Source organism: Paracoccus aerius (genome assembly GCF_014656455.1).
GTDB lineage: Bacteria > Pseudomonadota > Alphaproteobacteria > Rhodobacterales > Rhodobacteraceae > Paracoccus > Paracoccus aerius.
Genome location: NZ_BNCL01000016.1, coordinates 1 through 56,430 on the forward strand (window position 1 = coordinate 1; position 56,430 = coordinate 56,430).

Genomic DNA, 56,430 nt, shown 5'->3' on the forward strand with positions numbered 1-56,430 from the left:
ATGTCAAAAAGCAACAGGAACAAAATCAACCGGACCGCTAATCCCTTAGCGATAACCCAGCCGCCGTGTCCCAGAATTTAGTCTTCGAAGCGGCGTTCCTTTTCAGGTCTTCCCTTCGGAGAACCGTCATATAGACCCGCCCATCCGGGCCCGCAAGAGAAAAATTCACGGGATGCGCATTTTCTTTGCTCCGCCCTGCATTCCTGGGCGTTTCCTGGTCTTTGGCCACTTGCGGCACGCGAAGCCGGAACCTAGTCCCCGGCCCTTGGATGATCAGGAAACTGCCCAATCTTCCGGAGCCAAGGCCAGGGCGACTTCTCTTTCACCCTTCTTGTCGCTGATCGAGGAGATCCGGGGCATCTTGATCACCTCGACCTTCTGCCCGTCGGGGCCATCGCGTTCGATGTGAGGGACGTGACGATTGAACAGGTTTCCTGATCGGGACGCCCTAGGACGATGATTCTCGCGCAGCTCACGGATTCTCGCGCAGCTCACGAAAAGGCTGGCCGACCGGCTGGAGAAACCGCGGCCGGCGGGGACCGACGCGTCGTCTGCCGCGACACCGCTACTGCGGTTCCGTCCTTTTCATTTTTTCCGCCCAGGCAATGTCCTGGCCGTGAGTTCCGACAAAAGCGATGAACAGAACGATCAGGCAGGGTCGGCAACGAATGCCTTTGGAGCGGCCTTATCAAGCAATCCCGCCGTGTAACTGACCATCAGCGACAGAAACACCATTTCTCCTCCATCCTCGAGCATCCCGAGCATACCTGACAGGACGGACTGGGGTGCGGCTTTGACATGCAGGAAGTCGACCACGCCGGCACAGACAAAGGCAGCGAAGAACAGCCCGAGCAAAGGGATGATCTGCCTGTGGACGGACCGAGGGGCATGGATCCATCCATAGAGGAAAGGAACAGCAACAAGCATCTCCTCCATCGCCAGGAATGTCAGTTCCCCGGTGCCGCCAGGGAGACGTCCGGCGGGATCGATCAGACCGCTGAAAGGCGCTGAAAACCGTTCGTGAAGCTGCAAGCTGTCATCGAACAACGCGACTGCGCACATGATGGCAACGGCAAGGAAGATGACTGCATTCTGGCGCGTGAAGATTGCGATACACATTCCGATCAGCGCGATCCACTTCAGGTAATTGGCTATCTCGCCAAGGCTCCAGTCCCGGTCAATGCGAAGGATATCCGGGAACGCATCGGATGCCCCTGCCACAAAAAGCGCACCCAGGACCGCATGGACCGCCACCAGCAAGGCGTCGATCATCAAGAGACTGATCAGAGTGGTTCTGTGGAAAATGACTTTGGCAGGCGCCCTGGCCCTGGCGACAGGATCATCGAAATGACGCATATTATTGGTTAAAACCATGAATCACCCCCTACACTTCATATGGATGTTACATGGTCGTCATAATGCGGCAATATAATTGATCGCCTTTTGAAAGGCGGCAAAATGGATGGCCTCCCCAACAAGGGCAATAATCCTATCCTGTTGCAGTCCGTCCGATCTGTCAGAGGGGGAACTGCCATCTCTGCAGACCCGGACAGGACCAGGACGATGACCCGCAGGCCGAGGCGGCAGGGATCGAAGCTGCGCCCGATCCGCCGCCGCGCATTCGCCTAGGTCATCTGGGGCTGTATCCGGCGAAGGGTGATTTCGCATCCGCCTTCGTCAGTCGCCCTGTAGCTTGAAAGGACTACCCGCTCGGCTTTCCCGTCGATGGAAAGTTCCCCTTCATGCGCATCGTTGATCCGGCTTTCGTCCAGAGCCTCCGACCCCGTGAACCTGGCATAATCGCCGCCGGTTTCCACTTCGCCGCTGATCTCGTTCATGCCCCCAAGGGTCAAGGTGGCCTTTGTCATGATCGTCCTCCATTTGATCGTCTGGTCCCTTAACGGCCCAGCGGCGGAAAAGGAGGCACCGCTTGGGGTAAGCAAGGTCGACCGGCACAAGGATCGAAGGCGCCGGTGCCGCTGCTTTCGCCTTGCTTGTCAGTGACAAACGCCATGCCCGCTGGTTCATCAGCCATCCCGGACACGGCCCAGACAGGAAACGAAAATCACCTTAAGGTTGTAAATTACTGATTTTACTTAATTTTGTGGAACTTTCCGCGTGAAGGAGGGTTTCCACAACGTTCGTCAGTTCTTTTCTACAGAGTTTGTTGTTCCCAGTGCCGTGTTTCAGCATGCCCCGCCTGTTTGGCGGGGCTTTTTGCTGCGCTGCGACCGAGGCTCGGCACAACCTCAAGGTGCATCCCGGCGTGGCTGAGGGTCGCCCTTCTTCAAGCTGCGTGCCTGCCAAAAAGACAGATGCGTTTTTCAGCAAACTTGCTATTCGAGGGATGTACCAAGTAACGAGTGAAGGTCGCTCATGGGATATTTGAAGAAAATCACCGCCGCCGGCGTTCTTGCCATGATGGCGACAGGTGCTTCGGCTGCAACTTGCGGAAATGGGAGCTATAGCATTTCGCTGGATCCCGCCACGGCCTGCTATGCCTACGGGACGGGCAACGTGAACGGCAATGCCAAGCACGACCCCATCCTGAACGGGACGACTGTAGGGAACAACACCTTTACCCTCGTTTCAGGCCCCGTCATATCCAGCCTCACACTGCTGGACAAATCTGACTCGGTTGGTGACCTGGAGGAAGGCGCCTTGAGCGGCACCCTCAGCGGTGGCAAGTCCGGACGCTTCACGCTGAACGATGTCTTGCCCTACAGCAGTCTGATCGTCGCATTGAAGGTCGGTAGCGGCAAGGACGGCTTCGACTGGGCGGCGTTCAAGGTGGCTGGCGCGGGAATGTTCGACTTTCTTGTGAACTTCAAGAAAGGCGGCGGCTTGTCGCATGTGAACGTCTACGGGGTTGAGGACGTGGCGCCTGCGCCCGTGCCGCTTCCGGCATCCGCGCTCTTGCTTCTGGGCGGCGTCGGGGGCCTTGCCGCCCTGCGCCGGCGCAAGAAGGCGGCCTGACCCCGACCGGCCGCCGGACGGCGACTTTGTCATGAACCAAAGGCCCGCGCGATGCGGGCCTTTTCTGTCCCGGGCAGGATCCAAGCACGGACCACTGACGCCAATGCCGCTGCCGCACGCTTGCCGGGCCGTCGGGCTGACCACCCAAGGCGTCGGTCGTGGATTGTCGCAAAGCCTGTGCCGATCCCGCCGAGGGGGCCAGAAACCCCTGGAGCCTTTTGCGGCGCGCTGAAGGCCCGGCTCGACGGTGCGCGACGGCATCCTCTGGCCTGTCCGGCGCAACCATGATCGCGGCGCGTCCCTGTGGCGGAACCTGCCAGCCGCAAAGGGAAAGGCGTTTCGCCAGCAGATCAGGCCGCGAAGCGTCCGCCCTCGATCAGCCGGGCCTGTCCCAAGGCGCCAAGGCTTTCCAGCAGCGGCTTTACCGAGGAAGCGCGGGCGTGCTTGAACTGGCGGGCGACCTGTTCGGGCGTGGCCTCGCCCAGGTCGGACAGGACGGCGCGGACGGCGGCGATCTGTTCGGGCAGGGCCTTGGGCCACGCCGCCTTGTCGGCGGCATCGGGGGCCGCGCCCACGTCCAGCTGGGCCTGCCGGTCCCTGGCGGCGGCGATGCGGCCTGCGGGGTTCTGGTAATCGGGGCGCAGCCAGCGGACCAGGCCCGACGCTTCCTCGGCGGCGCGGGCACGGTTCAGGTCGACCAGGCGGGTCAGGATGGCCTCGTCGTCCAGGCCGGCGGGCCAGCCATAGGCCTCGGCCACGGCGGCGTCGATGCGGTCGTGGATGTCGCGCAGGATGCCCACAAGGCCCGCGTCATAGGTTTCCCTGTCGCGCCCCTCGATCCGTTCGCCGGCGCGCAGCTTTTCCAGCACGTTGTAGAGCGCCGTCAGGGTCAGCCGGGGATGCGCGGCCTGCTGCGCCTTGCGATGCGCGTCGAGTTCCTCGCCCAAGGCGCGCAGGCGGGACTTCTGGACCTCGGTGGCGTCGGGGAAGGGGAAGGGGTTAAAGCAATCCGAGTGGTTGTAGGTTGGATCGTTTCCAACCCCCAACCACCCGCCTGCTGCCAATGCAAACGCAAGGTGATGTTTAGAGCTTAAAACCGCCAGTTCCCAAGCATCGGTCAGAGCGAAGACGACGATCTTGCTTTCAGCGAGTACTTGTGAGGCTGTGAACTGGAAACACGGTGCTTTGCGGTGCGGGTCGTGACGATGTATCGGGGTAGACCATCGAGTGCCGGCCTTAAGTCGCGGCGGGGCTCGCCATGTATCCACCAGTTGCGCTTGTAGCTGTCACGGTTGTTCTGGTCGCGTTCGGGCTTCACCTTGTCGCGGACGTGCTGGTAAACGGCAGGGAACCTCATCCGCACCTCATCTTCCAGTAATCCGAATAGGTCGACTACCATGAGGTGGCGTGGGTTTGCCGTCAGGTCTCGACCGCTTTGGTACTCGCGAATATGTGCCTCCAATCCCACCACGGTGCCTAGGCCAAGTGCCCGCGCTTCGGCCGGGGTAACGATGAAACCTGCTCCGTGCAGCTTGACTCCCATTTGGGCTATGCCCTTGTTCGCCCGCAGCGGCTTGGCCCCCGCCACATCCGCCCCGATCCGCAGGTTGGCGTGGATCTTGCCCACCTGCCCGGACAGGGTGACGGGCCGTCCCTCGGCCTCGCGCTCGCCCCGGCGTTCCTCGGTCACGGTGAACAGCCGTCCCGGCAGCGATCCGGGGGCCGCCACGGTCATGGCAATCCGCACCGCCGCGCCGTCGCCCGCATCGACCCAAGGGTGATCAGGGATGGCGAAGGCCAGCGACAGGGGCTTTTTCGGGGCGGACAGATGCGGCTCCAGCACCTGCCGGTTGAAGGTCTGGCGCAGCGAGTTGGTGGTGATGAAGCCAAGGCGCCGGGTCTTGCCCGCCCGCACAGCCAAGGCCGCTTTTTCCCACCAGAACATCACGAAGTCGGCGCTTTCGGGCATCTTGGGATAGGCCGCGCGCAGGGCCTCGGCATAGCCGTCGCCCAGGGCCTCGCGCATCCGGGACGCCCCGATGAAGGGCAGGTTGCCCACGATGAACTCGGCCTCGGGCCATTTGGCCGGGCGGGGCTTGAGGTAATCCAGAACCTGCACCCGCGCGGCCGGATCGGGCACGGCTTCGCCGGTGACGGGATGGCGGATGGTGGACACCCCGTCCCAGCGGGTCACCGGCCCGCCCGCCGCGTCCGTCCGGGGCCGGGTGCCGTCCCAGGACAGAACGGCGTCGCGGTTCTCGATGTTGCGGAAATCGCGCAGGACAGGCTCGGCCGGGCTGGCGGTGCCATGGGTGCGGAAATGCCATTGCAGATAGCCGATCCACAGCACCAATTCGGCTACGGCGGCGGCCCAGGGGTTCACCTCGATGCCCAGGAACTGGTGCGGGTCGACGGTATGGCCCGCCAGGGCCAGGGCACCCTGATCCTCGCCCAGCTCTCGCAGCAGGGCGATCACCTCGCCTTCCAGCCGCTTCATCAGTTCAAGCGCGACATACAGGAAGTTTCCCGACCCGCAGGCCGGATCCAGCACCCGCACCTCGCACAGGCGGCGGTGGAAGTCGCGCTCGGTCGCGCTGGCATCCGCCAGCCTGTCCTGGCCCGCCAGCGTGACGGCCGCGGCCTGGATGTCGCGCCATTCGGCCCGCAGCGGCTCGATCACCGTGGGGTTCACCAGCCGTTCGACATAGGCGCGGGGCGTGTAATGGGCGCCCAGCTTGTGGCGCTGCCGCGTATCCAGCGCGCGTTCCAGCAGGGTGCCGAAGATCGCGGGCTCGACCTCTCGCCAGTTGTGGGATGCGGCCTGGATCAGCAGCCCAAGCTGCAGGGCGGACAGGGGCAGGGCCGTCGCCTCGCGGAACAGGCCGCCGTTGAAGCGTTTCAGGTCGCAGGACAGGGCGGGGGAAAAGCCGCCGCTGTTCATGGTGGCCCACAGGCTTTCCAGCATGGGTGCGGCGTGTTCGGGATGGCCGCGCCGGTCCTTGAGCAGCTTCGAGAAGGCGCCTTCGGGGATCAGCTGCACGTCTTCGGCAAACATCGTGAACAGGGCGCGCATCAGGAAGCGTGCCACGGCCTCGGGGGCATGGCCCTGGGCCTCGAAGGACCGGCCCAGCTCGGCCAGGTGGGCTGCCACCTGGCGGGTGACCTGGGCGCTGACGCGGGTGGGATCGAGGCTGTGCGGATCGTTCCAGATGGCTTGCAGGCGGGCGCGGGTCGCCTCATGGCGCAGGTCGTCCAGCGTGATGCGGTAGCGGTTGCCGTCCGGAAACTGCGTATAGCCCTGCCCCTGGCCCGAGAAGTCGGCATAAACCTCGATCACATGGCCCACGTCGACGACCAGCAGGAACGGCGGCCAGCCATCCTCGCGCGCAACGGCGCGGGCATAGCCGTCGGCCTGGTTGCGGGCGCGCAGCATGGTGTCGTCCCAGCGGCGCGATCCGCGCAGGCCGTGCCCATGGCGCTGCACCACGGGCGCCCCGGCCAGCAGGTCAAGCTGGCTTTCATCCGGCGCGGCGCCCGTGCCCTGCTTGGCCTCCATGACAAGGCAACCGCGCCGGTAAAGGTCGATGAAGCCGCGCGATTGCGTGCCGGTGTGGATAAAGGTCACGGGCCGCTCGAAACGGCAGTCGTCGTTCTGGGCATCCGCGGTGGCGGGCTTGGGGGCCGGAACCTACAGAAGCTGCGTCAGCTCATGGCGAACTGCTGGAAATCGGCCCGCTCGGCTCCGCCCGATGCCGACCAGCGGGCAATGAAATCATCAATGGTCAAGATCGATCCCGCTTTTTGGCAAGCAGTAGATCGGATTTGCACGCCCTGTCCACGGGCGAATTGTCCAATGCTGCGCCGGCACGGCGCCCCGCCCGCGCTTGACTGTCCCGGCCAACCCGGCTTCCCTCCTGCGGCACACAGGAGGCGGGAATGGAACAACGGCGGCTTGGGGACCGGAGGGTCGGCGCCATCGGCCTTGGCGCGATGAGCTTTGGCGGCATCTTCGGCCCGACGGACAGGGCGACCTCGCTTGCCTGCCTGGACGCGGCTGCGGATGCGGGCATCACCCATGTCGATACGGCCGACATCTATGGCAACGGCCTGTCGGAACAGGTGATCGGCGCATGGGGCCGCCGCGACATCCATGTCGCCACGAAATGCGGCATCGTCACCGGGCCGCCCCGCACGGTCCGCAATGACGAGGCTTATATCCGCCAAAGCCTGGAAGCCTCGCTGCGGCGGCTGAACCGCGACCACGTGGACCTTTACTATGTCCACCGTCGCCAGCCCGACATCCCGGTCGAGGATCTGGCCGGGACGATGGGCAGGCTGGTCCAGGAAGGAAAGATCGGCGGCTACGGCCTGTCCGAGGTCGCGCCCGCCACCCTGCGCCGCGCCCATGCCGAACATCCGGTGACGGCCGTCCAGAACGAGTTCTCGCTGTGGACCCGCCTGCCGCAGCTTGGCCTGATCCAGGCCTGCGGGGAACTGGGCGTGGCCTTTGTCGCCTTCTCGCCGCTGGGGCGGGGGATGTTCGGGCGCGACCCCTTGGCGCGCGACTTCCGCGCGGGGATCGATTTCCGCGACACCAACCCGCGCTTCGTCGAGCCGAACTTTTCCGCAAACATCGCCGCCATCCGGCCCTTTCGCGATCTTTGCGCCGCACGGGGATGGACGGTGCCGGGCGCGGCGCTTGCCTGGGTGCTGGCGCAAGGCGACCACATCATCCCGATCCCCGGCACGCGGACGGCGGACCATCTGCGCGACTGGCAGGGCGTTACGCTGGACAAGGACGACATCGTCCTGATCGAGCGGATCCTGCCCGCGGGCTTTGCCCAGGGCGACCGCTATGGCGATCACCAGATGGCCTTCGTGGAACGCTATTGCTAAGGGCGGTCAGCTTCCCGCCGCGTGACGCTCCAGTTGCAGGGCCAGGCGTGATACCAGGGCCTTGAAGGCCACCGCGATCAGAACCGTCGCCGCAAGGGCCGCGAACATCTGGTCGATCTTCATGCGCCCACCTGCCTGGATCATGACCGCCCCAAGCCCGCGCGACCCGCCCACCCATTCGCCCACGATCGCCGCCGCCGGGGCATAGACGGCGGCGATCCGCAATCCGCTGGCCAGGTCCGGCAGGGCGGCGGGGATGCGCACGATGCGCATCGCCTCCAGCGGCGTGGCGCCCATGCTGTCTGCCAGTTCGCGAAACACCTTGGGCGTGCGCGCCAGCCCGTCGCCAAAGCTCGAGGCGACGGGAAAGAACACCATCAGCGCGACGATCGCGATCTTGGGGGCGATGCCGTATCCCAGCCACAGCGTCAGAAGCGGCGCAAAGGCGAAGATCGGCACGGTCTGGCTGAAGGTCATCACCGGCAACAGCGCCCGGCGCAAGGCGGGCAGCAGCCCCATCAGCAGCGCCAGCACCACCCCCAGCCCCGCGCCGATGACGAATCCCGCCGCGATCTCGGCCAGGGTGGTCAGCGCGGCGCGGGCCAGCAGGTCGGGCGCCCCCAGCATGGCGCGGCCCATGGCCAAGGGGCCGGGCAGCAGGAAGCGCGGGATCCCGAAGGCCCAGACCGCCAGTTGCCAGGCCAGCAGGAAGGCCAGGGCAAGGCGGATCACCCGGCCAGGGTCCAGAACTGCGCTTCCAGCCGTGTGGCGGTGGAAAAGCGGTCCTGCAGCTGCGTCCAGCGGGGCAGATCCCGCGCCCCCGCCCCCAGCCGGCTTTCCACCGCATTGTCGATCAGTGCGGCGGTGCCGTGGCACAGCGCCTGATAATCCGCCCCGCCATAGGTGGCGATCCAGTCCGCGTAATCGGGCGCATGGGGTCCGGCCAGAAGCCGGGCGCCGATCTCTCCGTATCCCAGGACGCAGGGGGCAAGCGCCGCCAGCAGGTCCAGGAAATCGCCGCTATAGCCCGCTTCCAGGACATAGCGCGTATAGGCCAGGTTCTGCGGCGCCTCGGCGGTGGCGGCCAGGGCGTCCGGGGTGATCCCGGCGCGGCCGCACAGGTCCAGGTGCAGCCGCATCTCGGTCTCCAGCAGGGCATGGACGGTGGCGGAACAGGCGCGCATCTCGGCCAGGCTGCCCGCCTTGGTCACGGCCAGGGACCAGGCGCGGGCGAAATGGACCAAGAACAGGTAGTCCTGCGCCAGATAGGCCAGGAAGGCCCCGCGCGGCAGGCGGCCATCGGCCAGGGCGGTGACAAAGGGCGCGCGGACATAGGCGTCCCAATCCGGCGCGCCCGCACGCCAGAGGGGAAAGCAGGTGCCATAGCTCATGCGCCCGGATCCGTGGCCAGGGCGCCGACGGGCAGCACGGCGTCGATCAGGCCCGCGTCGCGCAGAAAGGCCTCGAACCGGGCATAGCGGGCGTGATCGACCGCGCCGGGGCTTTGGGAAAAGCGCGGCAGCGTGTCGGCCCAGGCCTGGCGGTTCAATTCGTCGTCCAGGTCGGGATGGGCCTCGCGGAAGACCTGCCAGGCCTTTTCGGGGTGGTTCAGGATGTAATGCGCGCCCCGTTCCATCGCGGCCACGAAGCGGGCGGTGGCGTCGGGGTCCATCGTCTGCGGATTGGCCAGCAGGATCAGTTCGTCATAGGCGGGGATGCCCTGTTCCTCGACGAACAGGCAGCGGCCCTCGGCCCCTTCCAGCCGCATCTGCGTCAATTCGAAATTGCGGAAACCGCCAAGGGTGGCGTCCACCTGGCCCGACATCAGCGCGGGCGACAGCGACCAGCCCACATTGACCAGTTCCACGTCGTCCAGCGTCAGGCCGGCGCGGTCCAGCATCGCGCCCATCAGCACCGTTTCCATGCCCGGAACGGAATAGCCGACCTTGCGGCCCTTCAGGTCGGCGATCCCCTGCACCGGCCCGTCGGCCATCACCGTCAGGCAGTTCAGCGGCGTGGCGACAAGGGTGGCGACGCGGGTCAGGGGCAGGCCCTCGTGGACCTGCAGATGCAGTTGCGGCTGATATCCCACCGCCAGATCCACCTGTCCCGAGGCCAGCATTCGCGGCGGATCCGCCGGATCGGCGGGGGCGGCGATATCGACCGTCAGACCGGCATCGGCAAAGAAGCCCAGTTCCTGCGCCACGATGATGGGCGCGTGGTCGGGGTTCACGAACCAGTCCAGCATCAGCGACAGATCCTGGGCGGCGGCGGGCCCGCCGGACAGCAGGCCAAGGGTCAGGGCAAGGGGTTTCATGCGGGGTCTCCAAGGGCGATCAGGGCAATCTCGCCCGGCCAGTGCTGGCGCAGGCGGTCGGCGGCGGTCCAGGCGCGCAGCCCTGACCGGCAGGCCAGGACGACCCGCTGGCCCTCGGCGGGACGCAGGCCGTCGGGCTGGCGCAAGGCGTGCGGAACGAAGGGCTGCGGGGCCTCGTCGGGGCCGCGCAGATCCACGGCCAGGTCGCTGGGGCGCAGCTGGCTTGTGGCGATGAAGCGGTGGCCGGTGGCGGGTTCCGGCGCGCCGTCAAAGCGGAAGCTGGCCGGGCGCAGGCCGTCAAAGCGGATCATCTGCCCCAGGGGCGAGGGGCGCAGCCCCAGCAGCACCGCAAGCGCCATCTGCGCCTGCAACGCGCCGATCAGCCCTGCCATCGGCCCCATCACCCCCGCCGTGGCGCAATTGCCCGCCTGCGCCGGCAGATCCGGGAACACCGCCCGGACCGAGGGCGCGGTGCCGCAAAAGCCGCCCGCGAAGCCCTCGATCCGCAGGACGGATGCCGCGATCAGCGGGCGTTTCGCGGCCAGGCAGGCATCCGACAGGGCATAGGTCGCGGCAAAGCTGTCGGCGCAGTCCATGACCACATCGGCGGGCGCCACCAGGTCCGGCGCATTGGCCGGGTCCAGCCGCGCGACAAGTGGCGCGACGGTCGTGTCGGGGTTCAGCGCGGCCATTTCCAGGGCGGCGGCAAGCGCCTTGGGCTGGCCGATGTGTCGGCCATAGATCGGCTGGCGGTGCAGGTTGGAAACCTCGGCCCGGTCGGGATCGACAAGGGTGATGCGGCCGACGCCCGCGCCCACCAGGTATTGCAGCACAGGGATGCCCAGGGCGCCCGCGCCGACCACCAGCACATGGGCCGCGGCAAGCCGGGCCTGGCCCGCGTCCCCGATCTGCGGCAGGACGGCCTGGCGGGCATATCTCATGCGATGTCCAGCCATTCGCGGACCCGCGCGTCGGGGTCGGGGTTCAGGGTGATGTCGGTCACGGCGGCCACCACGTCCGCGCCTGCCGCGATGGCCATCCGGGCGCGATCCGGCGTCAGCCCGCCGATGGCGCAAAGCGGCAGGTCCCCGATCCGCGCCTTCCACCGGGTCAGCTTCTCGACGCCTTGGCTGTGCCATTTCATCTGCTTCAGGATCGTCGGCCAGACCGGCCCAAGCGCCACGTAATCGGGGCGGCAGTCCAGGGCGCGGTCCAGTTCAGCCTCGTCATGGGTCGAGATCCCCATCCGCAGCCCGGCGGCGCGGATCGCGGGCAGGTCGGCCCCGTCCAGATCCTCTTGCCCCAGGTGGACGAAGTCGCAGCCCAGGTCGATCGCCAGCCGCCAGTGGTCGTTGACGACCAGGATCGCGCCGTGCTTGCGGCACAGGTCCCGGGCGCGGGCGATCTGGTCGCGCAGGTCGCCTTCGGGCCGGTCCTTGGCGCGAAGCTGAACCAGCCTGACGCCCAGCGGAAGGACCCGGGCGATCCAGTCGGCGCTGTCCAGCACGGGATAGAAGCGCGGCAGCGTCACAGGAAGGCCCTTCCGATCACGGGGGTCGAGGGGACGGCCATGTCGGTCCGCTCCATCGGGTCGGCCAGGCAGGCTTCGCGCCCGGCGCGGATGGCGGCGGCCATGGCACCGGCCATCGCGGCGGGATCGCCTGCGCGGGCCACGGCGCTGTTCAGCAGCACCGCGTCAAAGCCCATCTCCATCGCCGCGGCGGCATGGCTGGGCAGGCCTATGCCCGCATCGACGACCAGGGCCACGTCGGGAAATGCCGCCCGCAGCGCCCGCAGCCCGTGCGGGTTGTTCAGCCCCAGGCCCGACCCGATGGGCGCGCCCCAGGGCATCAGCACTTGGCAGCCCGCCTCCAGCAGGCGTTCGCAGACCACCAGATCCTCGGTGCAATAGGGAAAGACCTTGAAGCCCTCGGCGGACAGGATCCGCGCGGCCTCGACCAGGCCGAAGAGATCGGGCTGCAATGTGTCGGTGTTGCCGACCACCTCCAGCTTGATCCAGTCGGTGCCGAAGACCTCGCGGGCCATCCGAGCGGTCGTCACGGCCTCGCGCGCGGTGTGGCAGCCTGCGGTGTTGGGCAGCAGGGTCACGCCCAGCGACTGGATCAGCGCCCAGAAATCCTGCCCGCCGCCGCTTTCGCGGCGCAGCGACACGGTGGCCACGCCCGCGCCCGACCGGGCGAAGGCGTCGGCCAGCACCTTGGGCGAGGGATATCCCGCCGTGCCCAGCATCAGCGCGCTGTCGACGGTGGTGCCGTAGAAGACGGGCATCGGTCAGCCCCCCTGCATGGGCGCAAGCGCCTCGATCGCGTCGCCGTCGCGGAGGGGCGTGGTTTCGCGCAAGGTGGCGGGGACGAAGCTGCCGTTCAGCGCGGTGGCGATGCGGCCGGTCAGGCCGGCCTCGGCCAAGGCTTGGGCCAGGGTGGCGGCGCTGCTGTCCTGCGGGGTGCCGTTAATCGTGATCCGCATCCATGAACTCCGGTCTGGTCTGGTGTTGAAGGTGATCGGCCACCATGCGCGCCACAGCCGGGGCCAGCAGGAAGCCGTGGCGGTAAAGGCCGTTGGCGTGGATGACGCCCCCCGCGCGGCGGATGCGCGGCAGGTTGTCGGGAAAGGCCGGGCGGGCGTCGGCGCCCAGTTCCAGCACCTCGGCCTCGGCCAGGGCGGGATGCAGGGCGAAACCCGCCGACAGCAGTTCCAGCACCGCCCGCGCCGTGGGCGGGCCGCGCCGGTCGCTTTCCAGCATGGTCGCGCCCAGCATGAAGACCCCGTCGCCGCGCGGGACCACGTAAAGCGGCATCCGGGGATGCAGCAGGCGGACGGGGCGTGACAGCGCGATCTCGGGGCAGCGGATCAGGACCATCTCTCCGCGCACGCCGCGCAGGTCGCGCAGCGCGTCGCGGGCGGACAGGCCCCGGCAGTCGATGACCTGACCCGCGACGCTGTCGGTCCGCCCCAGACGGTCGGACAGGATTGCCAGGGCCCGGCGCGGGTCCAGATGCGCCTCGTCCGCGAAGAACAGCGCGCGGGCGAAGCGGCCCGCAAGGTCGGGCTCAAGCGCGGCGATGCCTTCGGCGTCCAGCATCCGGTGGCCCCGGCTGCGCCGGGCAAAGCGGTCAAGCGCCGCCGCATCGCGCGACAGGCTGACGACCAGCGTGCCGTTGCGCGCGACCGGAACCCCCTGGGCCTGCCACCAGTCGGCGGCACCCAGGCCGTGGCGGGTGACGGCTTCCTCGGCGCTTTCGCCCTCGCACCAGGGGGCCAGCATCCCGCCCGCCCACCAGGAACAGGCCCGCGGGCCGGGGCCTTCGTCGCGCACCGCCACGGGGATGCCGCGCCCTTGCAGTTCCGTGGCGACGCAAAGGCCCATCACGCCCCCGCCGATGACCGTGACGCTCATGCGGCGGCCCCCGCGCGGCGGGGCCAGAGCGCGTGGAAATGATGCACCGGCCCGTTGCCCCCGCCGATCGCCAGATCGTCCGCGGCCCGGATGGCCCCGTGCAGCCAGCCATGCGCCCGGCCCACGGCATCCGCCACGGGCAGCCCCTGAGCCAGCCCCGCCGCGATGGCCGATGACAGGGTGCAGCCCGTCCCATGCGTGTTCCGCGTGCCGATCCGGGGCGCGGTGAAGCGGGCGGAGCCGCCGGGGCCGATCAGGATGTCGGTGCAGTGCGGGCCGCCGGCGTGACCCCCCTTCATCAGCACGTGCTGCGGTCCAAGCGCCCGCAGGGCCATGCCCTGCACCAGTGCCGCGGCCTCGGTCTCGGCTGGCTGGTCGCCCAGCAGCCGCGCGGCCTCGGGCAGGTTGGGGGTCAGGACATGGGCCAGGGGCAGCAGGTCGCGGACAAGGGCGGCGATGGATGCTTGGCTGGCCAGCACGTCGCCCGACTTGGCGATCATCACCGGGTCCAGCACGATGGGGACGGCGCAGCCGCGCAAGGCGTCCGCCACGGCGCGGGTCGCCTCGGGCGATCCGACCATGCCGATCTTGACGGCATGGACCGCGATGTCGTCCAGGACGGCCCGGATCTGCGCGGCGATCAGGTCGGGCGGCAGCGGGTGGACGGCCGTCACCGCGCGGGTGTTCTGCGCCGTCACCGCCGTGACGACGCTGGCGCCATAGCAGCCAAGGGCCGAGACGGTCTTCAGATCCGCCTGGAGGCCTGCGCCCCCGCCGCTGTCGGATCCGGCGATGGTCAAGACGGTCGGTGTCATATGCCCCCTTCCTTGTTCCGCGTGGCGGGTCATGGACAGGGGGTGGGACGGCAGACGACGTGCGGCAACGGGCGGCACTGCCTGCCTATCCGTTCCCTCCGCCGGCATGACCCGGATCAGGTTCGATGGGTCGGTGCGCAATGCACCTCTCAGCCCCGCGACGGGACGCCCCAACGGATAGTGTTGCCCGCAGGCTAGCCGCCCCCAGGGCGAAGGTCCAGAGGGGTCTTGCATCCCCTTTTTGCAACGCAGGCGTGAAACATCTGACCGATCCACGCGTTGGCGAAGATATGGTTTCGCTGCCCGGCCTCTCGGACCAGCCCGCTTTCACCGAAAGGAAACGCCGTGGTCGCCCTTGACGCAGACCTGCCGCGCAGGTCGCTGCACCCGCTTCACGCCATCCTGCTGTCCTTCCCGTTCCCGCTGTTCCTGGGAACGCTGGCCAGCGACATCGCCTATGCCCGCAGCTTCCAGATCCAGTGGTCGAACTTCGCCCAATGGCTGAACGCAGGCGGGCTGCTGGTCGGCGGCTTTGTCCTGCTGTGGGCGCTGATCGCGCTGTTCCCGCGCGCCAACCGGGGCGACCGGAAACGGCTGGTCTATTTCGTCCTGGTCCTGGCCATGTGGGTCCTGGGCTTCGTCAACGCCCTGGCCCATTCCAAGGACGCCTGGGCCATCATGCCCGAGGCCCTGTGGCTGTCCGGCGTTTCCGCCCTGCTGGCGCTTCTGGCGTCCTGGGTGGGTTTCAGCGGTTTTCACAGCAAGAGGTGGGCATGATGCACGGTATCCTGATGATCTCGGCCCTGGCGGCGCTGCCGCTGTCGGCCACGGCGCAAGAGGTTGTGACCCAAGGCACCGAGGTCCGCCTGCCCGAGCCCCGGCGCGGGCTTCTGCCCGACATGGTGATCCCGCGCCCCGCGATGTGGGGCGACGACCTGCCCACCGTGCCCGAGGGTTATACGATCACGCCCATCGCCACCGACCTGGCGATCCCGCGCCAGACGCTGGTCCTGCCCAACGGCGACATCCTGGTGGCCGAGGGCAAGGGACAGGGCGCGCCTGCCCTGCGGCCCAAGGACATCATCGCGGGCTTCATCAAGGCGCTTGGCAAAAGCCCGGTCAGCGGCGGCAACCGCCTGACCCTGCTGCGCGACGCCGATGGCGACGGTGCCTACGAGATGCAGGGGGTTTTTGCCGATGGGCTGAACTCGCCCTATGGCCTGGCGCAGATCGGGAACTTCATCTACGTGGCCAACCAGGACGCCGTGGTCCGCTTCGACTATACCGAGGGGCAGACCCAGGCCAGCGGCCCGCCCGTGACGCTGACCGACCTGCCCAAGGCGATCAACCACCACTGGACCAAGGCCATGACCGCCAGTGCCGACGGGCGGTTCCTGTATGTGGGCATCGGGTCCAACAGCAACATCACCGAACGGGGCATGGAGGCCGAGGAAGACCGCGCGATGATCTGGCAGATCGATGCCCAGACCGGCGCGCACCGCCCCTATGCCACCGGCCTGCGCAACCCGACCGCCCTGGCGATCCAGCCCGGAAGCGGCCAGCTTTGGTCCGTGGTCAACGAACGCGACGAGATCGGGCCGGATCTGGTCCCCGACTATCTGACAGCGGTGCAGGAAGGCGGCTTCTATGGCTGGCCCTTCAGCTATTGGGGCCAGACCGTCGATCCGCGCGCGCAGCCGCAGAACCCGGGCCTGGTGGCCGAGGCCATCACCCCCGATTACGCGCTTGGCGCCCATGTGGCGGCGCTTGGGGTCGCCTTTTCCGACCCGGTGATGGGCGGGGCCTTCGCCGAGGGTGCCTTCGTGGGGATGCACGGAAGCTGGAACCGCAGCGACCCCGTGGGCTACAAGGTGGTCTTCGTGCCCTTCAGGGACGGCCGCCCGGCGGGCGATCCCGTGGACTTCGTGTCGGGCTTTCTGGTCGATGCCGGCAACACGCGGGGCCGCCCGGTGGGTGTGACGCTGGATCCGCGCGGCGCGCTGATCGTGGCGGACGACCTGTCGAACACGGTCTGGCGGATCACGCCCGACCAGCCCTAGATCGGCAAAGGCCCCGCCGATGGCAGGGCCTTTCTGCATCCGTGAAGCCGTGGCTCAGGCCCGCTTGCGGCGGTGCGCCCAGGCCAGCAGGCCGAAGCCCGACAGCAGCAGCGGCATTCCGGCGGGCAGAGGAACGGGGGCAGGCTGCCGATCCTCGTCCCCCGGCAGGCGGCCTTCGTCCAGTCCGGTGAAGTGCAACTCGCTAAGGCCGTGGAAGCGGTCGGCGAAGACGCTGCCCTCGATATTGCCGCTGGTGGTCTGGACGCGGCTGCCATCGGCCAGGATCGCGCCGGCCGCGAACATGGCGTCGAAGATCACGTCGTCAAAGCCGATGAAGTTCCAGACGACCTTGCTGGCCGTCTTGCGATCCTGCGCCTTGAAGGTCGATCCCAGCCGGAAGGTCTTGTCGGCCTGGGTGGCGCGGACGTTCACCACGACCCAGTCCACGTCCTTGCCCAGGTCAAAGCGAAAGTCGCGGTCGGCGCGGATGTCGGCCTCGGTCAGGGACAGGACGCCGATGCCGTCTGCCACGCCCGAGATAGAATAGGTGTTGGTCCGGTCATGGACCGACCCCTGCCGCACGACGCCGCTTGACGAAGCCGCCATCGAACCCAGCGTCGCGGCATAGTTGGACAGCGTCTGGACATAGCCGGCCGGGGCCGAGCCTTCGGCATAGGCGGATTTCGATCCGCCGCCGTTCATGTTCAGCTTGTCCAGCCCCTGGCCGGCCGCAGCGCTTCCGCCATTGTTGACATGGACCTGCGACTCCACCCGGCCCTTGACGATGAAGTCGTCGTGGTCCGAGGCATCGCCCTTGCCCTTCATATAGACGACGCTGCCGGCCTGGACCTTGTAGTCGCCGCCCACAAGCGCGCGGCCATCGACATGGAAACCGGAACTGCCGGTCACGTCACCCTTGGTGACCAGGTTGAACTGGCGCAGCAGGTCGGTCGCGCCCAGCGTCGCGGCCTCGCCCGCTGAAACCGCCCCAAGAATGCAGCCGACAGATGCAGCAGCGAAAAAGCCAAGACGCATGATGGAAAAAACCCGAACCATGAAAACCACGATTTGCCTGCTATCCCACAGGCAGGGTCCAGACAATTTGGCTAAATGGACAGTGACCCGAAAGCCACGCAACCCCCGCCCGCCGCTGGAGATTTCCACCGCATCCGCGGCCCGGCCATGCTAGGGATGGACCGCCGGCCGAAAGGAAACCGTCATGAACATCGAGAGCCTGATCGCGGCCTATGGCCTGCCCGCCGTGGGCATCGGCGCGGTGATCGAGGGGGAAACGGTTGTCATGGTGGGCGGCGCCATGGCGCGCCGCGGGCTTCTGGACAGGGACTGGCTGATCCTGGCCGCCGCGTCGGGGTCGTTCCTGGGGGACCAGGCCTGGTTCTTCCTGGGCCGCAGGTGGCGCGATCTGCCGCGGCTTCGCGCGCTTGCCGCCAGCCGGGGCTTTGCCAAGGCGCGCCGGGTCTTCGACCGCCAGCCGGGCCTTTTCGTCTTCGGCTTCCGCTTTGCCTATGGGCTGCGCACGGTCAGCCCGATAGCGATCGGCATGACCGATTACCCGGCGGGCCGCTTCATGGCGATCAACGCCCTGGCCTCGCTGATCTGGGCATGGCTGTTCGTCAGCCTTGGCGGGATGCTGGGCCAGGCCTTCACCGCCCTTCTGGGACCGCTGGAAGCGCATGAACATCTGCTGGCCGTGCTGGCGGCCGCAGCGGCGGGCGCGGTGGCCCTGCACCTGCTGGTCCGCCGCCTGGCCAAGCGCTGACGGCCGGGGGGCGGGCGCCCTACGCGGGCACCAGCACCATTGTCGCAAGCGGCGGAAGGGTCAGGCTGGCCGATGCCGCCCGCCCATGCCATGACTGGTCCTCGGCCTGGATCCGGCCGTTGCCGACGCCCGATCCGCCATAGGTCTCGGCATCGGTGTTCAGCGCCTCGCGCCAGGCGCCCGGTTGCGGCAGGCCGATGCGGTAATCGTGGTGGACCTGGGGCGTCAGGTTGCAGACGATCACGACCGGGGGCGAGCCGTCGTCCGACTTGCGCAGATAGACCAGCACGCTTTGGGCCGCGTCGCTGGCATCGATCCATTCAAAGCCCTCGGGTTCGCAATCCAGCCGGTGAAGCGCGGACTGGTCGCGATACAGGTGGTTCAGGTCGCGGATCAGGTTCTGCATCCCCCCATGCAGCGGGTCGTCCAGCAGATGCCAGTCCAGCGACTGGTCGTGGTTCCATTCGCGGTCCTGCGCGAACTCTCCGCCCATGAACAGCAGCTTCTTGCCCGGATGGGTCCACATGAAGCCGAAATAGGCGCGCAGGTTCGCGAACTTCTGCCAGCGATCCCCCGCCATCTGCCGGATCAGCGAGCCCTTGCCGTGCACCACCTCGTCATGGCTCAGGGGCAGGACGAAATCCTCGGACCAGGCATAGACCATGCCGAAGGTCAGGTCGTTCTGGTGGTGGCGGCGGTGGATGGGATCGCGCCGGAAATAGCCCAGCGTGTCATGCATCCAGCCCATGTTCCACTTGAACCCGAAGCCCAGGCCGCCGTCGCTGACGGGGCGGCTGACCTTGGGAAAGGCCGTGGATTCCTCGGCAATGGTGATGGCGCCGGGATGGTCGGCGCAAACGCGTTCGTTCACCCCGCGCAGGAAGTCGATGGCTTCCAGGTTCTCGTTCCCGCCGAACTGGTTGGGGATCCACTGGCCCGGCTGGCGCGAATAGTCCAGATACAGCATCGAGGCCACCGCATCCACGCGCAGCGCGTCGACATGGAACCTGTCCAGCCAGTACAGCGCGCTGGCCTGCAGGAAATTCGCCACCTCCTGCCGGCCGAAGTTGTAGATCAGCGTGTTCCAGTCCTGGTGGAAGCCCTGGCGCGGATCGGCATGTTCGTAAAGCGCCGTGCCGTCAAAGCGGCCAAGCCCGTGGGCATCGGACGGAAAATGCGCGGGAACCCAGTCGATGATGACGCCGATCCCTGCCCCGTGCAGCCGGTCCACAAGCCGCGCGAAGGCCTCGGGCGAGCCGTATCGGCTGGTGGGCGCGAACAGGCCGATGGGTTGGTATCCCCATGACCCGGTGAAGGGATGTTCCGACACCGGCAGGAACTCGACATGGGTAAAGCCCATGTCCGTCACATAGGGGACAAGCAGGTCGGCGATGGCGGCGTAATCCAGGACTTCGTTCTCGCCGCCGCGCCGCCAGGATCCCAGGTGGACCTCGTAGATCGAGATGGGGGCCTTGCGGTCCTGCCGTTCCGCCCGCCCGGCCATCCATCCGGCGTCCTGCCAGGAATAATCGGGCAGCTTGCTGATGACGGACGCCGTGCCGGGCGACTGTTCGTGCAGGAAGCCCACCGGATCGGCCTTCAGTGGCATCCGCTCACCATGGGCGCTGATGATCTCGTATTTGTAGAGCGTGCCCACGGACAGGCCGGGAATGAACAGCTCCCAGATGCCGGGGCCAAGGCGCCTGCGCATCGGATGGCGGCGGCCGTCCCAGGCGTTGAAGTCGCCCACGACGCTGACCCGCCGGGCATTGGGCGCCCAGACGGCGAAGGCCACGCCCTCGACGCCCTCGTGGGTCATGGGATGGGCGCCCAGCTTTTCGTAAAGCTGGCGGTGGCGGCCTTCGGCCAGCAGGTATTCGTCCATCTCGCCCAGGACCAGGCCGAAGCGATAGGGATCCTCGGCCGTCCATGTCCGGTCGCCCGAGGACATTTCCAGCCGGTAATGGTCCCCCTCGACCGGCCCGGCGAAGAAGCCCTCGGGGTGGACGCGTTCCAGCGGGAACCGCCGGTCGCCCGACACCGCCGCGACTTCGGATGCCTGGGGTGCGAAGACCCGCACCTCGCCCTCGTGCGGGCCGAGGATGGCGAAGGGGTTGGAATGGCTACCGCGAAGGATGGCCTCGATGTCGCTTGCCAAGGCTGTTGTCATGTGTCGCTTTGTCCCAGCAGTTCGAGGATGCCCTTGAGGGGGATACCGATCCAGTTGGGCCGGTTGCTCAGTTCATAGCCCGCCTCATAGATAGCCTTGTGCAGCAGGAAGAAGTCCAGCAGCACCTGCCAGGCTGCCTCATCTTCGGGCAGGCTGGCCACCCCTTTCGAATGGCTGCGATAGGCGTCCAGGAAATCGCGCATCGCCGATTGCCGCCAATGCTCGATCCGGTCCTGGCCGCGTTCCGCCCCGCCAAAGCTGTCCCGCTGGCGCGCGGCGACGGTCATCGCGGCATAGTCGAAGGACCGCAGCATCCCCGCCACGTCGCGCAGGGGCGAGGATTTCTGCCGCCGTTCCGCAAGGCTGCGGGCAGGTTCCCCCTCGAAGTCGATGATCGCCACGTCGTTCTGGGCCAGCAGCACCTGCCCCAGGTGGAAGTCGCCGTGGATGCGCGACAGCTTGAAGCCCGGCGCGATGTCGGCCACCGCCCGCAGCCGCGACAGCAGGTCGTCGCGCCGGTCCAGCAGCGACCGGGCCAGGGGCGCGGCCTCGTCGGGCAGTTGCGCCTGTTCCAGCCGGTCCAGCAGGGCCTGTGCCTCGGCTTCGGCATCGGATGCCCATTGCCCAAGCTGGTCAGGCGTCGGATCCTCGGTCGCGAAGTCCGGGTTGTCGGTTTCCGTGGCAAGGGCCTTGTGCAATTCCGCCGTCCGCTGCCCCAGAAGCGCGCCCACGCTGAGCGGGAAGTCATAGCTGACCGTTTCGGGCCGCGCCTCGCCGGCCGAGGCCCAGGTCTCGTGCTCGTGCAGTTCCAGGCCCAGGGCGTCGATGATGCCCGACCAGGCGTCGCCCCGGTTCGGGACAAAGGCGAAGGCCGCGGCCAGCGTGGTCGATCCATGCGCCACCTGGCCCAGATAGCGGGGCGTGTGCCTGTAGCCCGCGACCTCGGTCAGGAACTTGGCGACCTCGACATCGGGCTGCGCGCCCTCGCGGATGCGGCGATACAGTTTCAGGATGATCTTGTCGCCAAAGGCGATGGACAGGTTCGACTGTTCCGCGCCAAGCTGGCGGGGATCGCCCGGATCCTCGATTCCGCGCAGAGCGCCGGTCCCCTCGAACCGCAGATCGCCGTCAACGCGGTCCTTTTTCAGCCCCTCCAGCAGCAGTTGCGGCAGGCGTTCGTCATAGGCGCCGTCGATCAGCGCGCCCACCCGCGCGGTGTGGCGGATCTTGGCCAGGGTATAGGACAGCTTCGGCGCGCCGGGGCGCAGGTTCTCGTCACCCCAGCGGGCCGAGATGGGCAGAAGATAGCTCTGTTCCTCGTCGCCCACGGCCACATGGACGGCGACCAGTTCATGCTCGCCCTTGTCCAGGTCGCCCAGGGGGGTCATGCGCACGCCGCCTATGCCCTTGTCCTTGCCCGCGAACCAGCGTTGCAGCGGCAGCCATTGCGGCAGCACGTCGTTGCGGAACTGCGCCCCCTCGCGCCCGCCGATGGCCGTCGCCACGCGCCCGTCGCGGGTGGTCAGGGTCATGAACTCGGGCAGGATGTCGGGCATGGATTCATGCCAGGACGGGGTTTCCTCCTCGCCGCTCAGCGCGAACCAGTAGAAGCCATAGGCGGGCAGCGTCAGCATATAGGGCAGATCGCCCACCGGCGGGAAGGCGGACCGGCCGGTCAGCTCGATCGGCACGGTGCCGCGGTGGCGGGACAGATCCAGTTCCACCGCCTGCGCGCTGTCGGCCAGGTTCGCCACGCAGAGATAGGCCCGCCCCTCGTGTTCGCGCAGGTAAGCCAGGACCTTGCGGTTGCGCGGATAGAGCAGGATCATCTCGCCCCGCCCGAAGGCCGGATGCTGGCGGCGCACGGTGATCATGCGGCGCATCCAGTTCAGCAGGGACGACGGGTCGTCGGCCTGCGCCTCGACGTTGATGACCTGGTGGCCATAGACCGCGTCGATGATCGCGGGCAGGTAAAGCTGCTGGGGCTTGGCGCGGGAAAAGCCGGCGTTGCGGTCGCCCGACCATTGCATCGGCGTGCGGACCCCGTCCCGGTCGCCCAGGTAGTAGTTGTCGCCCATGCCGATCTCGTCGCCGTAATAGATGATTGGCGTTCCGGGCATGGACAGCAGCATGGAATTCATCAACTGGATCTTGCGCCGGTCGTTCTGCATCAGGGGCGCCAGGCGGCGGCGGATCCCCAGGTTGATGCGCGCCCGCGTGTCGGCGGCATAGGTCTGCCACAGATAGTCGCGTTCCTCGGACGTGACCATCTCCAGCGTCAGTTCGTCATGGTTGCGCAGGAAGATGCCCCATTGGCAGGCTTCGGGGATCTCGGGCGTCTGGCGGATGATGTCGGTGATGGGGTGCCGGTCGGCCTGCGCCAGGGCCATGTACATCCGCGGCATCAAGGGGAAGTGGAATCCCATGTGGCATTCGTCGCCCTCGCCGAAATAGGGGCGGGTATCCTCGGGCCACTGGTTCGCCTCGGCCAGCAGCATCCGGTCGGGGAAATGCTGGTCCAGGTCGGCGCGGATGGCCTTGAGCACGTCATGGGTCTCGGGCAGGTTCTCGTTGTTGGTGCCGTCGCGTTCGACCAGATAGGGGATCGCGTCCAGCCGCAGCCCGTCCACGCCCATGTCCAGCCACATGCGCATGACCTTCAGCACTTCCTCCAGCACTTTGGGATTGTCGAAGTTCAGGTCCGGCTGGTGCGAATAGAAGCGGTGCCAGTAATAGGCCCCCGCCACCGGATCCCAGGTCCAGTTCGACTTTTCCGTGTCCAGGAAGATGATCCGGGTTTCCGGCCATTTCTCGTCCGTGTCGGACCAGACATACCAGTCCCGCGCGGCCGATCCGGGCTTGGCGCGCCGCGCCCGCTGGAACCAGGGATGCTGGTCCGAGGTGTGGTTGATGACCAGTTCGGTGATGACGCGGATGCCGCGGCGGTGGGCTTCCTTCACGAAGGCCTTGAAGTCCTTCATCGACCCGTAGGACGGGTTGATCGAGCGGTAGTCGGCGATGTCATAGCCGTCGTCGCGCAGGGGGGACGGATAGAAGGGCAAAAGCCAGATCGCCGTGACGCCCAGTTCCTGCACGTAGTCCAGCCGCTGCATCAGGCCGGCGAAATCGCCGATCCCGTCGCCGTTGCTGTCCATGAAGGCCTTGATGTGCAACTGATAGATGACCGCGTCCTTGTACCAGTCTGCCTGGCTGCGATCGATCCCGTCGGTGCGGACGGCAAAATTCGCGTCGGAAGGTGTCGTGGCAATATTCATCAGCGGGGAACTCCGGGGGCGAAAAGCTGCCAGATGGCATAGGGTCGGCTGTGCGGCTCAAGCTCCAGCCACTGGTTCTTGCCGTGCCAGGTGAAGCTGTTGCCGTGGATCAGGTCGCGCACCTCGACGGATGCCTCGTCGGGCAGGCCGAACTCCCACAAGGGCACCTCGAACTCGAAGACCTGGGTGTTGTGGGGATCCAGGTTGACGTGGATCAGCACGAAGTCGTTGCCGGTCTGCTTGCCGTATGACAGCACCTTGTCGCTGGACGCCTTGTAGAAGGTGAGATTGGTGAAATCCTGCAGCGCCGGATGGCTTTGGCGCAGGCGGTTCATCAGGCGGATGTCGTCCTGGATGTTGCCGGGCTGGTTCATGTCCCAGGCACGGATCTGGTATTTCTCGGAATCGAGATATTCTTCCTTGCCCGGCACCGCCGCCGCCTCGCAGATCTCGTAGCCGTTGTAGACGCCGTAATTGCCGCCCAGGGTCGCGGCCAGCACCAGCCGGGTGCGAAAACCGGGGCGGCCGCTGGATTGCAGGAAGCGCGGATTGATGTCGGGCGTGTTCACGAAGAAATTGGGCCGCATGTATTCGCGGCATTCCTCCTGCGTCAGCTCGGTCAGGTAATCGATGATCTCCTGCTTCTCGTTGCGCCAGGTGAAATAGGAATAGGACTGCGAATAGCCCAGCTTCGCCAGCCGCTTCATCACCTTGGGCCGGGTGAAGGCCTCGGCCAGGAAGATCACGCCGGGATCCTTGGCGCGCACTTCCTCGATCAGCCATTCCCAGAAGGGGAAGGGCTTGGTGTGGGGGTTGTCCACGCGGAAGATGCGCACGCCCTGGTCCACCCAGAACAGCACCACGTCGCGCAGCGCATACCACAGGTCGGGCAGCGCGCCGCGATAGAAATGGACGTTGACGATGTCCTCGTATTTCTTGGGCGGGTTCTCGGCGAACTTGATGGTGCCATCGGGGCGCCAGTCGAACCATTCGGGATGTTCGCGGATCCAGGGGTGGTCGGGCGAACACTGGATGGCGAAGTCCAGGGCGATTTCCAGGCCGTGGTCCTTCGCGGCCGCGATCAGGCGGCGGAAATCCTCGAAGCTGCCCAGTTCGGGATGGAGGGCGTCGTGCCCGCCCGCCTCGCTGCCGATGGCATAGGGGCTGCCGGGCTCGCCCTCCTGCGCGGTCAGGCTGTTGTTGCGGCCCTTGCGGTTGGTCTTTCCGATAGGGTGGATGGGCGGGAAATACAGCACGTCGAAGCCCAGGTCGCGCACATAGGGCAGCCGCGCGATCACGTCGTCGAAGGTTCCGTGGCGGTTCTCGTCGCCGGACTGGGACCGAGGCATGATCTCGTACCAGGCGCTGAAGGCCGCGGCCCGGCGGTCGGCGAAGACGGTCAGGGTCTTGTATTCGGTCAGGTTGGTGCGCGGCCCGACCTGCTGCATCAGGGCCAGCACCGAAGCATCGCCCATCCGGGCGAAGCGGGCGGCGTCCGTCGATGCGTCGTCGCCCGTGGCCTCGGCATAGGCCGCATCCGCTGCCAGAAGCCCCACCAGCGTCGCCCGCGCCTCGCCGCCGGCGCCCTCATCGACCGCGGACTGGACCAGCCTGCGGCCTTCCTCAAGCTCAAGCCCGATCCGCTGGCCTGCTGCCAGCTTCTTGGTCACCTCCTTGTGCCAGGTGGTGAACAGGTCGCGCCAGGCGAGGATGGTGCAGTCGAAAAAGCCGTTCTCGGGAAAGGTGACGGTCCCGGCCCAGCGGTCGTTTTCAAGGAAGACCATGCGGGCCTCCTGCGCGCCGCCATCATCGCCCGCGCGGTGCCAGCGGATCGCCGCGGCGATGGAATCGTGGCCATCGGAAAAGATGTCGGCCTCGATCGCCGCGGGCTGGCCCGCCACGGCCTTGGCCGGGAAGCGGCCGCCGTCGATCTCGATCGAGACGCCCTCGATGGCGATGCGCTGCGCGGCAAGCGCCCGAAGGCGCGTGTCGCTGTCCTGTCCCTGGTTGTCGGTGACCTTGTTTCCCAGCATGGTTCCCTCTCGGCCAGTTCCTTGGCAGGACAACAGGTTTTGCGGGCTAAGGTTCCTGTCCCGCCGTCCCGGCCGATCCGGCAGCAAATGATGATCCTGCGTCCTTGGGGCTTGTCTAACCCGCGGCGTGCGTGGTTTGTTCTTCTTCCGCGACAGTGCCGACCCGAAGGATCCCCTTTCCGATGTATCGCTTCCTGCATTCCTCAGATCTGCACCTGGGCAAGGCCTTCGGCACCTATCCCGAAGCCATCCGCAACCGCCTGCGCGAGGCCCGCCACGGCGCGATCGCGCGGCTGGCCCAGGCCGCGCGGGACGGTGGCGCGGCCACGGTGCTGCTGGCGGGCGACACCTTCGACGCCGAGACCCCTGCCCCCGACACCCTGCGCCACGCCCTGCGCGCCATGGCGGCCGAGGCCGACATCACCTGGATCATGCTGCCGGGCAACCATGACAGCCTTGCCGCGACCGAACTGTGGCGGCGCATCGGGTCCGACGCGCCCCCGAACCTGCGGGCGATCACCAGCCCCGATCCGGTGGAACTGGCCCCCGGCGTGATTGTCCTGCCCGCCCCCTGCACGCAGCGCCGCCCCGGCCGCGACCTGACCGAGGCGATGGCCGCCCCCACCCCCGACGGCTGCCTGCGCATCGGCCTGGGCCACGGCGCGATCGCCGATTTCTCGGGCGAGGAAGGCGCGGCGGGCATCATCGCCCCCGACCGCGCGCAAAGATGCGGCCTGGATTACCTGGCGCTTGGCGACTGGCACGGCCGGATGGAGGTGAACGCGGCCACCTGGTATTCCGGCACGCCCGAGGCCGACGGCTTCAAGCACTCTGCGGCCTGCTGCGCGCTGCTGGTGACGCTGGACGGGACGGCGCGGGTTCGCCCGGTGGAAACCGGCAGCATGGGCTGGCAGACCGTCACGCTGGACCTGCTGCCCGGCGACGATCCGCTGGCCCGGCTGGACGGCGCCCTGCCCCTGCCGATGATGCGGCGCAACCTGCTGGTCCGGCTTGTCGCCACCGGCCGCCTGCCCCTGTCCGACCGGGCCGCGCTTGACGCGGCGGCGCAGGCGGCCGCCCCCGATTTCGGCTGGTTCGGCCACGACCTGTCAGGCCTTGCGACCGAGGCGCGGCCCGACGACCTGGACGGGATCGACCGCGCGGGCGCGCTGCGCCAGGCGGCCGAGGCGCTGCTGGCCGAGGCGGGCGACGGGGATCGCAGCGCCGCCGAACGCGCGGTGGCCGCATCCGCGCTGTCGCGGCTTTATGCCCTGGCGCAAGAGGTGGGGGCATGAAGATCCGCGCGCTGCAACTGACCAACGTCCGCCGCTTCGCCGGCCACACCGCCCGGATCGAGGGGATCGGCGACGGCATCACCGTGCTGTGCGAGCCCAACGAATTCGGCAAGTCCACCTTCTTCGACGCCATCCACGCGCTGTTCTTCGAACGCCACCGCGCCACCCGCGCAGGGATCAAGGCGCTGCAACCCCATGTCGGCGGCGCGCCCGAGGTGGCGGCGGACCTGGACCTGCCCGACGGGCGCTACCGGGTGGAAAAGCGGTGGCTGACCCGCGCCTCGGCCAGGGTGTCGCGCGACGGGCGGACGGTGGCCCAGGACGACGAGGCCGAGGCCTGGATCGACCGGATGCTGGGGGCCGGCCTGTCGGGGCCGTCGGGCCTTCTGTGGGTGCGGCAAGGCCTGCTGGGACTGGAACCCGAGGGCAGTTCGGCCAGCGACAAGTCCGACCGCGAACGGGCGCTGTCGGCGCGGCGGGATCTCTTGTCCTCGGTCGCGGGCGAGATTGACATGATGACCGGCGGGCGCAGGCTGGACGGCGTGGTGGCACGGGTGGGCGATGCGCTTGGCAGGCTTGCGACGGCGACCGGCAAGGCCAAGGCAGGCGGCGAATGGGCGCGGGCCGAGGCCGAGGCCGAGGCGCTGCGCGCCGAGGAGGCCGAGCTTGCCGCCAAGGCCGCGCGGCTGTCGGGCGACCTGTCCCGCCGCAGCGAGGCGCAGCGCCAGCTTGCAGCCCTGGACGACCCCGCCGAGGACCTTCGCCGCGCCGAGGCCCTGGCTGCTGCCCGCGCCGCTTTGGCCGAGGCCGAAGCCCATGCCGACCGGCTGGGGGCGGCGCAGCGCGCCCTGGCCCTGGCACAGGCCACCGACGACAATGCGCGTGCCGAGATCGAGCGGCTGGAAACGCTGTCGGACCGCGCCGCCCGCGCGGCCCAGGCCCTGGCCGCGGCGACCGAGGATGCGGCCCGTCATGACAGCCGCACGGCCACCCTGTCCCAGGCCGAAGGCGACACCGCCGCCGCCCTTCGGGATGCCGAGGCCGCCACCCGCGCCCTGCGCAACCGTCTGGCCCTGGCGCAGCGGGCGCGCCTTGCCCGCGCCGCGCAGGACCGCGCCACGCACCTGGCCCGCAGCCTGGCCGAGGCCGAACGCCTGCGCGCCGAGATCGAGGCACAGCGGGCGCAGCGCGGGTTGCTGGTGGTGACGCCGCAGGCCCTTGCCGCCGCCGAACAGGCCGCCGACGAGCTGAACCGGGCCGAAGCCCGCCTGGACGCGCAGTCGGTCAGCCTGTCCCTTGCCTATAGCGGCGCCGCGCGGGTCCGCGCCGATGGGGCCGACCTGCCCGAAGGCCCGCACCGCCTGACCGGCCCGCGCGACTTCGACCTGCCCGGCATCGGCACCATGCGGATCGACCCCGGCACCCAGACCGGCGGCGACCGGGCGCAACTGGACAAGGCCGCGGCCACGCTGTCCCAGCGGCTGTCCGCCTGCGGGGCCGAGGATCTGGCCCAGGCCCGCGCCCGCCTGGTCGAGGCGCAGCGGCTCGACGACAGCCTGCGCAGCGCCCAGGCCCTTCTGGCCCAGCTTGCCCCCGACGGGCTGGAGGCCCTGCGCCAGGCCCATGCCCAGACGGTCGCGGAAGCCGGTGCGGGCGCTGAGGACGCGGGCGACCCCGCCGCCCTTGAAGCGGACCTTGCCATCGCCACCGCCACCGAGGATGGGGCCCGCGCCGCCGCGGCCGAGGCCCAGTCTGCCCTGCGCGCAGCCTCCGAGGCTCGGGCCGCCGCCGCCGCCACGCTTGCCGCCGCCCGCCGCACCCATGAGGCCGCGGCCGCCGAGGCCGGCGATCCGGCGGCGCTGACGGCCCGGCTGCGCGATCTGCGCGACGCCCGGACGGGCCACCAGTCGGGGCTGGCCGATGCCCAAGCCGAATGCGCGCGGCTGGAACGGGCCGCCCCCGACCTGGACATGGCCCGCGCCGCCCTGTCGCGCGCCCAGTCGGTCGCGGCCCAGGCCAAGGCGCAGCGCGACCGCCTGCGCGAGGATCTGGCGATGCTGAACGGATCCATCGGCACCCTGGCCGAGGAAGGGATCGAGGAACGCCTGGACGAGGTCCGCGGCAGGCTTTCCGACGCCGAGGCCCGCGCCGCGCGCTATGCCGCCGAGGTGCAGTCGCTGACCCGCCTGCGCCGGGCGCTTGACGAGGCGCGGCGCCAGGCGCGGGACGCTTATCTGGGGCCGGTGCTGCGCGAATTGCAGCCTCTGCTGGCAGTGATCCATCCCGGCGCCACGCTGGAGATCGACGACCAGACCCTGCTGCCCGCCGTGCTGACCCGCGACGGCCAGCCCGAGGCCCTGGACATCCTGTCGGGGGGAACGCGGGAACAGGTGGCGATCCTGACCCGGCTGGCATTCGCGCGGCTGTTCGCGCGGGCGGGCACCCAGGTGCCGGTGATCCTGGACGACGCCCTGGTCCACAGCGACGACGACCGGATCGAGGCGATGTTCACCGCCCTGCACCGCGTGGCCCAGGACCAGCAGATCCTGGTCCTGACCTGCCGACAGAGGGCCTTCGCGGCCCTGGGCGGCGAAAAGGCGCGCGTCAGCATCGAGGCGGCCTGATTTCCGGCCGGCGGAAGCATTCCCCGCCGGCCGGTTCTTCGTCGTCAGCCCGCCGGCGCCGCCGGGGCATCGCGCGCGGCCAGGTATTGCCGCGCCGTCACCGCCGCCAGGATCGCAAAGCCGATGGCGGTCGAGACCGGCTCGGGCGCGATCAGCAGCAGGGCGGCCAGGACCAGGGCGATCCGCTCGATCACCCAGAGGGGGGCGAACAGCCAGTTGGTGATCGCCACCGACAGCGCCACGATGCCAAGGACCGCGCCGGTGAAGGCCAGCAGGAAGTCGGGCAGCGTGAAGGCCTGCGTCACGATCAGCAGGGACGGCGAGAAGACGAAGACGAAGGGCACCAGGGCCTTGCCCATCGACAGCCGGAACGCCGTGTTGCCCGCCTTGAAGCCATTGGCCCCCGCGATCCCCGCCCCCGCATAGGCGGCAAGCGCCACGGGCGGCGTCACGTCTGCCAGAACCCCGAAGTAGAAGACGAAGAAATGCGCCACCAACGGTTCCACGTTCATCATCCCCAGCACGGGCGCGGCCACCGCCACCATGATGATATAGTTTGCGGTCGTGGGCACGCCGCAGCCCATCAGGATGCAGACCACGGCGGTCATCACCAGGGTGAACAGCAGCGTCAGCGTGTCGATGCCGAAGGGCTCGAACGGCAGGAAGCCCAAGAAGGCATGGACGTCGCCCGCCGCATTGGCCGCGACCGAGGTCACCATGAAGGCGATCTTGAAGCCCACCCCCGTCAACGTGACGATGCCGATCACGACGCCCACGAGGGCTGCGGCAGCGGTCACCGACAGCGACTGGCGCGCGCCGGACACGAAGCCCTCGAAGATGCCGGCGGCGGTTTCCCTGATGCCGCCCACCACGCCCGAGGCCATGACCCGCTGGATCAGGTAGACGGCCATGCAGGCCGTGATCGCCCAGAAGGCCGACAGGAAGGGCGTGCGGCCCGACATCAGCATCCAGACCAGCAGGATCAGGGGCGCGACCGACAGCCAGCCCTCGCGCAGGACCTTGCCGGCCTTGGGCAGTTCCTCGGCCCGCAGGCCGCGGATGCCAAGGCGCTTGGCTTCCAGGTGAACCTGCACCAGGACGCCGAAGAAGTGCATGAAGGCCGGCACGATGGCCGCAATCAGGATCGTGCGCAGCGGGATGCCCAGGTATTCCACCATCAGGAAGGCAACCGCCCCCATCACCGGCGGGGTGATCTGCCCGCCGGTCGATGACGCGGCCTCGACCGCGGCGGCGAAATGGCGGCGGAAGCCGATCTTGATCATCGCCGGGATGGTCAGTGCGCCTGTCGTTACCGTGTTGGCGATGGACGAGCCCGAGATGGTGCCCAGCATCGCCGAGGACACGACCGACACCTTGGCGGGTCCGCCCGCGAAGCGGCCGGTCAGCGCGGTCGCCAGGTCGATGAACAACTGCCCCAGGCCGATCTTCTGCGCCATCACCCCGAACAGCACGAAGTGGAACACATAGGTCGCGATCACCCCAAGCGCGGTGCCATAGATCCCCTGCGAGGTCAGGTACAGGTGGTTGATGATCGTGTTCCAGTCCGCGCCGGGATGGACCAGGATGCCGGGCATCGACTGGCCCCAATAGGCATAGCCGATGAAAAGACCGGCGATCACCGGCAGGGGCCAGCCCATCGACCGGCGCACGGCCTCCATCAGCGTCAGCAGCAGCAGCGTGCCCATGACGATGTCCAGGGTCAGCGGGTTGCCCACCCGGAAGGCCAGCTGGTCATAGATCCAGGGGACATAGAAGGAACTGACCGCCCCGGCAAAGGCGAACAGCCAGTCATAGACCGGGATGCCCAGGATGGCGAAGCCCGTGGTCTTGTGGCGCCCGCTGTTGAAGGCCGCGAAGCTGAGGAAGATCACGAACAGCGACACGCCCATGTGCAGCCCGCGATGGGTGGTGGCCCGCGGGATGCCGAAGCCCGCCGTATAGAAGTGATAGGCCGACAGCAGGAACAGGATCACCGCCGTCAGGATCGCAATGGGGCGCAGGACGGTGCGGAAGCGGGCCTCGGGGTCGTATTCCTCCTCGATGGCGCGCAGTTCGGCTTCGGTCAGGTGGCGTGAAGTGTCAGACATTCGTCATTCCTGGATTGCAGGGAACGGAAAAGGACGCGAACCCCTGGGCCCGCGTCCTTCGAACCGGATCGGACCCGCGCTTACTGAAGCTTGCCCGCTTCCCTGTAGAACCGTTCCGCGCCCGGATGGAACGGGATGCCCGCGCCCGCCGTCGCGCTGTCCAGCGTGATCTGCTTGCCCTTGGCATGGCCCGCCGCGAACAGCTTCTGGGTGTTTTCGTTATACAGGGCCTGGGTGATGCCGTAGATCAGTTCCTCGGGCTGGTCGGCCGAGGTGACAAGCTGGGCGCCCACTGAAATGGTCGCCACGTCCGCATCCTGGCCTTCATAAGTGCCTGCCGGCAGGTTGTCGACGGCAAAGAAGTTGTATGTTTCCAGCAGCTTGTCCACATCGGGGCCGGCGATCGGGACCAGCTTCACGTCATGCTGGCTGGCCAGTTCGGCGATCGCGCCGGCCGGGAAGCCGCCCACGAAGAAGAAGGCGTCCATCGCGCCGTCGCGCATCCGGTCCGCCGCCTGGTCGGGCTTGAGGTATTCCGCCGTCACATCGGCTTCCGACAGGCCATAGGCTTCCAGGATGATCTTGGCATCGACCAGCGTGCCCGACCCGGGTTCGTCCAGCGACACGCGCTTGCCCGCCAGATCGGCCACGGATTCGATGCCCGCGTCGGCGCGGGTGACCAGGTGGATGCTTTCGGGATACAGGTTCGCGATCAGGCGCAGCTTCTCGACCGCGGGCTGGCCTTCCCACAGCCCGGTGCCGGTCTGCGCCCAATAGGCCACGTCGGACTGGCTGAAGCCCGCTTCCAGGGCGCCGCCGTTGATGGCGTTGACGTTGCCCACCGACCCGTTCGAGGCCACGGCCGTCGCCACCAGCCCCGGCACGCCGCAGGAACCGCCGTCGTCGCAGGCGCGCGATCCCGGCGGGTTCGAGATGGCGTTCGCGATCAGCCCGCCGATCGGGTAATAGGTGCCTGCCGTGCCGCCGGTGCCGATACGGAAGAACGACATCTCCTGCGCGGCGGCACCCTGGCCCAGCGTGGCGGCGACGGCGAAGGCCGCGAACAGCGATGTGAATTTCATTGTGCTTGTCCCTGTTATCGGAAAATCGCCGTTACGTTAGCACAGGATCCCGCGGTCACAACCGCTTGAAGTCGCAGGGGCGGCAGGTTCAGCCGGCAACCTGGGCCGCCAGCCAGTTTCGGAAATGGACCAGCGGGCGGGACCCCGTCCGGCTGCCGGGCCAGACCAGGCAATAGCCGCCGCGCCCCGGAACGGCGGGGCGCAGGACGGGCAGCAGATGGCCTTCGGCGATTTCCTGGCGGGCCAGATAGTCGGGCAGAAGCGCCACCCCCAGCCCCGAGATCGCCGCCTGGATCATCATGGAAAACTGGTCCATGACCATTCCGCCCGAAGGCGCGGCCCCCCTGCCCTGGCCCCGGAACCAGTCGGCCCAGGCTTGGGGCCGGGTCTGCAGGTGCAGCAGGACCAGCCCCGCCAGATCGCCGGGATCATCGATGGGATGGGCCTTCAGGAAGGCCGGGCTGGCGCAGGCGGTCAGGCTTTCGTCGAACAGCTTCAGGCTGTTCGGGTCCGGGTCCGCGTCGGGGCGATAGATGATCGCGGCGTCGAAGGGCTCGGTCGCGAAGGCCACCGGCTGGAACCGCGTGGTCAGGTTCACCAGGATGCCGGGATGGCGGGCCATGAATCCGGGCAGGCGCGGGGCCAGCCAGCGGGTGCCAAAGGTCGGCAGCACCGCCAGATCCAGGCTTCCGCCTTCGGGGTTGGCAATCAGCGACATGCCGCCCCGCTGGATCAGGTCAAGCGCGGCCGAGATGTCGGTGTGATAGCGGGTGGCGCCCTGGGTCGGGACCAGGCGGCGGCGGTGGCGCGAGAACAACGGCTGGCCCATCTGCTCCTCCAGCGTCTGGACCAGGCGGCTGACGGTGCTCTGCGTCAGGCCCAGTTCTTGCGCTGCGGCCGTCACCGATCCGTGCCGCATGACGCCGTCGAAGGCCAGCAGCAGGCTGAGGTTGGGCAGGTATCGCCGGATGCGCATGACATTCATCCCATGCATGGAATGATTGAGATTTATCATTTTCGATGCACCCGGCAAATGTCTATGCTGTCGCCAACACAGGAGATCCCGCATGTCCACGAAATCCCACAAGGGTGCCGCCTTCGACTGGGCCGATCCCTTCCTGCTGAACGACCAGCTTGGCGAAGAGGAACGGATGATCCGCGACAGCGCCGCGGCCTTCGCGGCCGACCGGCTGGCCCCGCGCGTGACCGACGCCTATCTGAACGAGACCACCGACCCCGAGATCTTCCGCGAGATGGGGGCGGCGGGCCTGCTGGGCGTGACGGTGGCCGAGGAATACGGCGGGGTCGGCGCCTCCTACGTCTCCTACGGCCTGGTCGCGCGCGAGATCGAGCGGATCGACAGCGGATACCGCAGCATGGCCTCGGTCCAGTCATCGCTGGTGATGTTCCCCATCGAGGCCTATGGCAGCGAGGATCAGAAGCACAAATACCTGCCCAAGCTGGCCAGCGGCGAATTCATCGGCTGCTTCGGCCTGACCGAGCCCGATGCAGGGTCGGACCCCGCCGGCATGAAGACGCGCGCAAAGAAGACCGAAGGCGGCTATGTGCTGAACGGCGCGAAGATGTGGATTTCCAACAGCCCCATTGCGGATGTCTTCGTGGTCTGGGCGAAATCCGACGCCCATGGCGGCAAGGTCCGCGGCTTCGTGCTGGACAAGGGGACGCCCGGCCTGTCCGCCCCCAAGATCGAGGGCAAGCTGTCGCTGCGCGCCTCCGTCACCGGAGAGATCGTGATGGAGGATGTCGAGGTCGGCGAGGACGCCCTGCTTCCCAACATCGAAGGCATGGGCGGGCCCTTCGGCTGCCTCAACCGCGCGCGTTACGGCATTTCCTGGGGCGCGATGGGTGCGGCCGAGGATTGCTGGTTCCGCGCCCGCCAATACGGCCTTGACCGCCACCAGTTCGGCCGGCCCCTGGCGGCGACGCAGCTGTTCCAGAAGAAGCTGGCCGACATGCAGACGGAAATCGCGCTTGGCCTGCAGGCGTCCTTGCGCGTCGGCCGCCTGTTCGACGAAGGCCGCTTCGCGCCCGAAATGATCTCTATCGTAAAGCGCAACAACTGCGGCAAGGCCCTGGACATCGCCCGGATGGCGCGGGACATGCATGGCGGCAACGGCATCTCAAGCGAGTTCCAGGTGATCCGCCACGCCCAGAACCTGGAAACCGTGAACACCTATGAAGGCACGCATGACGTGCACGCGCTGATCCTGGGCCGCGCGCAGACCGGGATCCAGGCCTTTGGCTGAGGCGCCGCTGAAGGGGCTGCGCGTCGTCGAGCTGGCGCGCATCCTGGCCGGTCCCTGGATCGGCCAGACGCTGGCCGACCTGGGCGCCGAGGTCGTCAAGGTCGAGGCGCCCGAGGGCGACGACACCCGCCGCTGGGGCCCGCCCTTCATCGAACGCCCCCGCGCGGACGGCACCACCGAAAGGGTCGCGGCCTATTTCCACGCCGCGAACCGGGGCAAGACCTCGGTCACATGCGACTTCAACGATCCCGCCGACCTGGACCGCCTGCGCGCCCTGATCGACGACGCCGACGTGGTGGTCGAGAACTTCAAGGTCGGCGGGCTGGCCCGCTTCGGCCTGGACTATGACACGCTGTCGGCGCGCAATCCGGGGCTGGTCTATGCCTCGATCACCGGTTTCGGGCAGGACGGGCCGCGCGCGACCCAGCCCGGATACGACTTCCTGATCCAGGGCATGTCGGGGATCATGGACCTGACGGGCGCGCCCGACGGAGAGCCGCAAAAGGTCGGCGTCGCCTGGATCGACATCTTCACCGGGCTTTACGGCGTGATCGCGGTGCAGGCGGCGCTTGCGGAACGGCAGCGGTCGGGCCGGGGGCAGCATCTGGATCTGTCGCTGCTGGATTGCGGGGTGGCGGTGCTGGCGAACCAGGCCATGAACCATCTGCTGGGGGGCATGGTGCCGCACCGGCTGGGCAATGCCCATCCCAACATCGTGCCCTACCAGCTGTTCCCGGCATCCGACGGCCACCTGATCCTGGCCTGCGGCAACGACAGGCAGTTCGCCGCGCTGTGCCGCGTGCTGGGCCTGCCCGACCTGCCCGCCGATCCCGACTTCGCCACCAACCCGGCCCGCGTGGCCCATCGCGACCGGCTGGTGCCGATGCTGACGGCCGCCACGTCGCGCCGGACCCGAGCCGAGCTGATCGCCCTGATGGAAGGCGCGGGCGTGCCCGCCGGTCCCGTCAACGACGTGGCCGAGGCCCTGTCGGAACCCCAGATCCTGGCGCGCGGCTTGCAGATCGCGCCCGAAGGCATCGCGGGCCTGCGCACGCCCATCCGCTTTGGCCGCAGCCGCATGGCCCATGACCGTGCCGCCCCCGCCCTGGGCGAAGGCGGTTGGAGCTTCGGAAAGGATCCCGCCCCCTAGGCGTCACAGCACCGAGGTCATGCCCCCATCGGCATAGATGATCTGGCCCGACACATAGCTGGATGCGTCGGACGCCAGATAGATGACCGTGCCGGCCAGTTCCTCCGGCAGGCCCCAGCGGCGCATCGGCGTGCGTCCCTTGACCCAGGCGTCGAAATCGGGGTTTTCCAGCAGGGCCTTGTTCATCTCGGTGACCATGTAGCCCGGACCGATGGCATTGGCCTGGATGCCCTTTTCGCCCCATTCGGCAGCCATGGCCTTGGTCAGCATCACGATGCCGCCCTTGGCCGCCGTATAGGGCGCGATCGTGGCGCGGGCCATCTGCGAATTGACCGAGCCGATGTTGATGATCTTGCCCCGCCCGCGCGGGGCCATGCGGCGCGCGGCCTCTCGGCCGATCACGAAGGCCGAGGTCAGGTTGATGTCGATCACCCGGCGCCAGTCGTCGCTGTCCAGATCCAGCAGGGGGCGGCGGAACTGGATGCCCGCGTTGTTGACCAGGATGTCCACCTCGATCCCCTGGGAATCCAGGTGCCGGAAGGCCGCGACGATGGCATCTTCATCGGCCACGTCGAAGGCCAGCGTCAGCACGTCATGCCCGTCCGCGCGCATGGCGGCGGCCGCGGCTTCCAGCCGGTCGGGATCCTGGCCGTTCAGGATGACGCGCGCGCCCGCCCCGGCCAGTCCTTCCGCGAAAGCCCGGCCCAGTCCCCGCGACGAGCCGGTGACAAGGGCCGTCCTGCCCGTCAGGTCAAACAGCGCAATGGACATCAGGATCTCCTTGGACGGCTGGCCGGGTTGACGGACGAGCCTGCCCCCGTCAGTGGTTGTGGCGGGGCAGGTTCGCGCTGATGCGGCGGAAATCCTCGGCGCCCCGGATGGTCGCGCCGTCTTCAAGCTGCGTCACCGTTTCACGATAGATCCGCTGCCAGGGCGTGGCCGAGGGCGGGACGGGCGGCAGGCCTTCAGCCCGGCGGCGGGCGATCTCGGCATCGTCCACCAGCATGTCGCAGCGGCCGTGGTTCAGGTCGATGCGGATGCGGTCGCCGGTGCGCAGGAAGGCCAGCCCGCCCCCCGCCGCGCTTTCGGGCGAAGCGTTCAGGATCGAGGGGCTGTCCGCCGTCCCCGATTGCCGCCCGTCGCCAAGGGTCGGCAGGCTGCGGATGCCCCGCTTCAGCAGGCGGTCGGGCGGCTGCATGTTCACCACCTCGGCCGCGCCGGGCCAGCCAAGCGGCCCTGCACCCCGGATCACCAGGATCGAGTTCTCGTCGATGGGCAGGTCCGGGTCGTTGATCCGGTCGTGATAGTCCGCCGATCCGTCGAAGACGAAGGCCGTGCCCTCGAACACGCCCTCGTGGCCCGGCTGGCACAGGTAGCGGGCGCGGAAATCCTCGGAAATCACGCTGGTCTTCATGATCGCGAAGTCGAACAGGTTGCCCTTCAGCACCAGGAAGCCCGCGCGGTCCATCAGCGGCGCGTCGAAGGGGCGGATCACTTCGCGGTCGGTGGCCTCGCGGCCCACAAGGTTCTCGGCCATGGTCCGGCCGGTGACGGTGGGGCAGTCCCCTTCCAGCAGGCCCGCCTGCATCAGTTCCCACATGATCGCGGGCACCCCGCCCGCGCGGTGGAAGCGTTCGCCCAGATAGGCACCCGCAGGCTGGACATTCGCCAGCAAGGGCACGTCATAGCCGTGGGTCTGCCAGTCGGACGGATCAAGCGCCACGCCTGCGTGCTTGGCCATCGCCATCAGATGCGGCTGCGCATTGGTGGACCCGCCGATGGCCGAATTGACCCGGATCGCATTCAGGAAGGCCCCCCGCGTCAGGATGTCCGAGGGCCGGATGTCCTCGTTCACCAGTTCCACGGCGCGCCTGCCGGTGCGATAGGCGATCTGGCCCCGTTCGCGATAGGCGGCGGGGATCGCGGCGCAGCCGGTCAGCGACATGCCAAGCGCCTCGGCGATGGCATTCATCGTGGAGGCGGTGCCCATCGTGTTGCAGTGCCCGATGGACGGCGCGCTGTCCAAGGCGGTCTGCAGGAACTCGTCGCGGGTGATCTCTCCGGCGGCGTATTTGCGGCGGGACTGCCAGATGACGGTGCCCGATCCCGCCAGCTTGCCTTCGTGCCAGCCGTCCAGCATCGGTCCGCCCGACAGCACGATGGCCGGGATGTCCACGGTCGCCGCCGCCATGATCGCGGACGGCGTGGTCTTGTCGCAGCCGGTGGTCAGCACCACCCCGTCGAAGGGATAGCCATAAAGCAGTTCCACCAGGCCCAGATAGGCCAGGTTGCGGTCAAGCGCGGCGGTGGGGCGCTTGCAGTTCTCGAACAGGGGGTGGCTGGGAAACTCGATCGGGATGCCGCCCGCGTCGCGGATGCCGTCGCGCACCCGGCGGGCCAGGTCCAGGTGGTGCCGGTTGCAGGGGTTCAGGTCGCTGCCCGATTGGGCGATGCCGATGATGGGGCGGCCCGACCGCAACTCCTCGGGCGTGGTGCCATAGTTCATGAACCGTTCAAGATAAAGCGCGGTCATGTCGGCGTGGTCCGGGTTGTCGAACCAGTCCTGCGAGCGCAGGCGGCGGGGCGGGCTGTCAGTCATCGGTGGTCCTCGCTTCGGGATGCGCGGCGTTCATCGCTTCCAGATGAAGCAGCAGCCCGCTGTGGTCTGTATCGCCGTGGCCCGAGGCCACGAAGTCGCTGAAACCCGCCCGGACCGTTTCGGTCAGTGGCAGGGTCAGCCCCGCGCCCGCCGCCAGATCCGCGACGGCGTTCAGATCCTTCAACTGGAACCGGGAAGGCCCGCCGGGCTGGAAGTCCCGTGCGATCATCCGGCCGCCGTGCAGTTCCAGAATGCGGCTTTCGGCGAAGCCGCCGCGGATCGCGTCGCGGAACTTGGCGCGGTCGGCCCCGCCGGACGACACCAGCATCATCGCCTCGGCCACGGCGCCGATGGTGATGGCGACGATCTGCTGGTTCGCCAGCTTGCAGACCTGCCCCGCCCCCGTCGGGCCGACATGGGTCAGCCGGCCCAGCGGCGCCATGACATCGGCGATGCGGGCGATCACCGCGGCATCGCCGCCGGCCATCAGCGCAAGGGTGCCGTTCTCGGCCCCCGGAACCCCGCCGGAAACCGGGCAATCAACCGCCGCGATGCCCCTGGCGGCCAGGGCCGCGGCATGGTCGCGGGCCTGCGCGGGCGCGATGGACGAGGTGTCCACCAGCACCGCGTCCCTGGACATGGCATCGGCGACGCCGCGCGCGAACAGCACATCGGCCACCGCGGCCCCGTCGGCCAGCATCGTGAACACCACCTCGGCGCCGGCCACGGCCTGCGCGGGATCGGCGGCGGGAACGGCGCCCGCCTGGGCCAGCACCTGCGCCTTTTCGGGGCTGCGGTTCCAGACGGTGACGTGGTGGCCCGCCCCCAGCAGGCGCCGCGCCATCGGCGCACCCATCAGCCCGGTTCCCAGGAACGCGATCCGGGTCATGGCATGCCGCCCAGTTCATCCTCGACATGGGCGCGGATGATGTCGTCGAAGCTGTCTTCGGACACGAAGCCCAATTCGCGGGCGCGTTTCGCCTCGAAGCCCGGCGCCCAGCCTTCGCACATGCGGGTGATGTCGGGGTCCGGTTCGCGGCGGATCAGTTTCACCGCGTCTTCGCCCGCGACGCGGCGAAGGGCCTCGATCTGGTCGCCCACCGTGGCGCTGACGCCCGGCATCGACAGGTTGCGCCGCGGCCCCACCTTGGACAGATCCATGCTGGCTGCGTGAATCATGAAGCTCACCGCCGACCGGGGCGAGGTGTGCCAGTGACGGACGCTGTCGGGCACCGGCAGGACGGCCTCTTGCCCGACAAGGGGTTCGCGCAGGATGGAGGAGAAGAAACCCGAGGCCGCCTTGTTGGGCTTGCCGGGGCGGATGCAGATCGTGGGCAGGCGGATGCCGATCCCGTCGAAGAAGCCGCGGCGGGTATAGTCGGCCAGCAGCAGTTCGGTAATCGCCTTCTGCGTGCCATAGCTGGTCAGCGGCGTCGCGTGGAAATCGTCCGGGATCGGATAAGGCAGCGGCGCCCCCATCACCGCGATGGACGAGGCGAAGACCACGCGCGGGAAATAGCCGTCGGCGGCATGGGCGTGGCGGATCGCCTCGAACAGGTCGCGGGTGGCGTCCAGGTTGATCCGGTAGCCCTTTTCAAAATCGGCCTCGGCCTCGCCGGACACGATGGCGGCGAAGTGGAAGATCACGTCGGGCCGCGACTGGATCAGTTGCGCGGCGGTGCCGGGGGCGGACAGATCCGCGGCTACCAGGCGGCAATGGCCGTCGAAACCTTCTGGCGCGTCGGGCGCGACTACGTCGACAAGGGTCAGCGCCTCCAGCGGCTTGCCCGCCAGTTCGCCCATCTGCACAAGCCGTTGCGTCAGCTTGCGGCCCAGCATCCCCGCCGCCCCAATGGTCAGCACATGCATTCGCGCCCTCCCTTTCCAGTTCCGGCTGGAAAACCGGACGATTTAGATTAGTATGATTGTCTGATGACCTGCAAACATAAATATCCGTAAGGCGCGGCGATGCACGATCAACAGGAACTGCCGGATATGGCGGCCGGGGCTTCCGGTGACAAAGACTTGGCCCCGGCTCAGCGTCTGGCCGCGATGCTGGGCCCGGACATGGTGCTGACCGGCGAGGCGGTCCTGCCCTATTGCCGCGACTGGCATGGCGACGTGCAAAGCGACGCGATCGCGGTCCTGCGCCCGCGCGACACCGCCGAGGTGCAGGCTTGCGTCCGCGCCGCCGTGGCCCTGGATCTGCAGATCGTTCCGCAGGGGGGCAATACCGGGCTGGTCCTGGGCGCCCTGCCCGACCAGCCTGCACGGCAGGTGGTCGTCACCCTGGAACGGATGTCCCGCATCCGCTGCCTGGACCCCGACAACTTTTCAGCCGTGGTCGAGGCGGGGGCGGTCCTTGAACAGGTCAAGGAGGCCGTGGCGGCAGTGGGCCTGTATTTCCCGCTGACCCTTGGCGCGCAGGGCAGTTGCCAGATCGGCGGCAATGTGTCCACCAATGCGGGCGGGGTGAACGTGCTGCGCTATGGCATGACGCGAGAGCTTGTCCTGGGGCTGGAAGTGGTGCTTCCCGACGGGCAGCTGTTCGACGGGCTGTCGCAGCTGCGCAAGGACAACAGCGGCCTCGACCTCAAGCAGCTTTTCATCGGCGCAGAAGGCACGCTGGGCATCGTCACCGCCGTGTCGATCAAGCTGCTGCCCGCCCCCGAAAAGGTCGCCACCGCCCTTGTCGCGCTGTCCCGGCTTGAGGACGCGATCGAGCTTTACCGCCGCGCGCGCCGCGATTGCTGCGACCTGATGTCGGCCTTCGAGTTCATGCCCCCCCTGGCCATCGACCTGGCAAGGGAAGCGATGCCGGATCTGCCGATCCCGCTTGAGGCGACCTATCCCGCCTATGCCCTGATCGAGATCTCGGGTTCGGGACTGGTGGACATCGACGACCTGATGCACCGCTTCCTTGAAGCGGCCTTCGAATCCGGCCTGGCCGTCGACGGGGTGGTGGCGCAGTCGCAGGCCCAGGCCCGCAACCTTTGGGCGATCCGCGAAGGCATGAACCTGGGCCAGGCCCAGCGGGGCCGGCACCTGCGGACCGACGTGTCGGTGCCCCTGTCCCGCCTGGCCGATTTCGTGGCCGAGGCCGAGGCCGCGGTCACAGCGCGGATGCCGGGCTGCATCTGCGTATCCTATGGCCATGTGGGCGACGGCAACGTCCACCTGAACGTCCTGCCGGACTTTGCCCAGGGTCCCGCCGGCATCGACGCCCAGATCCTGACGGCAAAGAAGATCGTGAACGAGGTGCTGGACCGGTACAGCGGCTCGATCAGCGCGGAACATGGCATCGGGCGGCTGAAGAAGGCCGATCTCGACATGCGCCTGCCTGCGGTGAAACGCCAGCTTCTTGCCCTGGTCAAGAACGCGCTAGACCCGAAGATGACGATGAATCCAGGCTGCCAGGTCGATCTGTGATGACCCGGCCCCAGGCAGAACCCACAGGAGTTGGATGATGAGCGGCGACTTTACCCAGATCATGCGTACCGAACACCTGCCGACCCGCATCGCCACGCAGTTTTCGCGGCAGATCCAGAAGGGCGCGCTGAAGCCGGGCGACAAGCTGCCCACCGAACTGGCCATGTCGAAAAGCTTCGGCGTCAGCCGGACCGTCATCCGCGAAGCCATCGCCCAGCTTCGCAACGAGGGCATGATCGAGACCCGCCAGGGCGTCGGCGCCTTCGTGATCGAACGCCCGACCCGCCACATCCGCCTGGACGATGGCGGGCAGATGGACAAGCACGCCTTCCGCGACCTGTTCCAGTTGCGCGTGCCGCTGGAGATCGAGGCCGCGGGGCTGGCCGCGACCTATCACCGGGCCGAACACCTGCAGCAGATGGACGAGGCCCTGGCCCGCATCACCGCGACCGGCGAAAATGCCAATGACGGCATTATCGCCGACCTGGATTTCCACCGGACCATCGCGGTGGCCACCGGCAACGATTACTTCGTCCAGTTCCTCGGCGCCATTTCCGACCGGATCATGCAGACCATCGTCGCCTCGCGCGAAAGGCTGCAACTGGTCGAGATCGTGGCCGTCGTGCGGCGCGAGCACAGCGAATTGCGCGATGCCATCGCCGCGCGCGATCCGCTGCGCGCAAGGGAAGCGATGCGGACCCATATGCGCAATTCCGCCGAACGCGTGGCCCTGCAACTGGAGGTTTATGCCTGAAGGCGACAGCCGGCCGGGGAAAGTTTCCCGTGGACAAGCCGCCGGAAAAATCGTTATGGTCCGATCATACGGTTGTCTGACATCGACAACCCGGTGCTGGAGGGCACCGACCTGAAGGAGGGGAACAAGTGGCTTCAACGCAGGCCCTGAAGGCATCCATGCTTTTGCCGGATGATGCGGATCGCGCGATCCTGCTGGGTCGGGTCTGGTCCGACCGGCTGGACGGGCCCTGCCCCGTCGTGCTGCGGGACGGGCGGCTGTTCGACCTGTCAGGCATCTCGGCCACCATGTCCGGCCTTCTGGAACGCCCTGACCTGATGGCATCGGTCACGGTCGATGGCCTGCCCGATCTTGGGCCCCTGGATGATTTCCTGGACGGAACGGCGGGTCGCATGCTGGCGCCCGTCGACCTGCAGGCCGTCAAGGCCGCGGGCGTCACCTTTGCCGACAGCATGCTGGAACGCGTGATCGAGGAACAGGCCCGCGGCGACAGCGCCCGCGCCCAGGACGTGCGCGCCCGACTGGCCCCGGTGATCGGCGACAGCCTGCGGGGTGTCCGAGCCGGGTCGGAAAAGGCCGGGCAGGTCAAGGCGCTGCTGCAGGAAATGGGCCTCTGGTCGCAGTATCTGGAAGTCGGCATCGGCCCGGACGCCGAGATCTTCACCAAGGCCCAGCCCATGTCGGCGGTCGGATGCGGCGACAGGGTCGGCATCCACCCCATGTCCGAATGGAACAACCCCGAACCCGAGGTCGTGCTGGTCGTGCGGTCGGACGGCACGATCCTGGGCGCGACGCTTGGCAACGACGTCAACCTGCGCGACGTCGAGGGGCGGTCGGCCCTGCTGCTGGGCAAGGCCAAGGACAACAACGCATCCTGCGCCATCGGCCCCTTCATCCGCCTGTTCGACGACGGCTTCACCCTCGGGGACCTGGAACAGGTGCGCGTGTCGTTGCGGGTCGAGGGCGAGGACGGCTTCGTGATGACCGGCGAAAGCCCGATGGAGGCGATCAGCCGCAGCCCTTCCGACCTGGTCGGCCAGCTTCTGAACCGGTCGCACCAGTATCCCGACGGGGCGGTGCTGTTCCTGGGCACCATGTTCGCCCCCGTCAAGGACCGCCGGGGCGCGGGCCAGGGCTTCACCCACGAGGTCGGCGACCGGGTCGAGATCGCGTCCCCCCGCCTGGGCCGGCTGGTCAACTGGGTGGACCGGACCGACCGCTGCCCCCCATGGGACTTCGGCGTCGGCGCGCTGATGCGCAACCTGGTCGGGCGCGGCCTTGGCGAAAGGATCTGACATGGCGCGGGCAACGCACCTGTTCTTCCGGTTCCTCGACATCCTTCTGGCCCTGCTGCTGGCCACGATGGCGATCATGGTCTTCGTCAATGTCGTCATGCGCTATACCATGAACTCGGGCATCGCCGTGTCGGACGAGCTGGCGCGCTTTGCCTTTGTCTGGCTGACCTTCATCGGCGCGGTCGTGGCCCATCACCACCACCAGCACATGGGGATGGAAACCGTCGTGGCGCAGTTCGGCCGGCGCGGCCGCATTGTGCTGATGGGCCTGTCCAGCCTGCTGATCCTGGGCTGCGCGGGCGTGCTGACGCTGGGCACCTGGAAGCAATTGCCCATCAACGCCAGCATGAGCGCGCCGGTCACCGGCCTGTCGATGGCCTGGGTTTACGGCATCGGCCTGTTCACCGGCATCGGCATCATCGTCATCACGGCCGAGCGGCTGTTCCGCCTGCTGACCGGCAGGATCACCGAGGCCGAGATCAACAGCTTCGGCGGCGACCATGACCACAGCCTGCCCGAGGGCAGCACCCGGGGACACCAGGAATGACGCTGCTGATCTTCATCGTCTCGCTGCTGGGGGCCATGGCCATCGGCGCCCCGGTCGCCTTTGCGCTGATCTTCTGCGGCGTGGTGCTGATGTCCTACATGGGCATGTTCAACACCCAGATCATCGCCCAGAACATGCTGATCGGGGCGGACACCTTCACGCTGCTGGCGATCCCGTTCTTCATCCTCGCGGGCGAGCTGATGAACGCGGGCGGGCTGTCCAAGCGCATCATCGACTTTGCCATCACCTGCGTGGGCCATATCCGCGGGGGGCTTGGCCTTGTCGCGATCATCGCGGCGGTCATCATGGCCTCGATTTCGGGCTCGGCGGCGGCTGACACCGCGGCCCTGGCCGCAATCCTGATCCCGATGATGGCGCGCGCGGGATACAACGTGCCCCGTTCGGCCGGGCTGATCGCGGCGGGGGGCGTCATCGCCCCGGTGATCCCGCCCTCGATGGCCTTCATCATCTTCGGCGTGGCCGCCAACGTCTCTATCTCCCGGCTGTTCATGGCGGGCATCGTGCCGGGCATCCTGATGGGGCTGTCGCTGGCCGTGACCTGGATGATCGTGGCCCGCAACGACCGGGTCGAGACCCTGCCCCGCGCAAGCTGGGCCGACCGGGGACGGGCCTCGGGCCGGGCGGTCTGGGCCCTGGGGATGCCGGTCATCATCCTGGGCGGCATCAAGCTGGGCGTCGTCACCCCGACCGAAGCCGCGGTGATCGCCGCCTTCTACGCCCTGTTCGTCGGCATGTTCGTCTATCGCGAACTGAAGCTGGCCGACCTGCCTGCGGTGCTGATCGCGGCCGGGCGGACAACGGCTGCGATCATGTTCCTGGTCTGCGCGGCCCTTGTGTCGGCCTGGCTGATCACCGCCGCCAACATCCCCGCCGAGATCACCGGCTATATCGAGCCGCTGATCGAGAACCCCAAGCTGCTGATGCTGGCCATCATGATCCTGATCCTGATCGTCGGCACCGCCCTGGACCTGACGCCCACGATCCTGATCCTGACCCCGGTGTTGATGCCCATCATCACCAAGGCAGGCATCGACCCGATCTATTTCGGCGTCATGTTCATCATGAACTGCTGCATCGGGTTGCTGACGCCGCCGGTCGGCGTCGTGCTGAACGTCGTCAGCGGCGTCGGGCGCGTGCCGCTGGGCAAGGTGATCATCGGCGTCTGGCCGTTCCTGATCGCGCAGATCCTGGTGCTGCTGCTGCTGGTGGCATTCCCCAGCATCGTCATCGTTCCGGCGAACTGGTTCCACTGACCTTACAAGACCAAACAAAACGGGAGGAAAAGACCATGAAACATACCATCCTGACCGCCGCCCTCTGCGCGGCCACCGCACTGACCGCAGCCGGCCCGGCCCTGGCCCAGTTCCAGGAACGCACCTTCCGGGTGTCGAACGGCATCAACGAAGACCACCCGGTCAATACCGGGATGCAGGCGATGCAGGCCTGCCTGGACGAAAAGACCGGCGGCAAGATGAAGATGCAGGGCTTCTGGGGCGGCGCGCTTGGCGGCGACCTGCAGGCCACGCAGGCGCTGCGCAGCGGCCTGCAGGAAGCGGTCGTCACCTCGTCCTCGCCGCTGGTGGGGATGGTGCCGGCGCTTGGCGTCTTCGACCTGCCCTTCCTGTTCCGCACCCCGGAAGAAGCCTATGCCATCATGGACGGCGAATTCGGCGACATGCTGAACCAGAAGCTGGACGAGGTGGGCCTGGTCAACCTGGCCTATTGGGAAAACGGCTTCCGCAACATGTCGAACTCTCAGCGGCCCATCACCCAGTGGGAAGACTTCGAGGGGATGAAGGTTCGCGTGATGCAGAACAACATCTTCCTGGACACCTTCTCGAACTTCGGGGCCAACGCGACGCCCATGTCCTTTGGCGAGGTCTTCTCGGCCCTGGAAACCAAGGCGATCGACGCGCAGGAAAACCCCTATGTGACCATCGACACCTCGAAGTTCTACGAGGTGCAGGAATACATCAGCGAGACGAAGCACGCCTATACGCCGTTCCTGTTCCTGTTCTCGAAGGCGATCTTCAACACCTATTCGCCGGAAGAACAGCAGGCGCTGCGCGACTGCGCGATCGTCGGCCGGGATGTCGAACGCAAGGCCATCCAGGAGCTGAACCAGCAGTCACTGGCGAAGATGCAAGAGGCCGGTTTGAAGTTCAACACCATCTCGCCCGAGGATCAGGAGGAGATGCTGGAGAAATCGCAGGTCGTCTATGAAAAGCACAAGGACGCGATCGGCGCCGATGTCGTGGACCAGGTGCAGGCGGCCCTGGCGGAACTGCGCGCAGGCAACTGATCCGGCGGCTTTCAAACAGCCTGCGGCGCCGGTGACGGCGCCGCAGGCATGACAACAAACGGCTTGGGGCGGGATTCTGGATGTCAGGCAATCTGGCAGGCGCGCTGCTGATGCTGCTGGGAATGGCGGCATTCGCGCTGAATGACACGATCGGCAAATGGCTGGTGGCCGATTACGGAGTGGCCCAGGTGATCCTGCTGCGGTCGCTTGCGGCCGGGCTGATGATGGCGCCCTTCTTCCTGCGCGGAAAGGGCGTCGTGGCGCGGGTCAAGTCGGCACCACGTCCCGGCCTGCAGGCCCTTCGCGCGATCTGCGCCACGGCCGAGGTGTTCTGCTTCTACCTGGCCGTCTTCTATATGCCGCTGGTCGACGTGATGGCCTTCTGGATGGCCGCGCCCATCTATGTGGTGGCGGTGTCCCCCCTTCTGCTGGGCGAAAGGGTATCGGCCAAGACCTGGACCGCCGTCGCGGTGGGCTTTGCGGGCGTCCTGATCCTGCTGGCCCCATCGCTGCAGGTGTCCGGGCTGGGCGTCCTGTTCGCCCTGCTGGGCACGGCGGCCTTTGCGGCGATGGTCATCCTTGGCCGGTCCCTGCGCGAGACGCCCGACCGCGACCTGGTGCTGTTCCAGCTTGCCGCCGCGACCCTGGCCGGGCTGGTGCTGGCGCCGTTCGACTGGCAGCCTGTCCGGTCCCTGTCCGATCTGGGCTTGCTGTTCCTGCTGGGCGTGGTCGCGACGGCCGCCCATATGTTGGTCACGCGGTCGCTGAAGCTGGCCGATGCCTCGGTCGTGGCGCCGCTGCAATATTCGCTGCTGGTCTGGGGCGCCCTGCTGGGATTTGTCGTGTTCGGGGACGTCCCGGCCACCGGCATGATTGCCGGTGCGGCGCTGATCGTGGGTTCCGGCCTGATCGTGCTGCGCCGCAGCTCGCGCGATGACAAATCGGCAACGACCGAGGCGACCGCGCCGTCGCCGGGCAAGGGGCTTGCGGTCGAGGATCCGGCGGCCTGAAGGGAAGCCGGCCCCGCCATCCATTTCTTTGATCGCCCTTTTGGTGCAGCCGCGCCCCTGGCCACATCGTCCTTGCCTTCGGGCTGGACATGGCTGCCGGGGCGGGGCAATCACACGTCAAGGGCGTCGGCGGGTTCCTGCCGGCACGCACGCGGTGTCTTTCCCCATCGGGGCGCTTCGTGGGAAATGGCCCCCTAATGAAGAGCGGCCCGACATTTGAGTCGCCACCCGCCAGAGCAGGAGCAGAGGATCGACGTGTCAGAAGGATACGCCCGTGCCCGGCAAGCCATGCCGTCGGCCAGAACTGCCCCGTTCCAGGTTCGCGGCAGGTTCCTGACCGTTCTTGCCCTGCGGATCGACAGCGATGTTGCCGACGACGCCTTCCATGCCCAGCTTGGCGAACAACTGGGCCGCACGCCGCAATTCTTTTCCGGTGCTCCGATGGTGCTGGATCTGGCCCAGGCCCCGGGCCTGCAGGATCCCGACCGCATCCGCGATCTGGTGGAACGGCTTCGCAAGCGCGACCTGCGGGTCTTCGGCGTCCAGAACGCGCCGGGCCTGGACGGGGGGCTTCTGGCCGATCTGGGCCTGATCCCCGTCAGCACGGGGCGTGACGCGCCCATCGCCCGCGAACCGGCCCCGGCCCCCGTTGCCGCAGCCCCTGCCCCACAGCGCCCCGCCGAAAACAAGGTCATCCGCTCGCCCGTGCGGTCGGGACAGATGGTCGTGGCCGACCAGGGCGACCTGACGGTCATCGGATCGGTCGCATCCGGGGCCGAACTGATCGCGGCGGGAAATATCCACGTCTATGGCACGCTGCGCGGCCGGGCCATGGCAGGCTGCCACGGCAACGAGAACGCGCATATCTTCTGCCAAAGCCTGGACGCCGAACTGATAGCCATCGCGGGCCTTTACCAGACCAGCGAGACGCTGGACGGGGCCGTCCGCGACCGCTGCACGCATATTTACCTGGAGAACGAGAAACTTCGCATGGAGGTGATCGCATGACATCGGAAGCCAAGAAGGACGCGCCCCTGGGGCGGGTCATCGTCATCACCTCGGGCAAGGGGGGCGTCGGCAAGACGACCTCGTCCGCGGCAATCTCGGCGGGGCTGGCAAAGCAGGGCTTCAAGACGGTCGTGATCGACTTCGACGTGGGCCTGCGCAACCTCGACATGATCATGGGCTGCGAACGCCGCGTGGTCTTCGACTTCATCAACGTGATCCAGGGCGATGCCAAGCTGAAGCAGGCGCTGATCAAGGACAAGCGGCTGGAAACCCTGTTCATCCTGCCCACGTCGCAGACCCGCGACAAGGACGCGCTGACCAAGGAGGGCGTCGAGCAGATCCTGAACGAGCTGAAGGCCGAGTTCGATTATATCGTCTGCGACAGCCCCGCGGGGATCGAGCGTGGCGCGCAGATGGCCATGTATTACGCCGACGAGGCCGTGGTCGTGACCAACCCCGAAGTGTCCTCGGTGCGCGACAGCGACCGCGTGCTGGGCCTTCTGAGCAGCCAGACCAAGCGCGCCGAAACCGATGGCGCTGAGCCGATCAAGGCCCAGGTCCTTCTGACCCGCTATGACCAGGCCCGCGTGGACAGCGGCGAGATGATGACCGTCGAGGACGTGCTGGAAATCCTGGCCGTGCCGCTTCTTGGCGTGATCCCGGAAAGCAAGGCGATCCTCAAGGCCTCCAACGTCGGCACGCCGGTGGTGCTTGACGAACCCTCGGCCGCCTCGCGCGCCTATGAGGACGCGATCTCGCGCCTGACCGGAACCCAGGTGGAAATGCGCATCCAGGGCGAACGCCGCCCCGGCCTGTTCCAGCGTCTGTTCGGACGTGCGACATGAACCTGTTCAGCTTTGTCCGCAAGCCGCGCCCGGCCCAAAGCGCGCAGACCGCCAAGGATCGCCTGCAGATCCTTCTGGCCCATGAACGCAGCAGCGGCACGGCCGAGGCCGATTACCTGCCGATGCTGCAGCGCGACATCATCGCGGCGATCCGCAAGCATGTGCCCATCATCGGCGACAAGGATGTCGATGTGCGCATGGAACGCGGCGACCAGATGTCCAGCCTCGAGATCAATATCGACCTTCCGGCAAGCCTTCCCCCGAAGAAAGGCTGACGTCCCTTGCCTGGTGCCACTGGCACCGGGCCCGCGCCTTTACCACGGCCTCTGGCGCGCCAGATACCCGTTATGCGGCATCCGGCACAGGATCTTCCAGAGTAAGCCGCTGATTTTAAGTTATAAAAATAACACTATACAAAAAGTCAAGTTGTCCGGGAACAACTGCGGGGTATTGTTGGTTTTTGTGCATTCTGTTTGTAGGTATTGCTATGTGCCAAACCCACAGCGCCCCTGCGTTTCGCCCCGCTGTTTCCGTCGACGATTGGAAGATCATCATGGCGGCGATCCAGGCTTACTCTCACAATTCGGAATATCGCGATCTTCTGGGCCGGCTTGAACATCAGGCAGCCCTGAACGGCGTTCTTGAGCCGCGTCGACAACCTGGACGGCAACGGACCTATAGCTGACGCCGGGACGTTTGTCAGATCCACTTTTCCTGAGGATGCAGCCTGTTACAAATGCGGGGCCGTTTGGCATGGTTTCTCACCAGCAGACGGTTGCGGAACAGATGCAGCCCCCTGCCCTTGCGGAACAGGCTTTTCTGTCCGGAATGGCACGTCACGCGGCAATTCCTTGGTTCATCGCCCTGCCTGATCCGCCATTGCTCCTCGACCGACCAAGGTTGACAGCTGTCAACTTCACAAACCCGGCGCTTCCTGCCGCCGCAGCAAGGCCTTGATCATCGGGCCGATCCGGAACGTCTCGGCTTGCGCCAGACGACGCAGATAGGCGCCAGGGTTTCGAATGTCGCTGAAGCGCTGCAGGATACAGGACAGGGCCACCGCCGCCTGCCCTTCCCCCAGGCTTTGGCGGGCAAAGCTCCAGGTCTCGCGGGTGATGCCCAGCATGGGCCGCACGAAATCGGCCACCCTTGCCAGGTCATGCCAGTTTCGGACCGGCGCTTGGGCATAGGTTGCAATTTCTGGCGCGGCTTTCAGCACAAGCTCCAGCGGCGGCAGTTCGTTTGGCTCATCGGCTTTTACAGATTCAAGATCATCTGAGTCTGTATTCTGTTGGTGCCGCTCATTTTGGCTGTCATTGCCGCTCATTTCCGGTGCTTCGACCAAGGATCCCAAGTCGGCAAGCAAGCAAAGCAGGCGGGACTCGATCTGGCCAAGCGCGGCTAGGTCCAGCTTGCGCCGCATCATTCGCTGCAGTTCGGCCAGGCACGCCCCTGACTGCATTCCGGGCTCGGCAGGGGACAAGGCAAGATCACGCAGCAGCAGGGAGATCGACTGGCGTGTCTTGCGCACAAGTCGGCGCGCCTCGCGCGCATCCTCGGCCGCTTCGGCGATTTCGGCAGCACGATCCAGAAGAGGCCGCAGGTCGAAGCCGAAGACCCGGTCGATCCGGCCCTGGCCGTCGCGGGTTGCGTATCGCTTGCCATTGGGGCTGTCGCAGCGGTTGATCAAGCCTGCCTGGCACAACGCGGCCAGGTGACGGCGCAGGGTGCTTTCCGGCATCCCGTGCAGCCGGGCCGAAAGAGAGGCATTCGATGGAAACACCATCAATGCTCCCGCGCGCAACTCGCGGCCTGGATAGAAGGACAGCAGCGCCGACAGGACCGCCAGATTGCGGTCCGTCAGCCCCAAGGCCTCGCGCCCGTCCGTCAGATCCTGGATCAGGGACCACTTGTCGACGGATTGCTGCCAGGACGCGGACAAGGGCGTTTCGTCCGCCGAAAGACGATGCGCTTCCGGCCGCCGCCCTTGTGAGGTGGTGGAAATATGTCTCATTCGCGATGTCACAAGGCAAATGAAGGCCGACGCCGGAACCGACGGTGTTGACAGCTGTCAACTTATGCCGCTATCTTCGAGGTGCTAGATCGAGAGAACGGCCCTTTGGGATGTCATGTCCTGGGGGGCTTTTCTTTTGCCGTCCTGTGCCTCCTTGCTGGTTGGGGTTTGTTGTTGCTCACGGCCGGCGCTCCAGCCAGTCGCGGTGAATCTCGGCGATATTGTCGATCAGCCAGTCGGCGAAGTCGCGTCCCGGACCGTCAAGCTCGATCACGGCGCGCGCCGCGCCGCGCCGTGCCTGGCCCAGGGCCGCACCGTCGGCGGCTTGCAGGACCTGGGTGGCCGGACGGGCAGGGGGGGTGGCAAGCCCCGCCAGGACGGCGGCGAAGCGTGTGTCCGAATCGGGGCCGGCGGCCAGCGACACCAGTTCGTCAACCGACCGGCCCTCTGCCTTTTGGGCCAGGGCAAGCCAGCGGTCGCGTCCGGCCGAAGGTGCCGCGCCGATGGCCCGGATCAGCCGGTCGGGCAGGGCCTCGACAACCGTCAGCATCCGCGAGATGACCGTCTTGTCGATCGACAGCGCATCGCAGACCAGCTTCCGGTCATAGCCCGCAGCCACCATCTGCCGGGCAAAGTTGGCCTTCTCGATAAAGCTCAGGTCTTTCCGGGCCGAGTTCTCCTGCCCTTGGGCCACGATCAGCTCGCGGTCGTTCAGGCTGCGGACCATTGCCTTGACCGGCATTCCCAGACGGCGCAAGGCGGCAACCCGGCGGCGCCCGAAGACGATGTCGTACCGCCCCTCGAGGTTCAGCGACTGGCGCAGAAGCACCGGCACCTGCTGGCCATATTCCTTGATCGAGGCCATCAATCCCTCGATCCCGGCCGGATCGTCGTCCAGCCGGTCCTCGACCCCGGCATTGTCGATCATGTCGGCCGGCACCTCGATGATGGCGCGGTTCTTCAGCTCGTTGATGGATTTTGACACGGCACCGATGGCGCCGCGGTCGGACCGGGGCAGGGGGCTGCGTCCATCATCGGGCGCGGGTGCCGCCATCAGGTTCTTCAGCAGATCCTTGCGTGCCATCATCCCCCCTTGCGGCCCCAGGCCGCCTGGATAAGCCCCTCGATCTCGCCATTGACCGCGTTCAGGCTTTCGAGCGCGCGTTCATAGGTGGCGCGGGTGAACTGCGACTTCAGGACCGGGTGGTTCAGGACATGGTCCCCGAACATGGACCGCATGAAGCTGACCATCTGGTTTTGCGGGCCGTCGCCGGGTTCATAGCGGGTGACGACATAGCGCATCCAGTCATAGTCCATGTCCCCGCCGGCATCGGCCACCACCCCCAGCAGGTTCGAGGTCATCACCGTTGCCGCCGACAGCGCCGACATGGTCAGGAACCCCAGTGACTTCGGCCAGAACATCGCCAATCCGGGTAAAGAAATAGTTGCCGGACTGTTCGCGCAACGCCATGGGCGTTGCATGTTCGAACTCCATCAGGTCCAGGTTGCCGGGGATCAGGTCCAGGTTGGTGAAATAGGTCTTCTGGATCACCTCGCGCAGCGGCACCGGGTCGTCATAGCGGATCGAATCATAGATCGTGCCCCCGTCGGGCAGATCCAGTTCCGGCTGGACCCCGTGCAGGGCCGAAAGGCTCGCCTGCGGGTCAAGGTCGATCGCCAGGACCCGATAGCCGTCAAGCGCCAGCTTCTGCTGATCACCTGAAGGTGGTCGTCCCCCCGCCGCCCCGGCAGATAGGTTCCTGCGGATTTCGCCCCTTTTTCAAGGAGTTCTCGCAGATCCTGGATATCGGCCGGGGTATAATAGCGCCGTCCCCCCGCCCGCGTTTCAGGCGAGGGACCCTTGCCCTCGAGGTCCAGCTTGCGCAGATAGGCGTCCTTGACGCCCAGCAGATCCGCCACCTCGCCCGAGGTGAACTTGCGCAATTCACGCTTGGCGTCGGGCGGGAAAAGCTGTTCGCGATGCGCGTGCAGCCGCTCTGAAAGCGCGGCGGCATGGGTGCCGACCAGCTTGTCGATCCGCGTCTTTGGCTGCACACTGCCCATGCTGCCGTCCTTATCTTGGTGACAGCCGCTGGGTTACGCTTCATGCCGTCATATTCTGTTTGTTGCGTAATTTATCGTCGCCTTTTTCGATTCTGACAAGGGCTAAATCACCCGACCGCCCTGTCTGCGTGGCAGCCCGGAAAGATTGTTTCATCTTGTCCTTTGTGGTAATACTTGCGGTATTACCGATGGGATCATCATGCGCATCACCACCAAGGGCCAGGTCACCATTCCCCAGATGGTGCGGGATCATGCCGGGCTGCAGCCGGGGACCGAGGTCGATTTCATCATCGGCGACGATGGCGTGGTCCGGGTCGTTCCGGCCGGGCAGGGGGCCGGGCAGAAGGCGATGCGGCTGGACGCCGCCATCACCGGGCTGCGCGGCAGCGCGGACACCATCCTGTCCACGGATGAGATCATGGCCCTGACCCGCGAATGACGCCGGTCCTGGTCGATGCGAACATCCTGATCGATATCTCGACCGCCGATCCCGTCTGGTCCGAATGGTCTGCCGAGGCGCTGATGCGTCTGGGACGCGAGACACGGCTGGTCATCAACCCGCTGATCTATTCGGAACTGTCCATCGCCCATAGCCGGATCGAGACGCTCGAGGCGCTGCTGCCCGAGGATGTCTTCCATCGCGAGGCGCTGCCTTGGCCCGCCGCCTTTCTGGCGGGGAAGGCCTTTCTGGCCTATCGCAGGCGCGGCGGCCTTCGCAGATCCCCCTTGCCCGATTTCTACATCGGCGCCCACGCCGCCCTCCGCCGCTATCGCCTTCTGACCCGCGATCGCGGTCGGTACACGACCTATTTCCCGACGGTGGAGGTCATCGCGCCGGAATGAGAACAGCCGGGGCGCTTCCGTCGATTGGCACCTGATACAATATCGCAGGCTTTCTGAAAACGGTCGTTTGATGGCGCTTTATACGCACTGTAGTCGGCGTTAACCCGGTGCTTTCCTTGCGTCTTCTTCACCCAATGAGCCAAGGCCGCACTTGAAACCTCGTGAAAAAGCGGGCGGCCAAACCAATGCATCAGCTAGCGAAGTAATCCGCAGTTAGCTACAAAAATGCGGGCAGGAAAGCCGAACCTGCTGAAAAACTTCATTGGCCAATGCCCCTGCTGAAGCCTGGGGCACATTGCGTCAGCGCCGCACTCAATCCTCGGGCCGATCGGCGCGCCAGGCGTCGCGGTGCTTGGACTGGCGTTTCGCCAGGACGCCCGAGGATTTCAGCTGCGCCTTGAGATCGTCGACCGGCGGGGCATAGACAAAGCCGAAGGACACGCAATCGTCGCGCCCTTCGACCGCGTGATGCAGCCGGTGCGCTTGGTAAAGCCTGCGGAAATAGCCGCGCTTGGGGACGTAGCGAAAGGGCCACCGCTGGTGCACCAGACCGTCATGGACGACGAAGTAGATCACGCCATAGACGCTGGCACCGACCGCGACCCACCACAGCCACGGCCACCATGCGCTGCCGATCGCGAAAAGCAGGATCGAGATCACCGCAAAGACCACGGCGTAAAGGTCGTTCTTCTCGAACGGGCCGTGGGTTTCCTCGTGGTGGGACTTGTGCCAGCCCCAGCCCAGCGGCCCGTGCATGATCCAGCGGTGAACCGAATAGGCGAAGCCTTCCATGGCCACGACGGTCAGGACGACGATCATGACGGGGATCAGAACGCTCATCTTTCATCCTTTCCGCGCGTCGAGGGTAACTGCCACCAGGGCACGGACGGGTAAAGGTGGTGTTCATGGTGATAGCCGCCGAAGTGAAAGCAGGTCAGCAGCGACAGGGGCCGCCCGAACCGGGTCGATCGGGCGTTGTGGCGGTCGGGAAAGGCGTCGTGGTCCGGCCGGTGCGGCAGCCAGGTGCCGAAGACGAAAAGCTGCATCGAGGCCAGGATCGAGGGCACGGCCCAGAAGGTCACATAAGCCCAGCGTGGCCCCAGGATCAGCGCATAAAGGATCACCGAACCACCCAGCACCCAGAACTCGCGCCAGCCGAAATAGGTGCGCACGAAGTCGATATACCAGGACAGGGGCCCGCCGCGGCTGAAATCGGGGTCGTCATCCGTGCCGGCATGGCGGTGATGGGCCATGTGCTTGACGATCAGCTTGCGCCAGGAAAATCCCGCGAACAGCAGCAGCGCCAAGGAACCCAGGCCCTTGTTGATCCCCGGCCGGCCCGCAACGATGGCGCCATGCATCGCGTCATGCGCGACGATGAACAGCCCGACGGACAGCCAGGTCAGCCCGATCAGGCAAAGGAGTGCAAGGAC

General features: G+C 67.1%; 49 protein-coding genes, 1 pseudogene and 1 riboswitch (1 of these 51 only partly in view). Of the genes and pseudogenes, 21 read left to right on the forward strand and 29 right to left on the reverse strand.

The features are described 5' to 3' along the window. Positions 1–648: 648 nt before the first annotated feature. Both IE224_RS15765 and IE224_RS15770 read right to left on the reverse strand, forming a co-directional pair. Positions 649–1,374 (reverse strand): DUF8692 domain-containing protein, encoded by a 726-nt coding sequence (locus IE224_RS15765; protein ID WP_191311744.1) that lies wholly within the window; start codon positions 1,372–1,374, stop codon positions 649–651. A gap of 251 nt (positions 1,375–1,625) precedes the next feature. Further along, on the reverse strand, positions 1,626–1,868 hold the full coding sequence (locus tag IE224_RS15770) for a hypothetical protein (protein ID WP_191311746.1): 243 nt from the start codon (positions 1,866–1,868) through the stop codon (positions 1,626–1,628). 508 nt (positions 1,869–2,376) lie between these two features. On the opposite strand from IE224_RS15770, the gene IE224_RS15775 reads away from it, so the two are divergent. Continuing rightward, positions 2,377–2,976, forward strand: a complete 600-nt coding sequence (locus IE224_RS15775; protein WP_191311748.1) for a VPLPA-CTERM sorting domain-containing protein — start codon at positions 2,377–2,379, stop codon at positions 2,974–2,976. Positions 2,977–3,326: 350 nt separating this feature from the next. Here IE224_RS15775 and IE224_RS21100 read toward each other — a convergent pair whose 3' ends face one another. Continuing rightward, positions 3,327–4,022, reverse strand: a complete 696-nt coding sequence (locus tag IE224_RS21100; RefSeq protein ID WP_229849409.1) for an RNA-binding protein — start codon at positions 4,020–4,022, stop codon at positions 3,327–3,329. A 71-nt stretch (positions 4,023–4,093) separates the two neighbouring features. Next, a complete protein-coding gene (locus tag IE224_RS15780) occupies positions 4,094–6,601 on the reverse strand; it encodes a class I SAM-dependent DNA methyltransferase (protein WP_229849410.1) in 2,508 nt (835 codons plus the stop codon). 311 nt (positions 6,602–6,912) lie between these two features. Between IE224_RS15780 and IE224_RS15785 the strand changes: the two genes are divergently transcribed. Beyond that, positions 6,913–7,872 (forward strand): aldo/keto reductase, encoded by a 960-nt coding sequence (locus tag IE224_RS15785; protein ID WP_191311749.1) that lies wholly within the window; start codon positions 6,913–6,915, stop codon positions 7,870–7,872. Between the two features lie 6 nt (positions 7,873–7,878). Here IE224_RS15785 and IE224_RS15790 read toward each other — a convergent pair whose 3' ends face one another. From IE224_RS15790 to thiD, 9 genes are read right to left on the reverse strand one after another with little or no spacing between them, the layout of a single operon-like run. Further along, complete coding sequence (locus IE224_RS15790) at positions 7,879–8,604, reverse strand: ABC transporter permease (RefSeq protein ID WP_191311751.1); 726 nt, start codon at positions 8,602–8,604, stop codon at positions 7,879–7,881. After that, entirely contained in the window at positions 8,601–9,263 is a 663-nt protein-coding gene (gene tenA / locus IE224_RS15795; protein WP_191311753.1) for a thiaminase II, read from the reverse strand. Before tenA ends, IE224_RS15790 begins: the two co-directional genes overlap by 4 nt. Beyond that, positions 9,260–10,189: an ABC transporter substrate-binding protein gene (locus IE224_RS15800; protein ID WP_191311754.1), complete on the reverse strand. Its 930-nt coding sequence runs from the start codon at positions 10,187–10,189 to the stop codon at positions 9,260–9,262. Before IE224_RS15800 ends, tenA begins: the two co-directional genes overlap by 4 nt. Then, positions 10,186–11,130, reverse strand: a complete 945-nt coding sequence (locus IE224_RS15805; protein ID WP_229849411.1) for a HesA/MoeB/ThiF family protein — start codon at positions 11,128–11,130, stop codon at positions 10,186–10,188. The genes IE224_RS15800 and IE224_RS15805 overlap by 4 nt, the downstream gene beginning before the upstream one ends. Then, complete coding sequence (locus tag IE224_RS15810; RefSeq protein WP_191311758.1) at positions 11,127–11,720, reverse strand: thiamine phosphate synthase; 594 nt, start codon at positions 11,718–11,720, stop codon at positions 11,127–11,129. The genes IE224_RS15805 and IE224_RS15810 overlap by 4 nt, the downstream gene beginning before the upstream one ends. Then, positions 11,717–12,478 carry a thiazole synthase gene (locus IE224_RS15815; protein WP_191311759.1) on the reverse strand — a complete coding sequence of 254 codons (762 nt, stop codon included), beginning with the start codon at positions 12,476–12,478 and terminating at the stop codon, positions 11,717–11,719. The genes IE224_RS15810 and IE224_RS15815 overlap by 4 nt, the downstream gene beginning before the upstream one ends. 3 nt (positions 12,479–12,481) lie before the next feature. Beyond that, entirely contained in the window at positions 12,482–12,676 is a 195-nt protein-coding gene (thiS, locus tag IE224_RS15820; RefSeq protein ID WP_191311761.1) for a sulfur carrier protein ThiS, read from the reverse strand. Further along, on the reverse strand, positions 12,660–13,607 hold the full coding sequence (locus tag IE224_RS15825; protein ID WP_191311762.1) for an FAD-dependent oxidoreductase: 948 nt from the start codon (positions 13,605–13,607) through the stop codon (positions 12,660–12,662). Before IE224_RS15825 ends, thiS begins: the two co-directional genes overlap by 17 nt. After that, the gene (thiD, locus tag IE224_RS15830; RefSeq protein ID WP_191311764.1) at positions 13,604–14,422 is read right to left on the reverse strand and encodes a bifunctional hydroxymethylpyrimidine kinase/phosphomethylpyrimidine kinase; all 819 of its coding nucleotides are present in this window, start codon (positions 14,420–14,422) and stop codon (positions 13,604–13,606) included. Before thiD ends, IE224_RS15825 begins: the two co-directional genes overlap by 4 nt. Positions 14,423–14,498: 76 nt before the next feature. Then, positions 14,499–14,605: riboswitch (TPP riboswitch) on the reverse strand. A 162-nt stretch (positions 14,606–14,767) separates the two neighbouring features. On the opposite strand from thiD, the gene IE224_RS21105 reads away from it, so the two are divergent. Then, entirely contained in the window at positions 14,768–15,199 is a 432-nt protein-coding gene (locus tag IE224_RS21105) for a DUF2231 domain-containing protein (protein ID WP_202380229.1), read from the forward strand. After that, complete coding sequence (locus tag IE224_RS15835) at positions 15,196–16,482, forward strand: PQQ-dependent sugar dehydrogenase (RefSeq protein WP_202380228.1); 1,287 nt, start codon at positions 15,196–15,198, stop codon at positions 16,480–16,482. Before IE224_RS21105 ends, IE224_RS15835 begins: the two co-directional genes overlap by 4 nt. A gap of 54 nt (positions 16,483–16,536) precedes the next feature. Here the strand turns inward: IE224_RS15835 and IE224_RS15840 are convergent, their stop codons facing one another. After that, on the reverse strand, positions 16,537–17,517 hold the full coding sequence (locus tag IE224_RS15840; protein ID WP_191311767.1) for a collagen-binding domain-containing protein: 981 nt from the start codon (positions 17,515–17,517) through the stop codon (positions 16,537–16,539). A 184-nt stretch (positions 17,518–17,701) separates the two neighbouring features. Here IE224_RS15840 and IE224_RS15845 point away from each other — a divergent pair, with 184 nt between their 5' ends. Next, positions 17,702–18,262: a DedA family protein gene (locus tag IE224_RS15845; RefSeq protein WP_167623554.1), complete on the forward strand. Its 561-nt coding sequence runs from the start codon at positions 17,702–17,704 to the stop codon at positions 18,260–18,262. A 19-nt stretch (positions 18,263–18,281) separates the two neighbouring features. Here the strand turns inward: IE224_RS15845 and glgB are convergent, their stop codons facing one another. The 3 genes from glgB to IE224_RS15860 are packed head-to-tail and all read right to left on the reverse strand — an operon-like array spanning position 18,282 to position 25,740. After that, entirely contained in the window at positions 18,282–20,432 is a 2,151-nt protein-coding gene (gene glgB, locus IE224_RS15850; protein WP_191311769.1) for a 1,4-alpha-glucan branching protein GlgB, read from the reverse strand. Continuing rightward, positions 20,429–23,707 (reverse strand): maltose alpha-D-glucosyltransferase, encoded by a 3,279-nt coding sequence (gene treS, locus IE224_RS15855; RefSeq protein ID WP_191311770.1) that lies wholly within the window; start codon positions 23,705–23,707, stop codon positions 20,429–20,431. The genes glgB and treS overlap by 4 nt, the downstream gene beginning before the upstream one ends. Then, positions 23,707–25,740, reverse strand: a complete 2,034-nt coding sequence (locus IE224_RS15860) for an alpha-1,4-glucan--maltose-1-phosphate maltosyltransferase (RefSeq protein WP_191311772.1) — start codon at positions 25,738–25,740, stop codon at positions 23,707–23,709. The genes treS and IE224_RS15860 overlap by 1 nt, the downstream gene beginning before the upstream one ends. Before the next feature lie 182 nt (positions 25,741–25,922). Here IE224_RS15860 and IE224_RS15865 point away from each other — a divergent pair, with 182 nt between their 5' ends. Beyond that, positions 25,923–27,035, forward strand: a complete 1,113-nt coding sequence (locus IE224_RS15865; protein WP_191311774.1) for a metallophosphoesterase family protein — start codon at positions 25,923–25,925, stop codon at positions 27,033–27,035. Then, complete coding sequence (locus IE224_RS15870) at positions 27,032–29,659, forward strand: AAA family ATPase (protein WP_191311776.1); 2,628 nt, start codon at positions 27,032–27,034, stop codon at positions 29,657–29,659. Before IE224_RS15865 ends, IE224_RS15870 begins: the two co-directional genes overlap by 4 nt. A 44-nt stretch (positions 29,660–29,703) precedes the next feature. Here IE224_RS15870 and IE224_RS15875 read toward each other — a convergent pair whose 3' ends face one another. The 3 genes from IE224_RS15875 to IE224_RS15885 all read right to left on the reverse strand — a co-directional run bounded on the left by IE224_RS15875 (position 29,704) and on the right by IE224_RS15885 (position 33,825). Then, entirely contained in the window at positions 29,704–31,767 is a 2,064-nt protein-coding gene (locus IE224_RS15875) for a TRAP transporter permease (RefSeq protein ID WP_191311777.1), read from the reverse strand. Positions 31,768–31,847: 80 nt separating this feature from the next. Further along, complete coding sequence (locus IE224_RS15880) at positions 31,848–32,849, reverse strand: TAXI family TRAP transporter solute-binding subunit (RefSeq protein ID WP_191311779.1); 1,002 nt, start codon at positions 32,847–32,849, stop codon at positions 31,848–31,850. Between the two features lie 88 nt (positions 32,850–32,937). Next, the gene (locus IE224_RS15885; RefSeq protein WP_191311781.1) at positions 32,938–33,825 is read right to left on the reverse strand and encodes a LysR family transcriptional regulator; all 888 of its coding nucleotides are present in this window, start codon (positions 33,823–33,825) and stop codon (positions 32,938–32,940) included. A 91-nt stretch (positions 33,826–33,916) separates the two neighbouring features. Here IE224_RS15885 and IE224_RS15890 point away from each other — a divergent pair, with 91 nt between their 5' ends. Then, positions 33,917–35,116, forward strand: coding sequence for an acyl-CoA dehydrogenase (locus IE224_RS15890; protein ID WP_191311783.1), 1,200 nt, complete (start codon positions 33,917–33,919; stop codon positions 35,114–35,116). Next, positions 35,109–36,266 (forward strand): CaiB/BaiF CoA transferase family protein, encoded by a 1,158-nt coding sequence (locus IE224_RS15895; protein WP_191311784.1) that lies wholly within the window; start codon positions 35,109–35,111, stop codon positions 36,264–36,266. Before IE224_RS15890 ends, IE224_RS15895 begins: the two co-directional genes overlap by 8 nt. Positions 36,267–36,269: 3 nt before the next feature. Here the strand turns inward: IE224_RS15895 and IE224_RS15900 are convergent, their stop codons facing one another. The 4 genes from IE224_RS15900 to denD are packed head-to-tail and all read right to left on the reverse strand — an operon-like array spanning position 36,270 to position 40,734. Next, a complete protein-coding gene (locus IE224_RS15900; protein ID WP_191311786.1) occupies positions 36,270–37,037 on the reverse strand; it encodes an SDR family oxidoreductase in 768 nt (255 codons plus the stop codon). Between the two features lie 49 nt (positions 37,038–37,086). Continuing rightward, positions 37,087–38,865 carry an IlvD/Edd family dehydratase gene (locus IE224_RS15905; RefSeq protein WP_191311788.1) on the reverse strand — a complete coding sequence of 593 codons (1,779 nt, stop codon included), beginning with the start codon at positions 38,863–38,865 and terminating at the stop codon, positions 37,087–37,089. Next, positions 38,858–39,754, reverse strand: a complete 897-nt coding sequence (locus IE224_RS15910; RefSeq protein WP_191311789.1) for an NAD(P)-dependent oxidoreductase — start codon at positions 39,752–39,754, stop codon at positions 38,858–38,860. Before IE224_RS15910 ends, IE224_RS15905 begins: the two co-directional genes overlap by 8 nt. Continuing rightward, positions 39,751–40,734 (reverse strand): D-erythronate dehydrogenase, encoded by a 984-nt coding sequence (gene denD / locus IE224_RS15915; protein ID WP_191311791.1) that lies wholly within the window; start codon positions 40,732–40,734, stop codon positions 39,751–39,753. Before denD ends, IE224_RS15910 begins: the two co-directional genes overlap by 4 nt. Positions 40,735–40,833: 99 nt before the next feature. Here denD and IE224_RS15920 point away from each other — a divergent pair, with 99 nt between their 5' ends. From IE224_RS15920 to minE, 10 genes are all read left to right on the forward strand, one after another. Next, on the forward strand, positions 40,834–42,294 hold the full coding sequence (locus tag IE224_RS15920) for an FAD-binding oxidoreductase (RefSeq protein WP_229849412.1): 1,461 nt from the start codon (positions 40,834–40,836) through the stop codon (positions 42,292–42,294). A gap of 34 nt (positions 42,295–42,328) precedes the next feature. Next, positions 42,329–43,048 (forward strand): FadR/GntR family transcriptional regulator, encoded by a 720-nt coding sequence (locus IE224_RS15925; protein WP_191311793.1) that lies wholly within the window; start codon positions 42,329–42,331, stop codon positions 43,046–43,048. Positions 43,049–43,206: 158 nt separating this feature from the next. Next, positions 43,207–44,343 carry a fumarylacetoacetate hydrolase family protein gene (locus IE224_RS15930; RefSeq protein WP_194585780.1) on the forward strand — a complete coding sequence of 379 codons (1,137 nt, stop codon included), beginning with the start codon at positions 43,207–43,209 and terminating at the stop codon, positions 44,341–44,343. Between the two features lies 1 nt (position 44,344). Continuing rightward, positions 44,345–44,890 carry a TRAP transporter small permease gene (locus IE224_RS15935; RefSeq protein ID WP_167623538.1) on the forward strand — a complete coding sequence of 182 codons (546 nt, stop codon included), beginning with the start codon at positions 44,345–44,347 and terminating at the stop codon, positions 44,888–44,890. Then, positions 44,887–46,164 carry a TRAP transporter large permease gene (locus tag IE224_RS15940; RefSeq protein WP_191311796.1) on the forward strand — a complete coding sequence of 426 codons (1,278 nt, stop codon included), beginning with the start codon at positions 44,887–44,889 and terminating at the stop codon, positions 46,162–46,164. The genes IE224_RS15935 and IE224_RS15940 overlap by 4 nt, the downstream gene beginning before the upstream one ends. A gap of 35 nt (positions 46,165–46,199) precedes the next feature. After that, on the forward strand, positions 46,200–47,213 hold the full coding sequence (locus IE224_RS15945; RefSeq protein ID WP_167623536.1) for a TRAP transporter substrate-binding protein: 1,014 nt from the start codon (positions 46,200–46,202) through the stop codon (positions 47,211–47,213). Positions 47,214–47,293: 80 nt separating this feature from the next. Next, positions 47,294–48,223: a DMT family transporter gene (locus IE224_RS15950; RefSeq protein ID WP_229849413.1), complete on the forward strand. Its 930-nt coding sequence runs from the start codon at positions 47,294–47,296 to the stop codon at positions 48,221–48,223. A 255-nt stretch (positions 48,224–48,478) separates the two neighbouring features. After that, the gene (gene minC / locus IE224_RS15955; protein ID WP_229849414.1) at positions 48,479–49,231 is read left to right on the forward strand and encodes a septum site-determining protein MinC; all 753 of its coding nucleotides are present in this window, start codon (positions 48,479–48,481) and stop codon (positions 49,229–49,231) included. Next, positions 49,228–50,076: a septum site-determining protein MinD gene (gene minD, locus IE224_RS15960; protein ID WP_167623535.1), complete on the forward strand. Its 849-nt coding sequence runs from the start codon at positions 49,228–49,230 to the stop codon at positions 50,074–50,076. Before minC ends, minD begins: the two co-directional genes overlap by 4 nt. Next, positions 50,073–50,351: a cell division topological specificity factor MinE gene (gene minE / locus IE224_RS15965; RefSeq protein ID WP_191311798.1), complete on the forward strand. Its 279-nt coding sequence runs from the start codon at positions 50,073–50,075 to the stop codon at positions 50,349–50,351. Before minD ends, minE begins: the two co-directional genes overlap by 4 nt. 641 nt (positions 50,352–50,992) lie before the next feature. Here the strand turns inward: minE and repC are convergent. The 3 genes and pseudogenes from repC to IE224_RS15980 all read right to left on the reverse strand — a co-directional run bounded on the left by repC (position 50,993) and on the right by IE224_RS15980 (position 54,154). Beyond that, positions 50,993–52,090, reverse strand: a complete 1,098-nt coding sequence (repC, locus tag IE224_RS15970) for a plasmid replication protein RepC (RefSeq protein ID WP_191311799.1) — start codon at positions 52,088–52,090, stop codon at positions 50,993–50,995. Between the two features lie 178 nt (positions 52,091–52,268). Beyond that, positions 52,269–53,174, reverse strand: coding sequence for a plasmid partitioning protein RepB (repB, locus tag IE224_RS15975; RefSeq protein ID WP_167623597.1), 906 nt, complete (start codon positions 53,172–53,174; stop codon positions 52,269–52,271). After that, a pseudogene (locus tag IE224_RS15980) lies at positions 53,174–54,154 on the reverse strand (nucleotide-binding protein). Before IE224_RS15980 ends, repB begins: the two are co-directional and overlap by 1 nt. A 199-nt stretch (positions 54,155–54,353) precedes the next feature. On the opposite strand from IE224_RS15980, the gene IE224_RS15985 reads away from it, so the two are divergent. Further along, positions 54,354–54,593 (forward strand): AbrB/MazE/SpoVT family DNA-binding domain-containing protein, encoded by a 240-nt coding sequence (locus IE224_RS15985; protein ID WP_191311801.1) that lies wholly within the window; start codon positions 54,354–54,356, stop codon positions 54,591–54,593. Next, positions 54,590–54,997, forward strand: coding sequence for a type II toxin-antitoxin system VapC family toxin (locus IE224_RS15990; protein WP_191311803.1), 408 nt, complete (start codon positions 54,590–54,592; stop codon positions 54,995–54,997). The genes IE224_RS15985 and IE224_RS15990 overlap by 4 nt, the downstream gene beginning before the upstream one ends. Positions 54,998–55,309: 312 nt before the next feature. Here the strand turns inward: IE224_RS15990 and IE224_RS15995 are convergent, their stop codons facing one another. Next, the gene (locus tag IE224_RS15995) at positions 55,310–55,837 is read right to left on the reverse strand and encodes a sterol desaturase family protein (RefSeq protein WP_191311804.1); all 528 of its coding nucleotides are present in this window, start codon (positions 55,835–55,837) and stop codon (positions 55,310–55,312) included. Beyond that, on the reverse strand, positions 55,834–56,430 hold the 3' portion of the coding sequence (locus IE224_RS16000) for a fatty acid desaturase (RefSeq protein WP_191311806.1). The gene runs 129 nt beyond the window's last position; 597 of the gene's 726 nt are visible here — the last part of the coding sequence; the start codon falls outside the window, past its right edge; the stop codon is at positions 55,834–55,836. The genes IE224_RS15995 and IE224_RS16000 overlap by 4 nt, the downstream gene beginning before the upstream one ends.

Excerpts from the sequence above, each read along its gene's own strand:
- IE224_RS15765 (WP_191311744.1), bottom strand. The coding sequence starts at position 1,374 with ATGGTTTTAACCAATAATATGCGTCATTTCGATGATCCTGTCGCCAGG.
- IE224_RS15770 (WP_191311746.1), bottom strand. The coding sequence starts at position 1,868 with ATGACAAAGGCCACCTTGACCCTTGGGGGCATGAACGAGATCAGCGGC.
- IE224_RS15775 (WP_191311748.1), top strand. The coding sequence starts at position 2,377 with ATGGGATATTTGAAGAAAATCACCGCCGCCGGCGTTCTTGCCATGATG.
- IE224_RS15785 (WP_191311749.1), top strand. The coding sequence starts at position 6,913 with ATGGAACAACGGCGGCTTGGGGACCGGAGGGTCGGCGCCATCGGCCTT.
- tenA (WP_191311753.1), bottom strand. The coding sequence starts at position 9,263 with ATGAGCTATGGCACCTGCTTTCCCCTCTGGCGTGCGGGCGCGCCGGAT.
- IE224_RS15800 (WP_191311754.1), bottom strand. The coding sequence starts at position 10,189 with ATGAAACCCCTTGCCCTGACCCTTGGCCTGCTGTCCGGCGGGCCCGCC.
- IE224_RS15805 (WP_229849411.1), bottom strand. The coding sequence starts at position 11,130 with ATGAGATATGCCCGCCAGGCCGTCCTGCCGCAGATCGGGGACGCGGGC.
- IE224_RS15815 (WP_191311759.1), bottom strand. The coding sequence starts at position 12,478 with ATGCCCGTCTTCTACGGCACCACCGTCGACAGCGCGCTGATGCTGGGC.
- thiS (WP_191311761.1), bottom strand. The coding sequence starts at position 12,676 with ATGCGGATCACGATTAACGGCACCCCGCAGGACAGCAGCGCCGCCACC.
- IE224_RS15825 (WP_191311762.1), bottom strand. The coding sequence starts at position 13,607 with ATGAGCGTCACGGTCATCGGCGGGGGCGTGATGGGCCTTTGCGTCGCC.
- thiD (WP_191311764.1), bottom strand. The coding sequence starts at position 14,422 with ATGACACCGACCGTCTTGACCATCGCCGGATCCGACAGCGGCGGGGGC.
- IE224_RS15835 (WP_202380228.1), top strand. The coding sequence starts at position 15,196 with ATGATGCACGGTATCCTGATGATCTCGGCCCTGGCGGCGCTGCCGCTG.
- IE224_RS15840 (WP_191311767.1), bottom strand. The coding sequence starts at position 17,517 with ATGCGTCTTGGCTTTTTCGCTGCTGCATCTGTCGGCTGCATTCTTGGG.
- IE224_RS15845 (WP_167623554.1), top strand. The coding sequence starts at position 17,702 with ATGAACATCGAGAGCCTGATCGCGGCCTATGGCCTGCCCGCCGTGGGC.
- glgB (WP_191311769.1), bottom strand. The coding sequence starts at position 20,432 with ATGACAACAGCCTTGGCAAGCGACATCGAGGCCATCCTTCGCGGTAGC.
- treS (WP_191311770.1), bottom strand. The coding sequence starts at position 23,707 with ATGAATATTGCCACGACACCTTCCGACGCGAATTTTGCCGTCCGCACC.
- IE224_RS15860 (WP_191311772.1), bottom strand. The coding sequence starts at position 25,740 with ATGCTGGGAAACAAGGTCACCGACAACCAGGGACAGGACAGCGACACG.
- IE224_RS15865 (WP_191311774.1), top strand. The coding sequence starts at position 25,923 with ATGTATCGCTTCCTGCATTCCTCAGATCTGCACCTGGGCAAGGCCTTC.
- IE224_RS15870 (WP_191311776.1), top strand. The coding sequence starts at position 27,032 with ATGAAGATCCGCGCGCTGCAACTGACCAACGTCCGCCGCTTCGCCGGC.
- IE224_RS15875 (WP_191311777.1), bottom strand. The coding sequence starts at position 31,767 with ATGTCTGACACTTCACGCCACCTGACCGAAGCCGAACTGCGCGCCATC.
- IE224_RS15880 (WP_191311779.1), bottom strand. The coding sequence starts at position 32,849 with ATGAAATTCACATCGCTGTTCGCGGCCTTCGCCGTCGCCGCCACGCTG.
- IE224_RS15885 (WP_191311781.1), bottom strand. The coding sequence starts at position 33,825 with ATGCGCATCCGGCGATACCTGCCCAACCTCAGCCTGCTGCTGGCCTTC.
- IE224_RS15890 (WP_191311783.1), top strand. The coding sequence starts at position 33,917 with ATGTCCACGAAATCCCACAAGGGTGCCGCCTTCGACTGGGCCGATCCC.
- IE224_RS15900 (WP_191311786.1), bottom strand. The coding sequence starts at position 37,037 with ATGTCCATTGCGCTGTTTGACCTGACGGGCAGGACGGCCCTTGTCACC.
- IE224_RS15905 (WP_191311788.1), bottom strand. The coding sequence starts at position 38,865 with ATGACTGACAGCCCGCCCCGCCGCCTGCGCTCGCAGGACTGGTTCGAC.
- IE224_RS15910 (WP_191311789.1), bottom strand. The coding sequence starts at position 39,754 with ATGACCCGGATCGCGTTCCTGGGAACCGGGCTGATGGGTGCGCCGATG.
- denD (WP_191311791.1), bottom strand. The coding sequence starts at position 40,734 with ATGCATGTGCTGACCATTGGGGCGGCGGGGATGCTGGGCCGCAAGCTG.
- IE224_RS15920 (WP_229849412.1), top strand. The coding sequence starts at position 40,834 with ATGCACGATCAACAGGAACTGCCGGATATGGCGGCCGGGGCTTCCGGT.
- IE224_RS15925 (WP_191311793.1), top strand. The coding sequence starts at position 42,329 with ATGATGAGCGGCGACTTTACCCAGATCATGCGTACCGAACACCTGCCG.
- IE224_RS15930 (WP_194585780.1), top strand. The coding sequence starts at position 43,207 with ATGCTTTTGCCGGATGATGCGGATCGCGCGATCCTGCTGGGTCGGGTC.
- IE224_RS15935 (WP_167623538.1), top strand. The coding sequence starts at position 44,345 with ATGGCGCGGGCAACGCACCTGTTCTTCCGGTTCCTCGACATCCTTCTG.
- IE224_RS15940 (WP_191311796.1), top strand. The coding sequence starts at position 44,887 with ATGACGCTGCTGATCTTCATCGTCTCGCTGCTGGGGGCCATGGCCATC.
- IE224_RS15945 (WP_167623536.1), top strand. The coding sequence starts at position 46,200 with ATGAAACATACCATCCTGACCGCCGCCCTCTGCGCGGCCACCGCACTG.
- IE224_RS15950 (WP_229849413.1), top strand. The coding sequence starts at position 47,294 with ATGTCAGGCAATCTGGCAGGCGCGCTGCTGATGCTGCTGGGAATGGCG.
- minD (WP_167623535.1), top strand. The coding sequence starts at position 49,228 with ATGACATCGGAAGCCAAGAAGGACGCGCCCCTGGGGCGGGTCATCGTC.
- minE (WP_191311798.1), top strand. The coding sequence starts at position 50,073 with ATGAACCTGTTCAGCTTTGTCCGCAAGCCGCGCCCGGCCCAAAGCGCG.
- repC (WP_191311799.1), bottom strand. The coding sequence starts at position 52,090 with ATGAGACATATTTCCACCACCTCACAAGGGCGGCGGCCGGAAGCGCAT.
- repB (WP_167623597.1), bottom strand. The coding sequence starts at position 53,174 with ATGGCACGCAAGGATCTGCTGAAGAACCTGATGGCGGCACCCGCGCCC.
- IE224_RS15985 (WP_191311801.1), top strand. The coding sequence starts at position 54,354 with ATGCGCATCACCACCAAGGGCCAGGTCACCATTCCCCAGATGGTGCGG.
- IE224_RS15990 (WP_191311803.1), top strand. The coding sequence starts at position 54,590 with ATGACGCCGGTCCTGGTCGATGCGAACATCCTGATCGATATCTCGACC.
- IE224_RS15995 (WP_191311804.1), bottom strand. The coding sequence starts at position 55,837 with ATGAGCGTTCTGATCCCCGTCATGATCGTCGTCCTGACCGTCGTGGCC.